Annotated in this window: 55 protein-coding genes and 1 pseudogene (2 of these 56 only partly in view); 30 read left to right on the top strand and 26 right to left on the bottom strand. The window is 63.9% G+C overall.

Annotation, left to right across the window (positions count from 1 at the left end):
- From AC1DSJ_RS03680 to AC1DSJ_RS03670, 3 genes are all read left to right on the top strand, one after another.
- A protein-coding gene (locus AC1DSJ_RS03680) for a PAS domain-containing sensor histidine kinase (protein ID WP_346553262.1) crosses the window boundary here: on the top strand, positions 1 to 856 show its 3' portion. The gene continues 233 nt to the left of window position 1, outside the view; only the last 856 of its 1,089 coding nucleotides appear in the window; its start codon lies off the left edge, out of view; its stop codon occupies positions 854 to 856.
- Positions 853 to 1,506: a response regulator gene (locus tag AC1DSJ_RS03675; RefSeq protein WP_054427183.1), complete on the top strand. Its 654-nt coding sequence runs from the start codon at positions 853 to 855 to the stop codon at positions 1,504 to 1,506. The genes AC1DSJ_RS03680 and AC1DSJ_RS03675 overlap by 4 nt, the downstream gene beginning before the upstream one ends.
- Positions 1,507 to 1,684: 178 nt before the next feature.
- Positions 1,685 to 2,419, top strand: coding sequence for a helix-turn-helix domain-containing protein (locus AC1DSJ_RS03670; protein WP_175171121.1), 735 nt, complete (start codon positions 1,685 to 1,687; stop codon positions 2,417 to 2,419).
- A gap of 86 nt (positions 2,420 to 2,505) precedes the next feature.
- Here the strand turns inward: AC1DSJ_RS03670 and AC1DSJ_RS03665 are convergent, their stop codons facing one another.
- The 5 genes and pseudogenes from AC1DSJ_RS03665 to AC1DSJ_RS03645 all read right to left on the bottom strand — a co-directional run bounded on the left by AC1DSJ_RS03665 (position 2,506) and on the right by AC1DSJ_RS03645 (position 6,654).
- Entirely contained in the window at positions 2,506 to 3,165 is a 660-nt protein-coding gene (locus AC1DSJ_RS03665) for a tetratricopeptide repeat protein (protein ID WP_346553260.1), read from the bottom strand.
- A complete protein-coding gene (locus AC1DSJ_RS03660) occupies positions 3,162 to 3,977 on the bottom strand; it encodes an SDR family oxidoreductase (protein ID WP_441371751.1) in 816 nt (271 codons plus the stop codon). Before AC1DSJ_RS03660 ends, AC1DSJ_RS03665 begins: the two co-directional genes overlap by 4 nt.
- Positions 3,974 to 4,645, bottom strand: coding sequence for an iron-containing redox enzyme family protein (locus AC1DSJ_RS03655; protein ID WP_346553256.1), 672 nt, complete (start codon positions 4,643 to 4,645; stop codon positions 3,974 to 3,976). The genes AC1DSJ_RS03660 and AC1DSJ_RS03655 overlap by 4 nt, the downstream gene beginning before the upstream one ends.
- Positions 4,646 to 4,651: 6 nt before the next feature.
- Positions 4,652 to 6,133, bottom strand: a complete 1,482-nt coding sequence (locus tag AC1DSJ_RS03650) for an AMP-binding protein (RefSeq protein ID WP_441371750.1) — start codon at positions 6,131 to 6,133, stop codon at positions 4,652 to 4,654.
- Positions 6,130 to 6,654, bottom strand: a pseudogene (locus AC1DSJ_RS03645) (thermostable hemolysin). Before AC1DSJ_RS03645 ends, AC1DSJ_RS03650 begins: the two are co-directional and overlap by 4 nt.
- A 228-nt stretch (positions 6,655 to 6,882) precedes the next feature.
- On the opposite strand from AC1DSJ_RS03645, the gene AC1DSJ_RS03640 reads away from it, so the two are divergent.
- Positions 6,883 to 7,554, top strand: a complete 672-nt coding sequence (locus AC1DSJ_RS03640) for a response regulator (RefSeq protein ID WP_175171116.1) — start codon at positions 6,883 to 6,885, stop codon at positions 7,552 to 7,554.
- On the top strand, positions 7,551 to 8,909 hold the full coding sequence (locus tag AC1DSJ_RS03635) for an ATP-binding protein (RefSeq protein WP_427948490.1): 1,359 nt from the start codon (positions 7,551 to 7,553) through the stop codon (positions 8,907 to 8,909). The genes AC1DSJ_RS03640 and AC1DSJ_RS03635 overlap by 4 nt, the downstream gene beginning before the upstream one ends.
- Positions 8,910 to 8,964: 55 nt before the next feature.
- On the opposite strand, the gene AC1DSJ_RS03630 is transcribed toward AC1DSJ_RS03635, so the two are convergent.
- Positions 8,965 to 10,287: a sigma-54-dependent transcriptional regulator gene (locus AC1DSJ_RS03630; RefSeq protein WP_441371749.1), complete on the bottom strand. Its 1,323-nt coding sequence runs from the start codon at positions 10,285 to 10,287 to the stop codon at positions 8,965 to 8,967.
- The gene (locus tag AC1DSJ_RS03625) at positions 10,284 to 11,708 is read right to left on the bottom strand and encodes a sensor histidine kinase (RefSeq protein ID WP_441371748.1); all 1,425 of its coding nucleotides are present in this window, start codon (positions 11,706 to 11,708) and stop codon (positions 10,284 to 10,286) included. Before AC1DSJ_RS03625 ends, AC1DSJ_RS03630 begins: the two co-directional genes overlap by 4 nt.
- A 362-nt stretch (positions 11,709 to 12,070) precedes the next feature.
- Between AC1DSJ_RS03625 and AC1DSJ_RS03620 the strand changes: the two genes are divergently transcribed.
- The 7 genes from AC1DSJ_RS03620 to AC1DSJ_RS03590 all read left to right on the top strand — a co-directional run bounded on the left by AC1DSJ_RS03620 (position 12,071) and on the right by AC1DSJ_RS03590 (position 18,878).
- Positions 12,071 to 12,562 (top strand): tripartite tricarboxylate transporter TctB family protein, encoded by a 492-nt coding sequence (locus AC1DSJ_RS03620; protein WP_175171113.1) that lies wholly within the window; start codon positions 12,071 to 12,073, stop codon positions 12,560 to 12,562.
- Positions 12,563 to 12,565: 3 nt separating this feature from the next.
- On the top strand, positions 12,566 to 14,092 hold the full coding sequence (locus AC1DSJ_RS03615; RefSeq protein WP_175171112.1) for a tripartite tricarboxylate transporter permease: 1,527 nt from the start codon (positions 12,566 to 12,568) through the stop codon (positions 14,090 to 14,092).
- Between the two features lie 79 nt (positions 14,093 to 14,171).
- Complete coding sequence (locus AC1DSJ_RS03610) at positions 14,172 to 14,744, top strand: hypothetical protein (protein WP_441371747.1); 573 nt, start codon at positions 14,172 to 14,174, stop codon at positions 14,742 to 14,744.
- A 58-nt stretch (positions 14,745 to 14,802) separates the two neighbouring features.
- Complete coding sequence (locus AC1DSJ_RS03605; RefSeq protein WP_441371746.1) at positions 14,803 to 16,056, top strand: putative Na+/H+ antiporter; 1,254 nt, start codon at positions 14,803 to 14,805, stop codon at positions 16,054 to 16,056.
- Between the two features lie 122 nt (positions 16,057 to 16,178).
- Entirely contained in the window at positions 16,179 to 17,435 is a 1,257-nt protein-coding gene (locus AC1DSJ_RS03600; RefSeq protein WP_441371745.1) for a hypothetical protein, read from the top strand.
- 128 nt (positions 17,436 to 17,563) lie between these two features.
- Positions 17,564 to 17,791, top strand: a complete 228-nt coding sequence (locus AC1DSJ_RS03595) for a hypothetical protein (RefSeq protein ID WP_342066650.1) — start codon at positions 17,564 to 17,566, stop codon at positions 17,789 to 17,791.
- A gap of 1 nt (position 17,792) precedes the next feature.
- Positions 17,793 to 18,878: a calcium:cation antiporter gene (locus tag AC1DSJ_RS03590; RefSeq protein WP_441371744.1), complete on the top strand. Its 1,086-nt coding sequence runs from the start codon at positions 17,793 to 17,795 to the stop codon at positions 18,876 to 18,878.
- Positions 18,879 to 18,894: 16 nt separating this feature from the next.
- Here the strand turns inward: AC1DSJ_RS03590 and AC1DSJ_RS03585 are convergent, their stop codons facing one another.
- The 6 genes from AC1DSJ_RS03585 to AC1DSJ_RS03560 form a co-directional block, all read right to left on the bottom strand.
- The gene (locus AC1DSJ_RS03585; RefSeq protein WP_441371743.1) at positions 18,895 to 19,767 is read right to left on the bottom strand and encodes a symmetrical bis(5'-nucleosyl)-tetraphosphatase; all 873 of its coding nucleotides are present in this window, start codon (positions 19,765 to 19,767) and stop codon (positions 18,895 to 18,897) included.
- Positions 19,768 to 19,856: 89 nt separating this feature from the next.
- Positions 19,857 to 22,610: a decarboxylase gene (locus AC1DSJ_RS03580; protein WP_441371742.1), complete on the bottom strand. Its 2,754-nt coding sequence runs from the start codon at positions 22,608 to 22,610 to the stop codon at positions 19,857 to 19,859.
- Positions 22,611 to 22,619: 9 nt separating this feature from the next.
- On the bottom strand, positions 22,620 to 24,308 hold the full coding sequence (aspT, locus tag AC1DSJ_RS03575) for an aspartate-alanine antiporter (protein ID WP_441371741.1): 1,689 nt from the start codon (positions 24,306 to 24,308) through the stop codon (positions 22,620 to 22,622).
- Positions 24,309 to 24,385: 77 nt separating this feature from the next.
- Complete coding sequence (locus AC1DSJ_RS03570) at positions 24,386 to 25,801, bottom strand: TolC family protein (RefSeq protein ID WP_175171106.1); 1,416 nt, start codon at positions 25,799 to 25,801, stop codon at positions 24,386 to 24,388.
- A gap of 10 nt (positions 25,802 to 25,811) precedes the next feature.
- Positions 25,812 to 26,954 carry an HlyD family secretion protein gene (locus tag AC1DSJ_RS03565; RefSeq protein ID WP_441371740.1) on the bottom strand — a complete coding sequence of 381 codons (1,143 nt, stop codon included), beginning with the start codon at positions 26,952 to 26,954 and terminating at the stop codon, positions 25,812 to 25,814.
- An 18-nt stretch (positions 26,955 to 26,972) separates the two neighbouring features.
- The gene (locus AC1DSJ_RS03560; protein ID WP_054427168.1) at positions 26,973 to 27,356 is read right to left on the bottom strand and encodes a DUF3302 domain-containing protein; all 384 of its coding nucleotides are present in this window, start codon (positions 27,354 to 27,356) and stop codon (positions 26,973 to 26,975) included.
- Positions 27,357 to 27,464: 108 nt separating this feature from the next.
- Here AC1DSJ_RS03560 and AC1DSJ_RS03555 point away from each other — a divergent pair, with 108 nt between their 5' ends.
- The gene (locus tag AC1DSJ_RS03555; protein WP_441371739.1) at positions 27,465 to 28,391 is read left to right on the top strand and encodes an AraC family transcriptional regulator; all 927 of its coding nucleotides are present in this window, start codon (positions 27,465 to 27,467) and stop codon (positions 28,389 to 28,391) included.
- 117 nt (positions 28,392 to 28,508) lie between these two features.
- Positions 28,509 to 29,324, top strand: coding sequence for a polyphosphate kinase 2 (gene ppk2, locus AC1DSJ_RS03550; protein WP_441371738.1), 816 nt, complete (start codon positions 28,509 to 28,511; stop codon positions 29,322 to 29,324).
- 83 nt (positions 29,325 to 29,407) lie between these two features.
- Here ppk2 and AC1DSJ_RS03545 read toward each other — a convergent pair whose 3' ends face one another.
- On the bottom strand, positions 29,408 to 30,163 hold the full coding sequence (locus AC1DSJ_RS03545; protein WP_420840144.1) for an IclR family transcriptional regulator: 756 nt from the start codon (positions 30,161 to 30,163) through the stop codon (positions 29,408 to 29,410).
- A gap of 82 nt (positions 30,164 to 30,245) precedes the next feature.
- Between AC1DSJ_RS03545 and AC1DSJ_RS03540 the strand changes: the two genes are divergently transcribed.
- The 9 genes from AC1DSJ_RS03540 (at position 30,246) to AC1DSJ_RS03500 (ending at position 38,892) form a co-directional block, all read left to right on the top strand.
- On the top strand, positions 30,246 to 31,214 hold the full coding sequence (locus AC1DSJ_RS03540; protein WP_175171104.1) for a Bug family tripartite tricarboxylate transporter substrate binding protein: 969 nt from the start codon (positions 30,246 to 30,248) through the stop codon (positions 31,212 to 31,214).
- A gap of 6 nt (positions 31,215 to 31,220) precedes the next feature.
- Positions 31,221 to 32,090 carry an amidohydrolase family protein gene (locus tag AC1DSJ_RS03535; protein WP_441371737.1) on the top strand — a complete coding sequence of 290 codons (870 nt, stop codon included), beginning with the start codon at positions 31,221 to 31,223 and terminating at the stop codon, positions 32,088 to 32,090.
- A 28-nt stretch (positions 32,091 to 32,118) separates the two neighbouring features.
- Positions 32,119 to 33,120: a Bug family tripartite tricarboxylate transporter substrate binding protein gene (locus tag AC1DSJ_RS03530; protein WP_441371736.1), complete on the top strand. Its 1,002-nt coding sequence runs from the start codon at positions 32,119 to 32,121 to the stop codon at positions 33,118 to 33,120.
- 39 nt (positions 33,121 to 33,159) lie between these two features.
- Complete coding sequence (locus tag AC1DSJ_RS03525; RefSeq protein WP_441371735.1) at positions 33,160 to 33,843, top strand: RraA family protein; 684 nt, start codon at positions 33,160 to 33,162, stop codon at positions 33,841 to 33,843.
- Complete coding sequence (locus AC1DSJ_RS03520; RefSeq protein ID WP_441371734.1) at positions 33,840 to 34,787, top strand: NAD(P)-dependent oxidoreductase; 948 nt, start codon at positions 33,840 to 33,842, stop codon at positions 34,785 to 34,787. The genes AC1DSJ_RS03525 and AC1DSJ_RS03520 overlap by 4 nt, the downstream gene beginning before the upstream one ends.
- A gap of 10 nt (positions 34,788 to 34,797) precedes the next feature.
- Positions 34,798 to 35,868: a cyclase family protein gene (locus AC1DSJ_RS03515; RefSeq protein ID WP_441371733.1), complete on the top strand. Its 1,071-nt coding sequence runs from the start codon at positions 34,798 to 34,800 to the stop codon at positions 35,866 to 35,868.
- Positions 35,869 to 35,988: 120 nt separating this feature from the next.
- Positions 35,989 to 36,927 (top strand): Bug family tripartite tricarboxylate transporter substrate binding protein, encoded by a 939-nt coding sequence (locus AC1DSJ_RS03510; protein ID WP_441371826.1) that lies wholly within the window; start codon positions 35,989 to 35,991, stop codon positions 36,925 to 36,927.
- Between the two features lie 34 nt (positions 36,928 to 36,961).
- On the top strand, positions 36,962 to 37,960 hold the full coding sequence (locus AC1DSJ_RS03505; protein ID WP_441371732.1) for a Bug family tripartite tricarboxylate transporter substrate binding protein: 999 nt from the start codon (positions 36,962 to 36,964) through the stop codon (positions 37,958 to 37,960).
- A 17-nt stretch (positions 37,961 to 37,977) separates the two neighbouring features.
- Positions 37,978 to 38,892 (top strand): SMP-30/gluconolactonase/LRE family protein, encoded by a 915-nt coding sequence (locus AC1DSJ_RS03500; protein WP_441371731.1) that lies wholly within the window; start codon positions 37,978 to 37,980, stop codon positions 38,890 to 38,892.
- Positions 38,893 to 38,939: 47 nt separating this feature from the next.
- Here AC1DSJ_RS03500 and AC1DSJ_RS03495 read toward each other — a convergent pair whose 3' ends face one another.
- Positions 38,940 to 39,404 carry a hypothetical protein gene (locus AC1DSJ_RS03495; protein WP_441371730.1) on the bottom strand — a complete coding sequence of 155 codons (465 nt, stop codon included), beginning with the start codon at positions 39,402 to 39,404 and terminating at the stop codon, positions 38,940 to 38,942.
- 170 nt (positions 39,405 to 39,574) lie between these two features.
- Here AC1DSJ_RS03495 and AC1DSJ_RS03490 point away from each other — a divergent pair, with 170 nt between their 5' ends.
- Positions 39,575 to 40,219 carry a hypothetical protein gene (locus AC1DSJ_RS03490; protein WP_427949425.1) on the top strand — a complete coding sequence of 215 codons (645 nt, stop codon included), beginning with the start codon at positions 39,575 to 39,577 and terminating at the stop codon, positions 40,217 to 40,219.
- Between the two features lie 27 nt (positions 40,220 to 40,246).
- Here AC1DSJ_RS03490 and AC1DSJ_RS03485 read toward each other — a convergent pair whose 3' ends face one another.
- Entirely contained in the window at positions 40,247 to 40,918 is a 672-nt protein-coding gene (locus AC1DSJ_RS03485) for a hypothetical protein (protein ID WP_441371729.1), read from the bottom strand.
- A 597-nt stretch (positions 40,919 to 41,515) separates the two neighbouring features.
- Between AC1DSJ_RS03485 and AC1DSJ_RS03480 the strand changes: the two genes are divergently transcribed.
- Positions 41,516 to 42,415, top strand: coding sequence for an AraC family transcriptional regulator (locus tag AC1DSJ_RS03480; protein ID WP_054427159.1), 900 nt, complete (start codon positions 41,516 to 41,518; stop codon positions 42,413 to 42,415).
- Here AC1DSJ_RS03480 and AC1DSJ_RS03475 read toward each other — a convergent pair.
- The 6 genes from AC1DSJ_RS03475 to AC1DSJ_RS03450 all read right to left on the bottom strand — a co-directional run bounded on the left by AC1DSJ_RS03475 (position 42,406) and on the right by AC1DSJ_RS03450 (position 48,458).
- On the bottom strand, positions 42,406 to 43,038 hold the full coding sequence (locus AC1DSJ_RS03475; protein ID WP_175171096.1) for a class I SAM-dependent methyltransferase: 633 nt from the start codon (positions 43,036 to 43,038) through the stop codon (positions 42,406 to 42,408). The two genes, AC1DSJ_RS03480 and AC1DSJ_RS03475, sit on opposite strands and share 10 nt — an antisense overlap.
- A gap of 182 nt (positions 43,039 to 43,220) precedes the next feature.
- Positions 43,221 to 44,510, bottom strand: coding sequence for a TRAP transporter large permease (locus tag AC1DSJ_RS03470; protein ID WP_441371728.1), 1,290 nt, complete (start codon positions 44,508 to 44,510; stop codon positions 43,221 to 43,223).
- 9 nt (positions 44,511 to 44,519) lie between these two features.
- Positions 44,520 to 45,140 carry a TRAP transporter small permease subunit gene (locus AC1DSJ_RS03465; RefSeq protein ID WP_476760266.1) on the bottom strand — a complete coding sequence of 207 codons (621 nt, stop codon included), beginning with the start codon at positions 45,138 to 45,140 and terminating at the stop codon, positions 44,520 to 44,522.
- Positions 45,141 to 45,163: 23 nt separating this feature from the next.
- Positions 45,164 to 46,156 (bottom strand): TRAP transporter substrate-binding protein, encoded by a 993-nt coding sequence (locus AC1DSJ_RS03460; RefSeq protein WP_441371727.1) that lies wholly within the window; start codon positions 46,154 to 46,156, stop codon positions 45,164 to 45,166.
- 215 nt (positions 46,157 to 46,371) lie between these two features.
- On the bottom strand, positions 46,372 to 47,754 hold the full coding sequence (locus AC1DSJ_RS03455; RefSeq protein ID WP_441371726.1) for an amidase: 1,383 nt from the start codon (positions 47,752 to 47,754) through the stop codon (positions 46,372 to 46,374).
- The gene (locus tag AC1DSJ_RS03450) at positions 47,751 to 48,458 is read right to left on the bottom strand and encodes an RraA family protein (protein ID WP_441371725.1); all 708 of its coding nucleotides are present in this window, start codon (positions 48,456 to 48,458) and stop codon (positions 47,751 to 47,753) included. The genes AC1DSJ_RS03455 and AC1DSJ_RS03450 overlap by 4 nt, the downstream gene beginning before the upstream one ends.
- 114 nt (positions 48,459 to 48,572) lie before the next feature.
- Between AC1DSJ_RS03450 and AC1DSJ_RS03445 the strand changes: the two genes are divergently transcribed.
- Positions 48,573 to 49,487, top strand: coding sequence for a LysR family transcriptional regulator (locus AC1DSJ_RS03445; protein WP_054427153.1), 915 nt, complete (start codon positions 48,573 to 48,575; stop codon positions 49,485 to 49,487).
- A 73-nt stretch (positions 49,488 to 49,560) separates the two neighbouring features.
- Here AC1DSJ_RS03445 and AC1DSJ_RS03440 read toward each other — a convergent pair whose 3' ends face one another.
- The 4 genes from AC1DSJ_RS03440 to AC1DSJ_RS03425 form a co-directional block, all read right to left on the bottom strand.
- Entirely contained in the window at positions 49,561 to 50,589 is a 1,029-nt protein-coding gene (locus tag AC1DSJ_RS03440) for a Bug family tripartite tricarboxylate transporter substrate binding protein (RefSeq protein ID WP_342066671.1), read from the bottom strand.
- 114 nt (positions 50,590 to 50,703) lie between these two features.
- Positions 50,704 to 51,228 (bottom strand): DsbA family protein, encoded by a 525-nt coding sequence (locus tag AC1DSJ_RS03435; protein ID WP_054427151.1) that lies wholly within the window; start codon positions 51,226 to 51,228, stop codon positions 50,704 to 50,706.
- A gap of 2 nt (positions 51,229 to 51,230) precedes the next feature.
- Positions 51,231 to 51,725, bottom strand: a complete 495-nt coding sequence (locus tag AC1DSJ_RS03430; protein WP_054427150.1) for a redoxin domain-containing protein — start codon at positions 51,723 to 51,725, stop codon at positions 51,231 to 51,233.
- A 42-nt stretch (positions 51,726 to 51,767) separates the two neighbouring features.
- The gene (locus tag AC1DSJ_RS03425) at positions 51,768 to 52,286 is read right to left on the bottom strand and encodes a Dps family protein (RefSeq protein ID WP_054427149.1); all 519 of its coding nucleotides are present in this window, start codon (positions 52,284 to 52,286) and stop codon (positions 51,768 to 51,770) included.
- A 229-nt stretch (positions 52,287 to 52,515) separates the two neighbouring features.
- Between AC1DSJ_RS03425 and AC1DSJ_RS03420 the strand changes: the two genes are divergently transcribed.
- The 4 genes from AC1DSJ_RS03420 to AC1DSJ_RS03405 form a co-directional block, all read left to right on the top strand.
- Positions 52,516 to 54,075, top strand: a complete 1,560-nt coding sequence (locus AC1DSJ_RS03420; protein ID WP_441371724.1) for a sensor histidine kinase — start codon at positions 52,516 to 52,518, stop codon at positions 54,073 to 54,075.
- A 137-nt stretch (positions 54,076 to 54,212) separates the two neighbouring features.
- The gene (locus AC1DSJ_RS03415; RefSeq protein ID WP_476760265.1) at positions 54,213 to 54,812 is read left to right on the top strand and encodes a response regulator transcription factor; all 600 of its coding nucleotides are present in this window, start codon (positions 54,213 to 54,215) and stop codon (positions 54,810 to 54,812) included.
- Between the two features lie 115 nt (positions 54,813 to 54,927).
- Positions 54,928 to 55,311 carry a response regulator transcription factor gene (locus AC1DSJ_RS03410; protein WP_054427146.1) on the top strand — a complete coding sequence of 128 codons (384 nt, stop codon included), beginning with the start codon at positions 54,928 to 54,930 and terminating at the stop codon, positions 55,309 to 55,311.
- A gap of 240 nt (positions 55,312 to 55,551) precedes the next feature.
- Positions 55,552 to 55,709: the beginning of an alpha/beta fold hydrolase gene (locus AC1DSJ_RS03405; RefSeq protein ID WP_054427145.1), read on the top strand. 679 nt of this gene lie beyond the right edge of the window; only the first 158 of its 837 coding nucleotides appear in the window; the start codon lies at positions 55,552 to 55,554; its stop codon lies beyond the right edge, outside the window.

The following is a 55,709-nucleotide window of genomic DNA, read 5'->3' as shown; positions in this document are numbered from 1 at the left end:
CGACCGGAAAATGGGCTTGGGCGCGCCGCTGTGGGGGCTGCGGTCCAACGGCGAAGAGTTTCCGATGGAAGCCTCTATCTCGCAGACGAAAACGGACTCGGGGGTATTCCTGTCGATCTTCCTGCGAGACATTACCGAGCGGCAGCGCGTTGACCAAGCGCTGCGCGCGTCGCGGGACGAACTGACCCGGCTGTCCAACGCCTTGCTGCATGTGCGTGAGCAGGAAAAAAAACACATCGCCCGCGAGCTGCACGACGATCTTGGCCAGAGCCTGACGGCCTTGACCATGGAGCTGTCCCAACTGGAATCCAACCTTGATCCCGACGACAACGACGCGCGGGATCGAGTTCGTGCGATGCGCCAGGTGATCAAGGCCACCTTTGCTTCACTGCGGCGTATTGCCTCTGACCTGCGGCCCGTCATGCTGGATGACCTGGGGCTGGCCGCGGCCGTCGAATGGCTCGTGGCGAATTTTGTATCGCGCTATGGCATCGACACGCATGCAGAGATCCACATCGGCCCGGCCGAGCCCTCCAAACGGGTCGCCACGACCTTGTTTCGGGTGGTGCAAGAGGCGCTGACCAATATCGCCAAACATGCCCAGGCGACGCAGGTGCAACTGCACCTGACCTGTGACGACACGCAATGCACGCTGACCGTGCGGGACAACGGCGTGGGCGCCGCGCCTGAAAGCCTGACCAAGAAGCTGCCGCTGTCGCTCGGCTTGCAAGGCATACGCGAACGGGTTCGGCTGCTTAATGGTGATGTGACGATCACTACCCGCAAGAAGGAAGGATTCCGCCTGGATGCCCGGATGCCGGCGCAACATCCCGAATCGCCCTGGGAGGCATCGTGATCACCGTCATGCTGGCAGACGACCACACCTTGCTGCGCGAAGGGCTACGGCGCCTGCTTGAGCAGGCCGGGGACATCTCCGTTCAGGGCGAGGCCGCAAATGGCGCTGAAGCGCTGAAACTGCTGGAACAGCGGGCGTGGGATCTGCTGGTGCTCGATATGTCCATGCCCGGCCGCAACGGCGTAGATCTAATCCGTCAAATCAAGAGCGGCCATCCCGACGTGCCGATTCTGGTGCTGACCATGCATGGAGAGCAGCAATACGCCATCCAGGCCATCAAGGCCGGCGCGTCAGGCTTTCTGACCAAAGACATCGCCGCCGAAGAATTGGTTCAGGCGGTTCGGAAGGTAGCGGGCGGCGGCCGCTATCTGAGTCCGTCGCTGGCGGAGAGCATCGCCTTTGATCGGCAGGACAACACCGGCGCACTGCCCCACTTGCTGCTGTCAGATCGCGAGCTATCGGTATTCCGCCATCTTGCGTCTGGCTTGAACAATTCAGATATTGCCCGGCGCCTGTTCCTGAGCGTCAAGACGGTCAGCACTTACAAAAGCCGCATCCTGGTGAAAATGAACCTGCGCAATCAGACGGACTTGGTGCGTTATGCCATCCGGCACCAGCTGATCAACGAGCAAGATCTCCCGGACCTCTAAGCGGAACGTGTAGGAATATTCCTACGCTTGTAAGGCACCGCTGCCAAAAACTGGCGAACGGCGCTGATAGCACCTGCTTGGCGGACATCCGATACTGCTGAAAAGCCTGCCGCGTTGCGCAGCGCGCATTTCCTCAGCAAAGCATCGCTCCGATCGAACGACCTAGCGAGATGCAGCCATGGACAATATCGTTGCTTATCCTACCGGCCCAGCCTGGCGCACGGCCGTGCCCCCGAACTGCGAGCTATGCGTCATGGCGCATTTGTGCAACCCCGTATCGGATGGGTACGCGCCTCAGATTCCCGTCCCCGTACGCAGCCAGAAGCTGGTGCATCGCGGAGAACCTGTCTATCGGGCGGGTGATCCGCTGTTGAATTTGTATCAGCTTCGATCCGGATCAGCCAAGGTGCGTGTCACCAATCTGTCGGGGCAAGAGCAGATCACGGCGTTCCCCGTTGCGGGCGCCTTGCTGGGGCTGGACGGGATCGAAACGGGCATCCACACCTGCGACGCCATCGCGCTGGAAGATTCGCTGGTCTGCATCCTGCCGTATGCGGAACTGATGGGCAACTGCCGCAAGGACTACGACGTGGCCCAGCAATTCAATCGGCTGATTGCCCATGACTCAAACCAGTATTGCCGCCTGTTGCTGACCCTGGGCTGCATGACCACCGATGAGCGGGTCGCTGGCTTTCTGATCGGCATTTCCGAGCAGATGGCCGCCAACGGCTACTCGCCGCTGGCGTTCACCCTGAAGATGACGCGCGAGGATATCGCCAACCATTTAGGCATGAAGGTTGAAACCGTTTGCCGCGTGCTCGCGCGTCTGCAAGTGGCGTCCATGGTCAAGGTGAGCCGGCGGCAACTGGAAATACGCAACGTTGAAGGTTTGCGCCAGATGAGCTGCCAATAAGGCGTCCCATTAATCAGCCGTCCCATCAATCAGCCGCTCCATTAATCCGCCGCTCCATTAATCAGCCGCCCCGTCAATCCGCCGCGCTATCGCACGCTCTCCAGCAACGCCCGCGCCTCCTGCTTGCGGCCAGCGTCGGCCACCTCGCGGCCGGGCCGCGGCGGCGCCTTCAGCGCCTTCTCAAGGTAAGGAATGGCCTCGGGCTTTCGATTCCGATAGATCAGGTAGTCGGCATAAAAGTAGTTGGCGTCGATCCCATCGGGGTTTATCGCCAAGGCCTGTTGCAACAGCGCTTCCGCTTTTTTGTTGTCGCCAAATCCCACCGGCCAGCCGGGCACCTTGTAGTACAGGACGCCCAGGCTGTTCAGGGCGGACCCGCCCAGCGCCTTGCTATCGATCTGGATGGCCGTTTCGTATTCCGCTTTGGCCTGCTTGGCCAAACCCAACGCGCCCAGTCCGCCTTTGGCGCCCGCCCACGAGCTCAGGATGATCCCCTCCCAGATGTGCGGTTCCGCCTTGGCGGCAAAGCGCTCCGTAAGCGCATGCGCCTGCTGCGCCAGCGTCTCGAAGCGGGTTTCGCGCTGGTTGGCCGGCGTCTGGTACTGGATCACCGCCCAGTCATTCTGAAGAGCGCGTATGCCCTGATCAAGATCGTCGGGGGCCGACGCGGCAAAGGCTGATAGGGACATTGACGCGCCCGCCAGCATGGCGGCGGCCGCCTTGAACAAGGAGAGTCGGGTAATCATGAAGAGGCTCCTGGAGGAAATTTCAAAGACATCAGCGCGCGGCGGTGTTTTGCAAACGCGCCATCAAGCCATTCGGGACACAAGCCGTTCAAGCGCGCGGCAATCGCCTCGACGCCGCCAGCAAAACCCTGGCGCGATTCGCTTTTCAGCATGCGCGACACGCGAACCGCAATCGCTTGCGGCGTATCACTGGCGGAACCGGTTGCGTGGTTGAATGCGTCGACCTGCGGGGAATTGAATGGCGTATCAATCGCCCGCGGCGCGTAGTACTGAACCCGGACGGTAGAATCCGCCAGTTCGCGGCGCAGCGACTCGGTGTAGATCCGAAGCGCGGCTTTACTTGCGCCGTACACAGAGAACCCGGGTACGCCCAAGCTGCCCAGCGTCGATCCGATATTCAGCACCTGAGCGCGCGGGCGGCTGCGCAGTAGCGGCAGCATCCCCGCCGTCAGCATCATGGGCGCCACGACATTCGTTTCCATCACGCGCCGGGCGTCGTCGCTCTGCACGTCCTCTGCGGGCCCGAACGCCGCCACGGCGGCGTTATTGATCAGCACATTCGCGCATCTGGCCGCAGCGGCGTCGATGATGGCCGCGCGGCCGTGATCCGTCGTCACGTCCACCACCAGGGCATCAACGCGATTGCGGTCTTGCGCGCCCGCGCTGAGCGACTGCGCCAGACTCAGCAGCGGCCCCGCCGTGCGTCCGATCAACAGCAAACGTGCGCCTTCGGCAAAGAGCTGCCGAGCAATCGCGCTGCCCAGGCCGCCCGCGGCCCCGGTCAACACGATGGAGGCATCGCGCGGGCTCATGCGGCCTCCGTTTGCGTCTGCGCACGGGGCAATGCGCGGAAAATTGCGCCGTACAGGCCGTAGAACATGTTGGCGGCGTGGATCACTGCGGCCTGATCCCCCGCATCGTCCAGCCGATTCATCAGCAGGGCGAAGTGCGCGGTGTGTTCCTGGTCCAGCGTGCCATGCGAACGCAGATAGCTGAAAGCGGACGCCGGCAGCGCCAGCTTCTGCTGAATCTGATCCGCAGCATTCAACGCCAACGCGACGCTGGTGCCTTCCAGAACGTGCACCATCCCGAAAAATCCCACCGGATTCTTGCGCGCGATCATGTCATAGGCATAGGCGACCATCACGTCGGTCTGCGGGCCAGGCCCGGCAAGCCGGACCTCGTCGGCGTCCTGCCCAAGCGCCCGCAGGTCGTTCAGAATCCAGGCGTCGTGCCCGGTTTCCTCTTCGATGTATTCGTCGATGGGAGCCAGCATCCAATTCAACCTGGCCGGCATGCGGGCACGGCAGGCGTGCAACAGCGGCACGGTATGGCTGACGTGGTGATAGGCCTCGCGCAGGAAGGCAATGTAGGCAGGCAACGCGACGGTGCCATGCAAGCAGTCCTGGATGATCGGAGTCGTCACCAGCGACTCCCGGCTTGCACGGGTATCGATAAGCAGTTTGTCGAAAAAGGTCATGACGGTTTACACCAGAGGTTGTGCGGATTTCCGCGAAAACAGATCGGCGTGCAGGTCTGCGACAGCGCTGCGGCGCGGACGGCCGTTGGCGGTCGCCATGCCGCTTGCCGCGCTGAACTCGGCGCGCCCGCGCATCCACGGGCCGATCCGCGCATAGTCAGGCAGGGTGTGGTTGGCGCGGTCGATACAGGCGCGGATGGCGTCGTCACCCACATCGCCCAGCGGCCAAATCACCGCGCCCAGCTCGGGCTGGCCCTCACCCAGCACGACGGCCTGGGCGATAGCGGACTGATTCGCCAAGCGCAGCTCGATCCATTCGGGCGACACGTTGCGCCCGAAGCCGGTGATCAGCAGATTCTTCTTGCGTCCGTGGATGTGCAGGAACCCCGCGTCGTCCAGCCGCCCCAAATCACCGGTGGGCAGCCACTGCCGGGGCGCGGCCTGCTCGCCCAGATAGCCCAGCGCATGGGTGCCGGCCACCTCGATTTCGCCGTCGGCCGTCACACGCAAGCGGGCATGTGGCAAGGGGTAGCCCGCCGAACCCGGGCAATCGGCGCCGGGCAAATTCAAGGTTTGCACCGAGCAGGCCTCGGACAGCCCGTAGCCTTCGTAGGCGGGCAGCCCTTGCGCCCGGGCGCTAGCCAGCAAGTCCACCCCCACCGCGGCGCCGCCGACCGCCATCAAGCGCAGTTCGGGCGGCGCGCTGGTGACCGTGGCCCGCAGAAAGCCGGTGTACGCGCGCAGCATCTGCGGCAGAACAATGACGCTTTGCGCGGCGGCGCCCGTCAGCGCCGCATGAAAGATGGCGGGATCAAAACGCGATGAGCCCTGCAACCCGGTCTCGATCAAAGGACGCGTCACAATCGCGGCCCCTTCCATCAAAGGCGAATAGACGCCCGCAATGTTTTCCAGCAAGACGGGAAGCGGCAACGCGGTCAGGTGGCGGCGTATTCCAAGCGGCCGGGTGGCCGCCGCAAGGCTTGCCGCCACCGCCAGCATTTCGGCGGCACCCAGGCACACGCCCTTGGGGCTGCCCGTCGAGCCGGACGTGAACGTAATCTTCGCCGTCCGGCTGGGCAAGGACGCCCCCGTGTGGGGACGCCGGAACAGCGCCAGCCGGTCGGGCAGGTTGTCGGCCAATTCGAAGCCGAACGCATGCAGCATGGGTTGAATCGACGACGGGCCCACCACGGTATTCGCGCCCGCCGCGTCCAGCGTTTCGCGCCATTGGCCAGGGGTAAAGAACAAGGGCAACGGCACATGCACGACGCCCGCCTGCAAGCACGCCAGGTCATGAATGATCCAGTCGGCGCCGTTGTCCATCAGCGACGCGGTGACGTGTGCCCGATGCGCCGCAAGCAGCTCCGCGCGCGCTTGCACCCGGCCAAACAGCGCTTCGTAATCCAATGATTCCCTTGGGGTCTGTAGCGCAAGGCGGCCAGCGCGGCTCGGGTCTCGCAATAGCGAAATGAAGTCGGCAGCGTTCATGCCTCTTGCTCCGGAAAGTGTTCAAGGATGGTGTGCAGACGGCCTGCAAAGACGTGAGGCGCATGGGCGTAGTAGTCGCCCCAGTCTCTGCGTTCCTGCTCGTTCAGGTGATCCGAGGTCGCTGCCGAAATCGCCTGGTGCGCCAATCCCATTCGGGCGAACAGATGGTGCAGCTCGCTGGTAAGGGTGCTGACCGCCCAGTCGAAGCCTTGCTGGTGCAGGTGGCGGGCAAGCAGCGGCACGAGCACTCGCCCGCCACCCGGCCTGGCCGCTGCGAACTGGCCGGCCTCGACAATCAGGCGGCGCGCCACGGGCGCGTTCTAATCACGCAGATACTGTTCGATCGGCGCGGCAAGGTAGCGCTCAAGAAACAACGGATCGTCCGCGCCCCGATAGCCCGCCGCCGCCAGGATTTCCCCGTTTTCCTGCACGCTTACCAGCGTGGGCAACCACTCTTTCAGCGTTGCGCCGAATCGTTGCTGATAGCGTTGGTGGATGTAGGATTCCACGCGGCCGCGCATCGGGTCGTCCACGGGATGGATATGCAGCGTGCGGGGCATGGCCCCTGACTGTGCAGCGATAGCGCGCTGCGTGGGCGAAGATGAAAACTTGGTTTGCGGCATACTGGCATCCGGTCGATGTGGCGTCGGTTTATCGACACTTGGTGCGCAGCTTAGGCAGCCAACCTTAATGAGAAATTAACCGTCCTGCGGTGGTAATCTCAGCCGTACACGGCGCGAAGGCAATAAATGAGAATCCTCATCATTGAAGACGACCCGCTGATCGGTGATGGCCTGAAATCCGGCCTGCGCCTGCTGGGTTACGCGGTCGACTGGTTTTCAAGCAGCCGCGAAGGCGACCAGGCCATGGGCGTCGTGCACTACGATGCCGTGGTGCTGGACCTTGGGTTGCCGGGCGAAGACGGCGTGTCGCTGCTCACTCGGTGGCGCCGCGCGGGCCACACCTTGCCTGTCGTCATCCTGACGGCGCGCGAAGCCGTGGAAAGCCGCATCGCGGGGCTGGACGCCGGCGCCGACGACTACCTGATCAAACCCATCACGCTGGACGAACTTGCCGCACGCTTGCGCGCGGTAACGCGACGCGTTGCGGGCAAGCCCGAACCGGTATGGCGCCATGGCAATCTGGACTACCACCCGGCCCTGCACGAAGTGCACTGGAAGGGTCAAAAGGTGGATCTGACAACGCGGGAAGCGCTGCTGCTTGAACTATTTCTGACCCATCCGAACCGCGTCCTTACCCGCGACTTCATCCGCGACAAACTCTACGACTGGGACTCCGAACTGGAAAGCAATGCGCTCGAGGTGTTCGTGCATCACTTGCGCAAGAAGATTCATCCCAAGATTGTGCGCACCGTGCGGGGTTCGGGCTATGCGCTAGGCCAAGTGGACGCCGAGTCATGACACTGCAACGCAGGCTTATCATCGCCGTGCTGCTGGCGGCCCCCTTCGCATGGCTCATCACAATCGCCGGCACCTACTGGCGCGCCGCGCACGAAATCAACGAGCTCTACGACACCGACATGCTGCGGCTGGCGCAGCAAACGCTTGCCATCTCTTCGTTGATCCCGCCCTCCGCCCCGCTGCGGCCCATGCCCGCACAGACGCCGGCTTCGACGGATTCGGGTGATGCCGGGCTGGGTGATCTCTCTGTCGCCATCTGGCGCGGCTCTGATGCTCCGCTGGTGCTTGATCCCGAAGCATTGCAATTCCCGCGTGAAGGAAATCGGACGGGGTTCTTCGATAGCGTCGTCAGCGGCGAGCCGTGGCGGCTGGTCTACCTGAGCGATCCCGACGGCCAGACCCGCGTCGCAGTGGGACAGCGCATCGGCGAACGCAACGACCTGGTGGTGGCCTACATCGCGGGCCAGATTCTGCCCTGGCTGATCGGGCTGCCGGTGCTGATCGCCTTGCTGATCTTCGCCGTTCGCCGGGCAATGCGGCCCGTGCGTGATCTATCGATGCAATTGGAGCAACGCAGCCCCGATGACGCCACCCCCTTGCCTAGCGCCGACGTGCCAGGCGAACTGAAGGGCCTGCTCAATGCCATGAACGGTTTGCTCGCGCGCGTGGGCACGCTGATCGAACAAGAGCGGCGGCTGACAGCCGATGCCGCACACGAACTGCGTACGCCGTTGGCGGCGGTGCGGGCGCAATGGGACGTGGTGCAACGCACCGCAGATCCCGCTGAACGATCGCAGGCGCAGACGAGCGTCACTCGCGGGATGGAAAGACTGGACCGGCTGGTGTCGCAGTTGTTGACCATGGCCCGGCTGGACAGCGCCAACCATGCCGACTTTGGCGGCTCCGTGGATTGGCGCGCCGTCGCGGAACAGGCGGTGGGAGATTGCCTGTGGATCGCGGATCGGCGCGACGTGGACATCGCCGTGGAATGGCCGGATGCGGGCATCCTGCCGCTGCCAATGGCGGGTGACGAAAATGCGCTGACCATCATGCTGAAGAACATTCTGGACAACGCCATTCGTTATGGCCCGCGGCATTCGCTTGTGCGGCTGACGTTCTCTTCATCACGCATCATCATCGACGACCAGGGCTCGGGCATTGCGCCCGAGGTCCTGCCCCGGCTGGGCGGCCGATTTGTCCGCGCCCCGGGCAATGAAGAAGCCGGCAGCGGGCTGGGCGTGTCGATCGCTCGCCGCATCGCCCATCACCACGGCATGAGCATCCACTTCGCCATGCGCGATGCCAGCAGCGAGCTGGGGCCTGGGCTGCAAGTCACGTTGCGGCGGGGTGAGTAGGCAGGCTCTGCTCAAGCTGCTGACCATCGTCAGCAACAATGCAAGCGCCGCATCGTCAATCAATCGGCCGATTTCGCAGCCGCTTCCAAAGCGTTGTGCGCGAGATTCCCAGCTTTTTTGCGGCAAGGCCCAGCTGGCCGCCGGATACCGCGATCGCTTGCTCTATTGACCGCAGTTCCGCCTCGGCGCGTACTGCGCCCAGATCGGGAACACCTCTTGCGTTGAGCCCCCCTTCGGGAAATAGATCCTGCTCTTCGATCATGGCCCTGTCCGCCAACACCGCCGCACGCACCACGCGATTCTTCAATTCCCGGATATTGCCCGGCCATTCGTGGGCTTGCAGTGCCGTTTGCGCGTCATCCGACAAGCGCTTGGCGGGCTGCCCGGACTCTGCCGCGCACCACTCCTGCAAGAACCGGTGCGCCAAGGGCAGGATGTCCTGCCACCGCTCTCGCAGTGGCGGCAAGCGCAGATGCCCCGCTTCCAACCGATAGAAGAGATCCGCCCGGAACGCCTTGTTGGCGACTGCGGCCTGAAGATCGATATTGCTGCTGGCCATGAACCGGCAGCTGGCTTGCTGCGGCGTGGCGTCGCCCAATGGCTGGAACTGCTTGTCTTCCAGCACGCGCAGCAGCAACGCCTGCGCCTTGACGCCCAGTTCATCGACCCCGTCCAGAAAGAGCGTGCCGCCGGCCGCCTGATCGATCAGCCCCCGGCGGCTTTCGCGCGCGCCCGGAAATGCGCCGCGCACATGGCCGAACAACAGGCTGGCGGCCAGGTCTTCGGTCAGGCTTGCGCAGTTAACGGCAACAAATGGGCCGGTGGCCAGCGCTGAATTCGCGTGCAGGTATTGCGCGGTCAACTCTTTCCCAACGCCCGTTTCGCCTTGCAGAAAGACCGTCAGGGTCTGTGACGCCAAGCGTTGAACCTCCAAGGCGATGCGGCTCGTCTCACCACTGATCAGAAATGGATTTTCCGCCGTTCGCCTGACCGCATCGGCATCGTTGAAGGCGGTGATCGCCGCACGTATGCGAGGGATCAGCGCGTCAACATCGTAGGGCTTGGTCAGGTAGTCCGTTGCGCCCGCGGCCACCAGCCGCACCGCTTGCGACAAGTCTCCATAGGCGGTGGCGAACACGATGGTCGTGCGGGCAACATAGGGAATGATGCGGCGGTAAAGGTCTTCTCCGGACCCATCTGGCAGGCGGATATCGGCAAGCAGAAACGCAGGGCGCAGACGGGTCCGGCGAAACGCCTCGACCGCTTGCGCGCAGTTCTCCACCCAGTTCACCGAGATCCCTTCCAGGCCCAACCGTTGGCGCAGTGCGCCCCCCAGCACGCGGTCGTCTTCAATCAGCAGTACATCCACATAGCTCATTTGTCTTTCTTCCCAGCTGCTGCAAACGGCAAGCTCACGATAATCAACGTACCGGGACCCGGCACGTCTTGCACGGCAATGGAACCGCCCAGGCCTTGGACCAGATCGCGCACAATCCCCAGACCAATTCCCCCGGAGGGGTCCTCGCCCGATTGCATCAATACCGCCATGGCCGCATCCGGCATGCCGCGGCCCTGGTCTTGTATTTGCACTTGCAGGCGCTCTCCATGGCTTGCGCTGGTGACGTGTACGGCCCCGCCCGACGGCGACGCAGCAATCGCGTTAAGAACCAGGTTCAGCAATATCTGGCGCACAGGCACGCTGGGCAACGGCAGCTCGGCCGACGGCCAATCATTTCGGAACGCCAGGCTGACGTTCTTGCGCCGGGCTTCGGAACGAATCAGCAATTGCACATCGTCGATGTCTTCCTGACGCAGTGGCGATGAGTGCCCATCCGCTCGAAACGTCTTGAGGCTGGCGTCCACCACAGAACGCAGGGCCGCGACACCGCGCTCGACAAAATCAATGGCGTCATGCCTGGCCTGCTCCTGGTGACCAAACTGGCGCAGCGTTTGCAGCGCCGTGTGCATGCCGCCCAACGGATTGCGGACTTCATGCGCCAGGGCAGCCGACATCCGGCCCAACAGCGCGGCCCGTTCCAGGCGGTCTTGCCGGCGAGCCAACGCTTCCCGCTCTTGTACGCTTTGCACCATCCAGTTGTAGGCATCGAGCAAGTCGGCGACTTCGGTGTCGCCCGTCGCGCCAGCCTGGATATCGACGGGCTGCGGTTCGCGCCGCCGCGCCGCACGCAACTGCTGCGTGAGCTGGATGATGGGCCGCTGGAGCCGGCGCGCCAGCAGAAAGCTCAGGCCCGCGCCCGCAAGGCTGACCCCCAGGCCCACCAGCACGAGTTCGATGGCCAGCGTTCGGCGCTGCGAAATGAAATCGCTGACGTCGAGATTGGCGACGACGGTCCCCATTGATGGCTGGGACTCGTCCAGCAGGCGCCACGTCCAGACGCCTTGCGCCATCTCATTCAAATACGTCCCGCTGTGGTTGAGCGCCAGTTGCGCATTCAGCGGAATATCTTCGACTTCCGGATATCGCGCAACGTGAGCGATAGGACGTTTGTCAGGTCCGATGATCGCGAGTGTGCGGTCGACAATCCCCACATGCGTGTCCAGCGCGCGATTCAGGACATCCAACATTTGCACGGTGTTGCCCGCGCGCACCGCAGGCAGAATCGCCGCGGAAAGCCCGTCCAGATAGACCTGCCCCAGATCCGCCACCTGACGCTCGAACTGGCGCGACAAGCCATGCAGCGACAGCGAAATCAATACGGTCGACACCCCGAAGAAGAGGACTGCTACGCCCATCGGGATTCTGACAGTCAACGGCAGGCGGCCAAGGCGTTTGAGCATGTCGGGCAGAAATTCAAAAGAGAACGGAATTATGCCTGCCCTGCGCCGTCCGCTCTGCGGCAGAAAAATGCAACGCTTGGAAAACAGCACCTGGCCCGGCAATTTTCGTGCCAACAAGCTCCCGCCGCGCTGTGACGCCTTGCGCTTGAAGGCTCGATGTTCACGTTTGTGAACATGCCATTCGAACACGTTCACTTTCCTGAACACGCCACCGCGATGCCTGTCCAGAAGCGGCGCCTAGCGGTGCGCCACACGCCAAATCATGAAAGCAGAATGCAAGCGCGCAACCCTACAGTGCCTGCTCTTTTCCGAGTTGGCCTGTAGCGGGCCCAAAAACAAAACTGACTCCAGAGAGGGGAAACATGCGCGGCAAGATACTGACAGTGAAACGCGATTTATGGGGAGGCGCGCTCATTGCGCTTTGTGGGGCATTGACCATCATGGAGGCGAACACCTACGCCGTCGGTGAACTGGCTCGCATGGGGCCGGGATACTTCCCGATGCTGATCGGCGGCTTTCTGGTGGCGCTGGGACTTCTGATTCCGCTGAGCCCTGACCCGGACGAAGTGCTGGAGACCCAGGAAAGCGACGCAGACGGCGCTCCGCAACCCACGCGCGCGCAACGCCTGCGCGGCATGGCATGCATTGCGGCGGGCATCGGCGCATTCATTCTGGTGGGAAATTTCGCGGGATTCCTGCCGGCCACCTTTGCGCTGGTGTTCATCTCGGCAATGGGCGATACCTCCAACACGTGGCGCTCGGCCGCGCTGCTGGCCGCCGCCATGACGCTGTTCGGCGCCATTGTCTTCTCCTGGGGCTTGCAGCTTCAGTTTCCGATGTTTCGCTGGGGTTGAGCCATGGAACTGCTATCTAACGTAATGCATGGTTTTTCCGTTGCCTTCCAATGGGAGAACCTGGGCTGGTCGTTCTTCGGCGTGTTCATGGGCAACCTGATCGGCGTCTTGCCGGGCATGGGTGTCCTGGCGGCCATTTCCATTCTGTTGCCGCTGACGTACGCCATGACGCCCACCGCGGCATTGATGATGCTGGCGGGCATTTACTATGGCGCGCAGTATGGCGGCGGGATCACCTGCATTCTGTTGAACCTGCCCGGTACGCCGTCTCACGCGGTGACCTGCCTGGACGGCAATCCGCTCGCCAAACAAGGCAAGTCAGGCTCGGCGCTGTTCATGCTGGTGATGTCGTCTTTCATCGGCGCGTGCATCGGGATTCTGATCATGATCCTGTTCTCGCCGATTCTTGTGGAGGTCGCCTTCAAGTTCGGTCCCGCCGAGTATTTCTCAATGATGATGCTGGGGCTGTTTGCGGGCGCCACCCTGGCCAAGGGCTCGGCGATCAAGGGCGTGGCGATGGTCTTTTTGGGCCTGCTGCTGGGCGTGGTCGGCACGGACGTCAACACCGGTACGATCCGCTACGCGTTCGGTGTGATCGAGCTTAGCGACGGTGTGCAGCTCGTTGCGCTGGCCATGGGTCTGTTCGGGTTGGCGGACTTCTTTGCCAACGTCAACCGGATTGGCAAGGCGACGGTGGTCAACACGGGCTCCAAGCGCATGTCGGTCAAGCCCGAACCCGGCGACATCAAGAAGTCGATTGCACCGATTGCGCGCGGCAGCGCCATCGGTTCGCTGCTTGGCATCCTGCCTGGCACGGGCGCGACCATTGCGTCATTCATGTCGTACGCCGTGGAGAAACGCGTATCGAAGACGCCGGGCCGCTTTGGCAATGGCGCGATCGAAGGCGTGGCGGGTCCCGAGTCGGCCAACAACTCGGCGGCGCAGACCAGCTTCATCCCCACGATGAGCCTGGGTATTCCCGGCGACTCCGTGATGGCGCTGATGCTTGGCGCATTGATCATCCATGGCATCCAGCCCGGCCCGCAAATGGTCACGGAACATGCCGACATATTCTGGGGGCTGATCGCCAGCTTCTGGATCGGCAACGCGCTGCTCGTGGTCTTGAACCTGCCGCTGATCGGCATGTGGGCCAAGCTGCTGCGCGTGCCCTACAAGTACCTGTTCCCGTCGGCGCTGTTCTTCGTCTGCGTGGGCGTCTACAGCACCAACAACAGCTTGTTCGACGTGGTTCTGGTGTTGATTCTGGGCATCGTCGGCTACCTGTTCCTGAAGTTGCGATTCTCGCCCGCGCCGTTGTTGTTGGGCTTCGTGCTGGGACCGATGGTTGAAGAGAACTTCCGGCGCGCGCTGCTCTTGTCGCGCGGCGATATGGGAATCTTCATCAGCCGTCCGATCAGCGCCGCCTTCATCTACGCGATTCTTGCGCTGGCCGTCTGGCTCGCCTACTCCACAGTCAAGGCTCGCCGGAAAGTCCGTGCGGCGCTGCAAGCGCAAACCCAAACGCAGTAATTCGTGTCCGCGCCCGCGACCGCTCCTCCACGAGCGGCCGCGGGCTTTTTTCCATGCTGAGCGGGGAGATGTCATCGCTATGAGCGACGGTTCCGAAATCGTTCCCAACCCGGTGTTCAACGCCACCGATTGCGTCGGCCTGACACGCAGGCTTGCGTTCATAGAACTGATGGAATTGCTGGAGTTCAGCGTATTGCGGCTGGACCCGCCATCAGCCGGCCTGTCGCCCGCGCCGTTGACGGAGCTGATTGGAACGCAGGATTGGCGGCTTGCCGAGGGCGGAGAAGCGCCGCCATCCTCGGCTGAGCGGGATGAAGATCACGCGGTCTATATCTACTCGACGACAGACGCCCTGCGGGAAGCGGTATTGCCGGCAGAAGACACGCTGGTGCGCCTGGACAGTGCGGCCGCCGTGTCCGGTGATTCGCTTCCTTCAGCGCCCGATATGCACGGCGTCCGGCTGTCTGCGTCGGCGCGCGGGCCGCAGACCTGGCCACGCGTGCAAACGCGCGCCCGGCGCCCCACCTTGCGCGTCGACCTGACCCGCCTGCTCAGCCGCGTGGTGGTGCCGGCCGCACGCCCGCAACACATGTTCGAGCTGGTGCAAAGCGTTGTCCGTTCACGGGTATGGATCGACGTCGTGCGCGCATGACGTCGCGCGGGCGCGCAGCCAGCCGAAAACCCTTCATCACCAGGCAGGAATCTTCGACATGACATTGATCAATGGGCTGTCCGCCGGCCTATTCGCCATTGCGCTGCTACACACTTTTTCCGCATCCCTGTTTCTACGCCTGGCGCACCGCAGCAAGCGCCACGCCGGGTTATGGCATCTATTGGGAGAAGTTGAAGTTGTGTTCGGCTTCTGGGCGGCGGTGCTGATCATCGTGATGGCATTTGCGGGCACGGGTGAACAGGCGTTGGCCTACGCCGAGTCCCGCAACTACACCGAACCGTTGTTTGTCTTTGCGGTCATGGTCGTGGCGGCATCCTTGCCCGTGTTGACTGCGGTGATGCGCGTGGTGAACGTTATTGCGCGCTGGATACCGGTCGCCACGACAACCGCCAAGGTCTGGCTGAGCCTTTGCCTGGTGCCCCTGGCCGGCTCCTTGATCACCGAACCCGCCGCGATGACGATCGCCGCCCTGATGCTCGGCCCCCAGGTATTCCACCAAGGGATGCCGGAGCGGCTCAAGTATGCCGCGCTGGGCGTGCTGTTCGTCAACATCTCGATTGGCGGCACCCTCACCTCTTATGCTGCCCCGCCTGTGCTGATGGTGGCGTCCACCTGGGGCTGGGACAGCGCGTTCATGTTTGCCCATTTCGGATGGAAGGCCGCGCTTGCCGTGTTGATCAACGCCACCGTGGTCACGTACTGCCTGAAGGCGCACGTGCGCAGCGCCGATGTGATGGCCGGGGCGCGCCAGAACGCGCCCGTGTCGGCAGTGGCCATTGCGATCCACCTTCTGTTCTTGGCGGGGATAGTCTTCTTTGCCCATCATCCCGTCATCTTTCTTGGGCTGTTGCTGTTTTTCCTGGGCTACACCCAGGCGTATGCGGCGTCCCAAAGCCGCCTGATCATCAAAGAAGCCTTGTTGGTGGGGTTCTTCCTGGCAGGGCTGGTGGTGCTGGGCGGGATGCAGCAATGGTGGTTGCAGCCGCTCGTCTCCAGCCTGGAGCCCGCCATGCTGTTTCTGGGCGCGCTGGGCCTGACCGCGATCACCGACAACGCTGCGTTGACCTACCTGGGATCGTTGATCAGCGGCATTTCCGACGACGCCAAATACATGTTGGTCGCTGGCGCAGTGGCCGGCGGCGGGTTGACGGTAATTGCCAATGCGCCCAACCCTGCGGGCGCGGCGCTTCTGCGTGGCGGCTTTGAAAATGGAGCAATCAGTATGGGAGGACTATTCGTGGCGGCATTGGCGCCGACCCTCGTTGCCGGAACCGCCCTCTTCCTGCTGTGACTGCGCCATCACAAAAGCGCCCATCAAACGGCAGCGCGGCCGCGAACAAATCGTAGGAAACCCCATATCCAAACTGGTTAATAATGCCTGTCCTCGCAACGAAGACAGGGAGACCCTGCAAGATGAGTCTGAACACACCCAGCCTATGGCATCGACTGCGGCGTCCGGTCGCCGCAATGATCTTGGGCTTGCTGCCCTTCTGGTTATTCTTGGGAACGTCCCAGACGACCACCGTGAATGGCAAGCTGGTGCAGGACTCCAGCTTCAATGTGCTGGGCTTGATTCTGGCCATTGCGGGGCTTGTCATGGCCGTAAAGATGCTGAAGCAGGATGGCGCTTACGGTGAAGCGCCGCGCTGGTGGCCACGCACCATGCTGGCGGTGTTGGCGGGCCTGCTCTGCGTCTTTCAGATCGGGCAAACCGCAGGGTTCTATCACGTCAATGTCGGCCAATCGATCGCACAGTGGCAGGCCAAGCTTCTTGGCCCCTCTGAACCGCGCGCGCAGGCGCTGGCGGCTGAACTCGATAAAGCGATACACGCCCGCACCCAGCAGCGTGCGGCAAGCGTGGACCAAGTCCTGCTGCGCGATGACATCGCCACGTCGCTCGCACGCATCCACGCTAACGGCACGCTCTTCAACCTGTATGCCGAGGCGTGCAACAACCCTGGCAAACGCTTCGTGCTGGACACAGCCCCCGCGCTGCTGACCGACGACGACAAGACCTATATCAACAAGGCCCAGCAGCTGGCCGCGCGCAACGCGACGGAGCGCTTTGATTGCGATAGCCCGCAGGTGCGCGACTTCATGTCGAACTGGCTGGCCGACGACGTGCTGCGCGACCGCGCCAATCTGGCCCTGCAAACCGCCGCCTACCGCGAACGTTTCGGCGACAAGCCCGCGCCGGCAGGCAAGGATGCGCTGGTCACCAACGGCTTGGGGATATGGCTGGGCGATACGATCCGCCAGGTGCAGACGGCGCTTGGCACCCAGAGCGAGCCGGTGGCCGCGGCCAGTTCGGGCTATTACCGACTTGATCTTCCCGAGCGCGGCATCGAACTGCTGTTCAGCCCGGTTGGCCAAGTGGCATCGATTACCGTGCGTGCACCATTCAAGGGCAGCATCGTGGGCCTGAAGATCGGTGATAGCCGCCGCACGGTCAACCGTTTGCTGGGCGATGGGTGGATTGACGTCCGGCTGCCCTACGACAACGCCGCCGCTGGCTACGACATCCAGTTGCGCAAGCAGACGCCGGGCACGCAAGCGCAATGGCTCGACCGGCGCGCCGGTAACGACGTGGCGGTGGTGCAGCTGTCAGGCGCAAACTATGCCAGCACCATCGACGAGATCCGGCTGATCACGCCCCGCCGGCCGGGGTAGCGCCGGGCACATTCCAGACCAGGGAACGGGGCCGATGCGCCCCCGGTTCCCATGCTGCAACGCGTATTGACCTCTCCTTGTATGCGTGACCCAATAAACGCGACAACCCAAATCGTATGGAGGCGGTCATGATGAATGCGCAAACCAAACGGGTCATGGAAGTCGTGGCGGCCGCAGAGGACGGGACGACTTACCGCATCAACCGGTACTGCCGCTCCGAACCCGACCAGCCGGCAGACCCCCACTACTTTTGCTGCCTTCAGGATGGGCAGTTGGTGTCATGGCGCGGGGATGGCAACTACGAGTTGCCCGACGGCACCATCGTGACGACGGTGGCCACACGCCTTTGCGGATAGGGTGCGAACCATCCTGCATGCCGAAAAATTCCTGCTGCTGGCCTGTGTGGTGGCGGTGGCGGGGTACGCGTTCGACGCGGGATCGGGCGGCCACGGCCAGCTGGTCAGCCTGTTGGAAACAGCTGTCCTCATCACAGCGATCCTCGGCGCCTCGTTAAGCGTGGCGCGCCACGCCGAGCGCATCGCGCAAAAGCTGGGCGACCCTTACGGCAGCATGATCCTCACCCTGTCGGCGGTTTTGGTGGAGGTGGTTGTGCTGGGGATCATCTCGGCCAAAAGCGGATCACCCACGCTGGTGCGCGACAGCATCTATTCAGCCGTCATGCTCGACATCAACGGCATTCTTGGCGTGGCCGCCCTGCTGGGCGGCTTCAAGCACGGCGAACAGTCCTACAACGATGATTCCGCGCGCACCTACAGCGTGATGATCCTGACGGCCGTGACGGTGTCGATGATCATTCCCGAGTTCGTTCCTCAACCCAGCTGGCGGGCTTACAGCGGCTTCACGATTGTGGTCATGCTGTTGTTCTATGGCGTGTTCCTGCGCATGCAAACGGGGCCTCACAGCTATTTTTTCAGCTACAGCTATCCGGACAAGAAGACACGCCAGCCCTTGCCGCCCGGTGGCTACCCAAGCCGCAGGCAATCCATCGCCGTCATGGCTACCGGCATCATTGCCGTGGGGTTCCTGGCAGAGCTGCTGTCGCATTCGTTGGATGGCAGCCTGACGGGCGCCAACGTCCCACCCGGGCTGGTGGCGTTTATCGTGGCAGGGATTTCGGCCGCTCCGGAAATGTTGACGGCCTTGCGGGCCGCGTTGGCCAATCGCATGCAATCGGTGGTGAATATTGCGCTGGGCGCGTCCTTGTCCACCGTCATTCTTACCGTGCCCGCCATGGAGGCGATGGCGTTGATCTCAGGGCAACGTATCGTGATGGCCATGACGCCGTTGCAAACCTTGATGATGCTGGTGACGTTATTGGTAGCGGCGATCAACCTGAACGACGGGCAGACCAATGCCATTGAAGGCATGACGCACTTCGTCCTGTTCGGGGCGTTTCTGATGTTGCTGGCCTTGGGCCTGTAGGCTCGCCGCTGGCGATTCAACGGCGTCCCGGCCGACTTGAAGCAGCTGTTCTGTCGCCGAGCCTCAAGGCGGTCAACACCCCTCCCGTCACGCAGGCGGTGTCCACGCACATAACGTCTGTCCTCACCAGCAGCCCCAGCGTGGCCCAATGGCCAAACAGGATGGGCGTGTCAACGGCCAGCCTGCCCGGCACGTCAAACCAGGGCATCGTCCCGCGTGGCCAGCCCCCTGGGGCAGATTTCGCCCCGGGCGCGAGTTCCCCTTTGCGCGTGCACAGCCGCATGCGGGTGAAGGCGCTGGCGATGAAGCGTATGCGCCTGTCATCCTGCAATTTTGCGTTCCAGCCCAACACCGCCGGGCCGCAGAACATGTGCATGTGATCGCGCCATTGCGCGTCTTGCAGCCGGTCTTCCACTTCGCGCGCCAGCGCCATGGCGGTATCCACATCCCACTGCGGAAGAATGCCGGCATGCGTCAGGACGTGGCCCGCCCCTTCATGCATCAAGGGACAGCGCCGCAGCCAGTCCAGCAGCTCGGGTGCATCAGGGGCGTTGAACAGATCATTCAGGGTGTCGCCCTTGCCCGGGCGGATGCATCCGGCGGCGATCGCCAAGGCTCGGATGTCGTGATTGCCCAGCACGACGGTGGCGCGCTCGCCCAGCGCCATGACGCGGCGCAACGTCTTGGCGGACTCGGGCCCGCGATTGACCAGGTCGCCCACGAACCAGAGCTGGCTCGTGGGGTCGTCTGCAATTTCCGGGCGTGCCAGCAGTGCGTCAAGCTCGGCGCAGCATCCATGCACATCGCCGATCACCCAGACCGATGGCGAAGCGCCCACGATACTGCCGCCGTTGCGGTTGACGGCTGGCTGCTCCACGGTGTGCGGCATGGCCTTCCCCATCGGGTTGACGATCACTCGCACCGATCAGCAAACGCCGTTCCCGGCGCGCCGCTTTCCGCTTTCCCTGATATCCCTAGCTAGGGCGAGGTTCGCTTTCCGATGGCGGATGGCAGAATCAGCTTGATCCCGCGCGCCGCCTGATAGCCGTGGATTTCCTTCACATCCAGCTTGCGCATGAATTCGATGGTGCCGGCATCAATGATCTGGCCAGGCACCATGATGGGAAAGCCGGGCGGATACGGGATCACAAAGTTTGCCGATACCAGTTCCGGGCCATTCGCCAGGCGTTCGTCCAGCTTGGGGCTGGTCAAGGGCAGGTACTCGCACTCGTCCTCGTTGTAGGCCGCGAAGAAGGCGGTGCGCATATTGCCTTCCGACGTGGTGCTGGCGGGATTGTCGCGGTAGCCATCGTGAAAGCTGCTGAAGTTGGGCAGGCTGGGCACGTCTTCCATCAAGCTCTTGACCTTGGCGGCGAACGCCATTCGCCCTTCCTCCCCTTCGGACTTGAGCCGGGCCTCAATATCTTGGGAGATCTCCAACAGCACCTTGATCAACGCGGCCACATCGCTGCGCGTGTTGTTGATATTGCTTTGCAACAGCGCGCTATTGCGCGAGGTCTTGTTCAGCTGGATGTTGTACTTGGAGGCCAGCAGGTTCTTGAAGGTGGTGCCGTCGAATCCCGCCGTACCGCACACCAGCGTCAACCGGGTGGGGTCCAGGCAGAACTCGTCGTCCTTCAGCGCCTTCACCGCGGTCAGCCAGGTCATGCCCGGCTGCATGTAGTCAGAAAAGCCCGAGCCGCGATACGCCTCCGGGATCATCTTGTCGGCTCCCAGCACGCTGAAGTACTTCGAGATCAGCGGATGCTTGGCCACTTCGCGGCGTATGGCCAACGCGACTTCAATCGCGCGCATGACCAGCTCGTAGCCTTCGAGCTCCATCTGGCGCCGAGCGACATCCAGCGAAGCAATGATCTGCGCGTTCGGCGAGGTCGATGCGTGAACGAAGACGGCTTCGTGAAACGCCGAGATGTGATGGTCGTAGTCTTCATCGCGCACAGCCACAATCGACCCTTGCCGCAGGCTCGACATGGACTTGTGAACGGAGTCCGTTTCATAGACACGGATGCGCATGGTTTGCGGGTTCGGCACCAATTGCCGTTCCATCACGCGCGGGTCTTTCGGGTCCAGGTCTTCGCCCAGTTCCTGGACCTGGGCGTTCCATTCCTCCATGGCGGCTGGGTCGTCACGCCATTGCTCAAGCGCGGCGGCCGCGCCCATGGCCGTTCTGGGACGCAGGAACGGTGACCACCGGGCAAAGCCGAACCAGGCTTCGTCCCAAAGAAAAATCAGGTCTGGCTTGATGGCCAGGCATTCCGCCATCACGCGGCGCGTGTTGTAGATATGGCCATCGAACGTGCAGTTGGTCAGCGTGATCATCGACACCGTGTCGAGCCGCCCTTCCGCTTTCAGGTCCAATAACGCCCGCTTGATGGTGGCCAGCGGCACCGCGCCGTACATCGAATATTCCGTCATCGGAAACGCTTCAACGTAGAGCGGCTGCGCGCCGGACAGCACCATGCCGTAGTGGTGAGACTTATGGCAGTTGCGGTCGACGATGACGATGTCGCCCGGCTTGGTCACGGCCTGGTAGACCATCTTGTTCGAGGTGGACGTGCCGTTGGTCACGAAAAAAACGTGGTCCGCACCGACTGCGCGCGCGAACTTTTCTTGCGCAAGCTTGATGTTGCCCGTGGGCTCCAGCATGCTGTCCAGCCCGCCTGTCGTGGCCGACGTTTCCGCCAGGAACAGATTCAAGCCATAGAACTCGCCGAAGTCGCGTATCCAGTTCGACTTGATGATGGACTTGCCGCGCGCAATCGGCAGCGCGTGAAACGTGCTGATCGGCCGCGAGGCATAGAGCTTGAGATTGTCGAAGTGCGGGGTCGACTGCCGGTCGCGCACGCCTTCCAGGATGTTGAGGTGGACCTCCATGGGTTCTTCGGCTTCATAGAACACGCGGCGGATCGCTGACGCTGCCGGGTCGCCCGCCAGCTGCTCGACGTTGCGGTCGGTCAGCAGATAGACATCCAGTTCCGGCCGGATGTTGGCGATGAAACGGGCCAGCTTGAGGCCCGCCTCTTGGGTCTCGCCGGCAGAGGGTTCCATGTGCTGATACACCGTCAGGAAGTCGCGCAGCACCGGGGTGTCGTGCTTGGAGCCAAAGGGCACGCCGTCATAGATGACAACCGCCTCGATCTTGCCGTTAAGAATGGTCGCCAGTACCGCGTCTTCGAAGGTGCCGACCAGCACGGGTTCGTAGACCAGGCCATCTTCGGCCCGGCGCAGTTGCCGGATCTCTTGGCAAATGGCCGCCGAACGTGCAGGAGACATCGCGTTCACGAACAGGGTTTCGAAATACGGCCGCCGCTGTGCGCCCGCGCCCAAGCCGGGCGGCAGGCGGTCGGGGACATCGGTAGAGGTCTCGTCAGCCACTTCCCATTCGCTGTTGTCGTAACGGTAGCTGCCAGAGAGCAAGGCGCCGCTCATGCGAAGCACCAGGCGCGCCACGCCTATTGCATCGCCTTCGGCAAGGCGGTCGTCCAGCGCGTGCAGCAAGTGCGCGCCGGGATAAGCGAAGTAGCTTTCCAGCGCGCGCAATTCCGCCAACGCCTGCCGCACGGCCTCGCCGCCCGAATGGCGCTTGCCGCTTCGTTCTGCGGCGGCCCAGGCCTGCGCCTTGGCATTCATGTCGCGCCACCGGTCAGACCGGGCGGCGGAATTCGAAAACAGATGGTCCAGGTGCTGCGGAGTATTTGTGTCACGGGTCATGGTGCTCTCCTAAGCAAGAATCAAGATGATGACCATGCCCCATATGGTCAGCAGGGTGTTGCCGACGGCATACGTGACGGTGTATCCCAAGCCCGGCACCTGGCTCTTGGCGGCTTCGCACACCATGCCTAGCGCCGCGGTCGTGGTGCGAGACCCTGCGCAAATCCCGAGGATCAGCGCCGGATGGAACTTGAAAACGTATTTGGCAAGGAACATGCCCAGGACCAGCGGGACGGCGGTGGCGAAAATGCCCCACAGGAACAGGCTGATCCCCAGCTTCTGCAAACCGGCCACAAAGCCGGGCCCGGCTGAAATGCCCACCACGGCAATAAAGACATTCAGGCCCACGGAATTCATGAACCAGAGCGTGGGTTCAGGGATGCGGCCGAAGGTGGGCCGAATCGCGCGGAACCAGCCGAACACAATGCCGGCGATCAACGCGCCGCCTGCCGTTGAGATCGTGATCGGGATGCCCCTGACATTGATCACCACCGCGCCGATCAGCGCACCGACTGTGATGGCCAGCGACATGAACGCCACATCGGTTACGGTGGTGGGCCGGTCCACATACCCGATTTCCTTGGCGGTGGTGTTGATGTCCTGCGTGCGCCCCACCACCGTGATGACGTCGCCACGGAACAGCTGCGTCTTCGGCAACACGGGGATCACAGTCTCGGTCGGGCCACGGCGTATGCGCTTCAGAAATACGCCACGCGCACCGGGCCAGCGCGCCAGCTCTTCCAGCCGCTTGCCGTCCACCTTCTTGTTCGAGATATAGATATCCACGCCTTCGGTCTTGATATCCAGCAGCTCGGCGTCTTGCACTTCGCGGCCGCTTGGGCCAAGCCGGGCAATCAGCTGATCGCGCTTGCCGCCGATGGCGACAATGTCTCCGGCCTGGATCAGCGTGGTCCGATCCGCTTCGATGATCTTGCCGTCGCGGCGGATGCGTTCAACAAAGGCCCGCACGCCATCCTGCGTACCCGCTTCGATGTCGCCGACCGCGCGGCCGATAAACGGGCTCTCGGGCGCCACGGAATACGCACGCACCTCGAAGTCATGCCACTGCGTTTCGCCTTCTGCGCCGCTTCCCGCGCCCAGCATCTGCTCGTACTCCTTGCACGCCGCAACCAGGTCAATGCCCAACAGCTTGGGGCCGATCTGCGCCAGAATGATGGCCGACCCCACCGTGCCGAAGATGTACGTCACGGCATAGGCAATAGGCATCGCATCCAGCAGCGCCTGCGCTTCTTCCGGCGACTTGCCCAAGCGGTTGATGGCGTCAGTCGCCAACCCCATCGACGCCGAAATGGTCTGGGACCCGGCAAACAAACCGGCGGCCGAACCCAGGTCATATCCCGCGAGGACAGCGGCAACTGCGGCCGCGCCCAGCGAGAACAGCGCCATGATCGCGGCAAAGATCGCTTGTGGCAGCCCGTCTTTGGCGATGCCGCGCACAAACTGCGGGCCCACGCCATAGCCCACCGCAAACAGGAACATCAGGAAGAAGACCGACTTTACGTTCGGCGAAATCTTCACGCCCAAGATGCCAATGACAATCGCAACCAGCAGCGTTGCCGTCACCGCCCCAAGACTGAATCCCTTGAAGCTCTTTCCTCCGACCCAATAGCCAATCCCGAGCGCCAGGAAGATCGCGATTTCGGGATATGCCTTGAGCGTAGCGACGAACCAATCCATGGTCTTCTCCTTATTCAACTGAATCTAGCCGTTGAAAATTTGGCGGGCCATACCCCATCTGCGGTACGTCTGGCCCGTTACTCTGAAGGGACATCGACAACACTGAACTTTCCGCCCAGCGCCAAATGCAGGTTCACGCGCTGAACCAGCCGTTCGGCGCGCACATGCAACAGGTCACCTTTCACGCGCAACACATCGCGCTTGCGCTGCAAGACATCGAAGGTGTCGAACTGGCCAATCTGACGCTGCACCTCTGCCAGCTCCAGCGCGCGGGTGCTTTCGGAATACTGGCGTTGAATCGCGCGCTCGCGCAGCGCCAGTTGCTGCTCGCCCGTCAATCCGTTTTCCACTTCACCCATGGCCGTGAGGATGGCGCGTGCGTAGGACGCCAGCGCTTCGCGCTGCTGCTCGGTACGCAGTTCCAGCGTGATCTGGCGGCGGCCGGCATCAAACAACGGCCAGATCAACGATGCGCCCACGGGATAGACCCAGCTCTGCATGCTGGTGGCCAGCCCCGAGTAATCTTTCGTGAAACGGCCCGCCCCCGCAAAGATGGAAATCGCGGGCAGGCGCGCGGCCTTGGCTTCTTCGGCGCCGAAGTACGCGGACACCATCCGTTCGCGCGCGGCAATCAGGTCAGGCCTGCGGTCCAGCAAGTCCAAGGGCAGCCCGGGCGCAAGCGGCGGCGGGGTGTCGGGGATGGCTTCGTTCGCTTGCGCGGCCCCTTCTGGGTAGCGGCCCAGCAATAACTCCAGCGCACGCAGCGCCTGCATGCGCGCCTGTTCCCGTTGCGCCACGACATCTGCCGCGGCTTCGCGCTGCTGCGCCCAATAAGCCACGTCCAGTTCGCTGACCTTGCCGATGCGGCGGCGGTATTGCACCAGCTCAAGCTGTTCGCCGGTCGTGCTTTCAAGTTCCTGCGCCAGCGCCAATTGGCCGGTGGCCTCTAACGCAGCAAGCCAACTCTTGGCGGTCAATGCGCCGATGGATTGGCGCGCGTAAGCGTAATCGGCTTCGGTAGACCGGTATCCGGCCTCACCCGCGCGTTTCTCTGCGCGCGCCCTGCCCCATAAATCGATTTCCCAGTTGATCAGGATGGCGTAGCCATTGGCGGAAAATGCGCTGCCGGGCGTGGGGTCTGTCGCCGTGCGCGCCCCGAAGCCAACCGTGGGCAGCAGGTCTGCGCCCGCCAGCCTGGCCTGCTGCGCCGCCTGTTGCACCCGGCTGGCCGCGACACGAAGGTCCAGGTTATTGGCCAGTGCTTCATCAATCAACGCTTGCAAGGTTCCATGTTCGGGAAATCCCGCCCATGCCGGATCAAAGGCCGCCACCCTGGCGCTGGCGACCCAGTGTTCAGGCACTGCCTTGCCTTCCATGGCCTGTTCGGCCATCGCCTGGTTGGTGGGCGCGTCCAGGTTGGCGCAGCCCGCCATCAGCGCGGCCGCGCACATCGCGGTGAGAAGCTGGGGAACGATCATGCGGTTCGGGTGCATGTCGGCGCCGTCAATGAAGCTTCAGAACCAGATAGTCCAGCTTGGACTGCACGCGGAAGATAACTTTGCGCACCATATGCAGCGCGCCCAGACGGTCCGTGTAGATTGCGGCGTTACCGCGGGCGCCCATCGCCAGCGTCATGTCTTGCGGCGTTTCAAGATCAATGCGCACCGCGAACTGCATGGGCGCATCGGCTCGCGCGCCTTCGCTCGTGGTGCCGGGCAGCACGCCCGATGCCTGGAATTGGCCTTGCGACGTGGCCCACACAATGGAATCCACCTTGCCCTTGAAGACGTGGCCGGGCACCGTGCGCAGCGACACTTCGACCTCGTTGCCTTCCTCGACTTTGGTCAGCTGATTCTGATCAAAAAACGCGATCACCTGCTGCGTGGTCTCCACAAACGACATGATGGGGCGTAGCGGTATCGCGGCCGCGTATGACCCCACGCGCGCCTGCAAGTTGATTGCGTAGCCATCAGCGGGGGCATACAGCGTGGTCTGCGCCAGTTCCCACTTCGCCGTGTCCAGCTCGGCCTTGACCTGCGCCACGGCTACTTGGTCCCCGTCGACCACCGCCTCTTGATTCAATTTGATCTTGCGTTCGGTCTCGCGCGCGGCTTCCCAGTTGCCCACGCGCACTTTCAATTCGCTTTGAAAGCTCTGCACGTCGTACTGGCTGCCCGCGCCGCGCGCCGCCAAGGCGGTGCTTTGGCGCAGCCGCATCCGGGCAAGGTCAACTTGCGCCAAGGCCGCTGCCGTCAACGATTGCGCGGCGGCAAGGTCACGGTCCAGCGATTGCCGCGTGGCTTGTGCATCGATGAGCTTGGCCTCCAGCTGCCTGACTTTCAATTGATAGGGTTCCGCATCCAGGCGCAGCAGCACGTCGCCCTTCTTGATCAGCCGGTTGCCTTCCACCGCGATCTCCACCACGCGCCCGGTCACCCGAGGAATGATCTCGACCACGTAATTGACGACGCGCAGCTCGTTGGACGATGGCGTGACCACATTGATGATCAGCACCAGCGCCGCCACGCCGGCGGCCCCGATGGCCACCACGCCAACCTGGGATTTGATGTTCCACGGCAGCCACTTCAGCTTGATGAAGATCAGCCAAATCAACAGCCCATACACCATCAAGATGAGTTCAAGCATGCCGGCGCCCCTATATGGTCAACCCAAGGTTTCCGGACCGGGCCCGTCTTCCTCATGCTTGTCGCGGCCATAGGCGAGCCGGTATCCGACGGGTCTGGTATGCGCCCACAGCCAGGCAAAGGGCCAGAGCATGCCGCCAAACACCAGCGATAACAGGCACAGCGACTTGATGGCCTCGGCTTGAGGGTGATGACGTTTTTCGGCAATCACTTCCGGCAAAACGTGCAGCTTCCAGAAGATCCAGATGGCCAGAATGGGGACAAGAACGAGCACGACCCAGACGAGCACATCCGCGATGGCGTCCTCCAGGTGTCCCGACACCGCGTGTCCCGTCAGGGGAAAGCACAGCAGCGCAACGGTTGCTACGGCCACGAACCGGCGCCGCGATTTGGCAAGAAACATGTAGAGCCCCTTGCAAGAGAACGTGTGCTGCATTTTCGCCAGTGACGGAGTGCTAAGTCCATGCTAATTTCGGCAATATGTCGTCAGCTCTCTTGCGTGGAGGCTTAGATGAAATTGCAGCACTTCGAGTCGTTTGATTCGTACGCGGCCGCTCTCTTCCACGCCGACGTAAGGGTATTCCTGCTGGGTTCCGAAGACGGCGGCTGGCGAACCGGCCATCTGGATGTGGATGGCATCGACGTGCAACGCGGCGTCACCCGGGTGCCAAACCTGTGCGAGGCCGCGGGCTGGGCCACGCACCTGACCTTGCTATTGCCAGAACCCACGCCCGCCCAGGCATGGCTGAATGGCGTCCCCTTTAGTCAGGACTCGATGGGTGTCCTGGCGCCTGGCAAAGGGTTCGTCTTCCGCGCCGCTGGCCCCAATGACTGGGTCAGCATCGCACTGCCACTGGCGTCTGATTTATTGATGGACGACAGCTTCGCGTCGCAGACGCTGCGGCGCTGGGCTAGCGCGGCTGACATGGTGAAAGCAGACCCCCTGCAAGTTGCCGCGCTGCGCGAGGCGGCGCTCCTGTCGATGGCGCCCGCCTGTCCGCCCGCGCTGGGGCGCCGTCTGGTCGAGCAGCGCTTGCGTAATCTGATCGCCAACCGTGTGCCGCACGACAAGAACAAGGGCCGGCCGAGCTTGCGCTTGCCCCAGCTGTGCGAGTTGGCGCTGGCCATCTTTCGCGACCGGCAGCAGGCGGTGCATGTGGATGAATTGCGCAAGGGCCTGAAGATCAGCGAACGCAGCTTGCGCGACGTTTTCCAGGCCTGTTTCGGCATGAGTCCGGGCCATTACTTAGCCTTGAGAAAACTGCATGACGTTTATCTGGCCCTGGCCAACAGCACCAACCAGCAGACCGTTTCCGATTGCTTTTTTCAGCATGGCTATCCGTATTCCACATACGCAGCCGCGCGCTATCACGACCTGTTTCTTGAAACGCCGTCCGAAACCCGGCGCAGGCGGCATCCGCATTCGCATCCCGCCTGACGGTTTTTCGCCGGAATCATCATGGACGCGCGGCGGGCTCGCGCCTCACAATCGCGAAGGACGTGGGAAATACACGAGCAATACGCAAGTAATTCGTGCGACTCAAGGAGGCACATCATGGCCAAGAAAAGAGCAGCGGAAGACAGCGTGAAAGCAGCAAAGCCACTGACGGGCAAGGACTACGAAAAAGAACTCGCCCGCCTGCATATCGAACTGGTCAAACTTCAGCAGTGGGTGGTGCATAGCGGCGCCAAGGTCTGCATTCTGTTTGAAGGCCGCGATGGCGCGGGCAAGGGCGGCACCATCAAGGCGATTACGGAGCGCGTCAGCCCGCGCGTGTTTCGCGTCATTGCCTTGCCCTCACCCACCGATCGCGAGAAGACGCAGATGTATGTGCAGCGTTATCTGCCGCATCTGCCCGCAGCCGGTGAAATCGTGATCTTCGACCGCAGCTGGTACAACCGCGCGGGGGTCGAACGCGTAATGGGCTTTTGCACGAAGGAGCAGGCCAAGGTGTTCCTGAAAGCGGTGCCGCTGGTGGAACGGGCGATCGTTGATTCCGGGATCATCCTGCTGAAGTACTGGCTGGAAGTCAGCGAAGAAGAACAGACCCGCCGGCTTCAAGCGCGCATTCACGACGAGCGCAAGATCTGGAAGCTGTCGAAACTGGACCTGGATTCGTACAGCCACTGGTACGACTATTCACGGGCGCGCGACGACATGTTCGCCGCCAGCGATACCGACCTTGCGCCGTGGTACGTGGCCGACTCCAACAACAAGAAGCGCGTGCGCCTGAACATCATCAGCCACATCCTTCAGAGCGTTCCTTACAAAGCGCTGCCCCACCCCGAAATCAAACTGCCTAAGCGGCAAAAGGCGCAGGGGTATCAAGAGCCGGATCGGCCGATTCGATTCGTTCCGCAGAAGTTCTGAACCTCGCTGAATCACGCTGAAGCGCGCTGAATCGCGCTGAATCGCGCTGACACGTGCTGAACCGCGTGAGTCGCCACGCGCGCTCAAGCGCCCTGCCGCGCGCCCATCATCGAGCGCGACAGCCGGCTGGCCGCGGCAAGAATGGCATCCTTGTGGCCCAACAGCACTTGCTCGGTCAGCCGGGAGATCGGGCCCGAGATGCACATTGCGCCCAGCAAGGTCCAGTTCATGCCATAGACCGGCGCCGAGAGGCTTGAGACCTCGGCGTCGCGCTCGCCCAGCGACATCATGTAGCCGGCCCGCCGCACGGATTCGTAGGGCTCGCCGGCTTCGCCGGAGAAGGCCAGCAGCACGCGGCCCGGGCTGCCCAGCGTGAGCGGCAGCGACGCGCCCACCCGCACGTGATGGCGGATGGACTTGGGCCCTTCGACACGCGCCATGCAGATCCGCTGGTTGCCCTCGCGCACATAGAACGTGGCGCTTTCGCCCGTGGCCGCCGATAGCTCGCGCAGCACCGGCTGCACCACTTCCTGCACGTTGAAGGTGGCCTGATAACAAGCGCCCAGCCAGCCCGCCGCGCGCGCCAGCCGCCAGGTGCCATCGGCACGTTGCGCCAGGTAATCGTCCATGGCGAGCGTGCGCGCCAGCCGCAGCACCGTCGAACGATGGCAGCCGGTGCGCCGGCTCAGTTCCGCCAGCGTCAGGTGCGAGTCTTCAACGCCGAACGCCTCCAGGATGCGCATGGCGCGGCGCACCGCAATAACGCCTTCTTCGCCGTCTTCGCCTGCCTTCGCGGCATCGGGGTTGCCAGTCTCTTCTTCGTTCATGGTACGCAACATGTTTCGCTAGACGAACTTGGATTGTATTGTACGGAACACGATCCGACAATGCGCTTACCAAAACAAAAATCGGAGACAAACCATGAAGGTCGTCGTACGCGCGCTCTCAGGACTCGCCCTCGTCTGCGCAACCGGGCTCAGCCTGGCCCAGGGCTACCCCAACAAACCCATCCGCCTGGTCGTCCCGTTCCCCCCGGGCGGCGGCACCGACGTGCTGGCCCGCGAAGCCGCCGTGAAGGTCGCCAGCAACACCGGCTGGAACATCGTGACCGAGAACCGCCCCGGGTCCGGCGGCAACATCGGCGTGGACACGGTGGCCAAGTCCGACCCCGATGGTTATTCGCTGGTGCTGGGGCAAACCAGCAACCTGGCGATCAACCCCACGCTGTACGCCAAGCTGCCCTATGACCCCGAGAAAGACCTGAGCGCGATTGGGCTCATTGCCGACGCGCCGCTGGTGATCGTGGTGCCGGCGGGTTCGCCGTTGAAGTCGCTGGACGACATGATTGCGGCCGCCAAGGCCAAGCCGGGAATACTGAATTACGCCAGCTCGGGCAACGGCACCGTGTCGCATCTGGCGGCCGTGCAGTTGCAGAACGCAGCCGGCATCCAGCTCACGCACATCCCCTACAAAGGGGCCGCGCAGGCCTCCAATGACCTGATCGGCGGGCAGATCGACATGTACCTGTCGTCCGTTCCCACGCTGATCGGCCACGTGCGCAACGGCAAGATGCGCGCACTGGCGGTCACGTCCGCGCAACGCGTGCCCGATCTGCCCGACGTGCCCACCATCGCCGAACGCGGCTATCCGGGGTTTGAAGCCGTGACCTGGTTCGGCCTGGCCGCCCCCAAGGGCGTGCCGAAAGACATCGTGGACCGCCTGAACGCCGAGTTCAACAAGGCGCTGCAATCCAAGGAGCTGAGCGTGAAGTATCAGGAACAAGGCGCGCGCGTGCTGACGGGCACCCCTGAGGACTTCGCCACACTGATCCGCGACGACCGCGCCCGCTGGGGAAAGATCGTCAAGGACTCGGGCGCCCGCGTCGAGTGACCTTTCATGCGCGCCCCCTACGCCTATTCTGCCGGTGAAGGACGGCCTGCCGCCGCCGCGCCCGCTGGCGCTTGCGACTGCCATGTCCACGTCTACGACGGCCGCTATCCGCCCGCGGCGGGCGCAACGTTGCTGCCGCCGGACGCAAGCATTGCGCAGTACCGCGCGATCCAATCCCGGCTCGGCACGCAGCGCGCGGTGCTGGTCACACCTTCCACCTATGGCGCCGACAACCGCAGCATGCTGGCCGGCCTGGCCGAATTGGGTGAACAGGCGCGCGGCGTCGCCGTCATCGACGGCACGGAGTCCGACGCGCAACTGGAAGCGCTGCATGCGCAGGGCGTGCGTGGCATTCGGCTGAACCTGTCGCTGGGCGTGACGGGGTCGGCGGCGCACATCGCGCCCTTGGCCGCGCGAGTGGCGCCGCTGGGCTGGCACGTGCAGCTGCTAATGCCGCCCGATCAGCTCGCGCAGCTGGGCGAACTGCTGTCGTCGTTACCCACGCCCATCGTGTTCGACCACCTGGCCCGCATCACGCCCGCGCTGGCCGGCCAGCATCCCGCGCATGCGCGGGTGCTGCGCCTGCTTGGCGCCGGGCGCGCCTGGGTGAAGCTGTCTGGCGGGTATCTCGTCAGTGATCAGCGGTCGACCGACGACCCATCGCTGCATGCCTTGGCGCGCACCTACCTCGACGCCAACCCCGACCACGTTATCTGGGGCAGCGACTGGCCGCACGCCACCGCGTCGGCCGGCAAGCAGCCTATGCCCGATGACGCCCGCCAGCTCGACCGGCTGGGCGAATGGGCAAGCAGCCCGGCCGCATTGAATCGCATTCTGGTGAGCAACCCGGCAGCCCTCTACGGCTTTCCGGAATGAAAAAAGACAACATCACGGAGACACCCTCATGCCTACCCTGGCCACCGCAACCCTCACCCGGCGCCGCCTGCTGACCCTTGGCGCAGCACTGGCCGCCACCACGGCTTTCAACGTGCGCGCAGCGCCGGACTGGCCGGCAGGCAAGACCATCACCTGGGTCGTGCCTTATCCGGCGGGCGGCAGCACCGACGTGCTGGGCCGCGCCATCGCGCAGCAACTCGATGCGCTGCTTGCCACCCGCGTGATCGTCGACAACCGGCCGGGCGCAACAGGCACCATCGGCGCCGCACGCGTCGCGCGCGCCGAACCCGACGGTCTGACGCTGCTAGGCACCTCGATCGGCCCGCAAGCCATCGCGCCGCACGTAATGGGCAAGCTCACCTATGACCCGGTCGCGGACTTCGCGCCCGTCATCATGATCGGCACGATCCCGCACCTGTTGGTCGTGGGCGCGGCGCAACCCTTCAAGACGCTGGACGACCTGCTGAAAGCCGCAAAGGCCGCGCCGCAAAGCCTGGCCTATGCCTCTGGCGGCACGGGGACCATCCTGCATATGCAGGGCGAACTGCTACAGCAACGCACCGGGGCGCGATTCCTGCACGTGCCTTACAAGGGCGACACGCCCGCCTTGCAGGACACGCTGGCCGGCCAGGTGCAGTTCGCCTTCATCCCGGCCGCCGCCGCGCTCCCCCATGTGCGCACGGGAGCGCTGCGCGCCTTGGCCGCCACATCGGCCCGCCGCCTGCCCGCCCTGCCCGACGTTCCCACCATGGAAGAAGCCGGCATGCCCGACTTCGTGGTCGAGCAATGGCAAGCCGTGTTCGCCCCGGCCAGCACGCCTGCCGCCGTCATCGAACGGCTGAATACCGATATCGCCAAAGCGCTGCAAAGCCCCGCGTTGATTGCCCTGGCCGAGCAGCTTGGCATCACGCTCGCCGGCGGCTCGCCGCAGGCATTGGACCAGACCCGCAAGGCCGACTTCGACAAGTGGGGCAAGGTCATTCGCGACGCTGGCATCAAGCCGGCCTGACGACGCCCCACCTCCCTTCTGACTCTTTCAGGAACCTTCATGGCAAACCAGGACATCATCAAAGACTTTCCCCGCGTAGACGCCACCATCGTGCGCCGCGCGGCTGAACTGCAACCCGCGATTCTGGCCGACGTGGCTGGCCGCCGCGGCGCGCTCAGCGGCCGCATCCGGCCCTTGCACCCCAGCATGAAAGTCGCGGGCACGGCGCTCACCGTTGAAGTGCGGCCGGGCGACAACCTGATGATTCACGCCGCCATCTCGCTGGCCAAGCCGGGCGATGTGCTGGTCATCGACGGCAAGGGCGATCTGAGCTCGGCGCTGATGGGCACCATCATGATGACCGCCTGCCGCAAGCTGGGCATTGCGGGCGTGGTGATGGATGGCGCGGCACGCGACACCGTCGAAATCATCGAGATGGACTACCCGGTGTTCGCCGCAGGCACCAACCCCAACGGCCCGACCAAGAACGTGCCCGGCCGCATCGGCCACCCCGTGTCGGTGGGCGGCGTGACCGTCAACGCGGGCGACTTCATCATCGGCGACGCCGACGGCGTGGTTGTCGTCGAACGCGAAAAAATTGAAGGCCTGCTTCCCGCCGCCGAAAAGAAAGTGCGCGACGAAGCCGCCCGCATCGCCGCCATCCAGGCGGGCGACACCGAGGCCAAGTGGCTGACGGCAGCGCTGCGCGCGGCGGGTGTGTTGAAGGAAGGGGAATCGCTGTGAACGCTCCCGCTTCTGACAAACCCGCCATCCTCGTCACGGCGGCCGACCTGGCGCCCGAAGCGCTGGCGCTGCTGGGCGACTTCAACGTGGTCTACGCGGGCAAGACGCCGTCTGAAGACGACGTCGTGGCGCTGTGCCGCACGCACAACCCCATTGCCATCATCGTGCGCTACAGCAAGGTCGGCGCGGCCGCGATGGATGCGGCACCGGCGCTACGCGTGATCTCCAAGCATGGCAGCGGCACCGACACCATCGACAAGGCCGCGGCCGCACAACGCGGCATCGACGTGGTTGCCGCCGTGGGCGTGAACGCGGCGGCGGTCGCCGAGCAGGCGCTGGCGCTCTTGATGAGCTGCGCCAAATCCGTGGTGGCGCTGGATGCGCGCATGCGCGGCGGCCACTGGGACAAGTCCACGCACAAGAGCGTGGAACTGGCCGGCAAGACGATTGGCCTGATCGGCCTGGGCGCCATCGGCCAGCGCATGGCGGCGGTGGCGCACGGCATGGACATGCGCGTGATCGGCTTTGATCCTTACGCGCAAAACCTGCCCGCGTATGTTGAGCGTGTGCCGTTGGAGCACATCTGGAAGGACGCCGATGCGATCTCCCTGCACTGCCCGCTGACGGATGACAACCGCGGCATGGTCAATGCCGCCACGCTGGCGCAATGCCGGCCGGGCGTGATTCTCGTCAACACCGCGCGCGGCGGTTTGGTGGACGAAGACGCGCTGCTGGCGGCGGTGCGATCCGGCCAGGTGATGGCGGCGGGCCTGGACAGCTTCGCCACCGAACCGATGGCGGCCGGCCACCCCTTCCAAGAAGAGCCGCGCATCATCCTCAGCCCGCACATTGGCGGCGTCACCAGTGCGGCCTACGTGAACATGGGCATGGCCGCGGCACGCAACATTTTGGCGGTGCTGGCGCGCGATTCCGCGTCCGCCTGAGGAGCCGCCCATGCCGCAACGATGGAAACAAGCGCCGCCGGGAAGCCACTGGGGCGAATTCGGCCCCGACGACCAGCTCGGCCGCATGAATCTGGTCACTCCCGCCAAAGTGCGCGAGGGCATCGCCGAAGCGCGGGAAGGGCTTACGTTTTGCCTGTCGCTCCCATTGGACGTGCCAGGCGGCATGGCGCTCAACCCCCGCCGCTTGCCGCCGCAGCGCTATGCCACGCTGCGCGACGGCAAGAGCTCGGGGGCGCAAGGGTATTGCTGGTCGTACGCATCGGAAGACCCGCAACTGACAGACGTCGTATGCGACGACGTGCTGCTGATGAACACGCAGTACTCAACCCAATGGGACAGCCTGGCGCACATGGGCAGCCTTTTCGATGCCGATGGCGACGGCGAGCCTGAAGCCGTCTTCTACAACGGCTTTCGGGCAGGCCAGGAAATCGTCGCTGCGCACGAAGACCCCGAAGCCTCCGCGGAGTGGGCGCGCTTTCCCGGCCCCCACTCCGGTGCGCTTGGCATCGAACATCTGGCCGAGCACGGCGTGCAAGGCCGGGGGGTGCTGATCGACCTGGAAGCTCATGTAGGCCGCACGCGAACCGCCGTCGGATACGACATGCTGATGCGCATCATGGAGGCCGATGGCATCACGGTGGAACCTGGCGACATGGTGTGCCTGCACACCGGGTTTGGCGACATGCTCATGGCCATGAACCGGCAACCCGATGTGGCGCATTTGCACGCAACCGGCAGCGGGCTCGACGGCCACGACAGCCGTCTGCTGCAATGGATCGACACATCGCGGCTGGCCTGCCTGATTTCCGACAACCCCGCCGTCGAACTGGTGCAGACGGTGAACCTGAGCGCGCCCGCCCCCGCCTTGCGGCGCCCGCGCCTGCCCTTGCACGAACATTGCCTGTTCAAGAACGGCATCCATCTGGGCGAGCTTTGGTGGCTGACGCCGCTTGCGCGCTGGCTGTGCGCCCATCGCCGCCATCGCTTCCTGCTGACCGCGCCGCCACTGCGCCTGCCGGGCGCCGTGGGTTCGCCTGCTACGCCCATCGCCACCGTCTGACCAATCCATTCCCGGCATCCACGCGTTCAACCCGCCATTGCCTGGCGCAGCGTCCGAAACAGGCCGCACGCCCACACGCTAAAGAGGAGACATCCTGTGAATATTTTCCGCCCCCTTACGATGGCGGCCTTGGCCCTTTGCGCCAGCGCCGCCCACGCCGCCTACCCCGAACGCCCCGTACGTGTCGTGGTCGGCTTCTCTCCCGGCGGTCCGACTGATGTGGTCGCCCGCGCGTTCGCGTCTTATGCGTCGCAGGCCACGGGCCAGACATTCGTGGTCGAGAACAAGCCCGGCGCCAACACCATCCTGGCCGCTGAAGCCGTCGCCAAAGCGGCGCCTGACGGCTACACCTTGCTGGTCGGCGCCACCAACCACACCATGATTCCGGCGCTCTACAGCAACCGCGTAAAGTTCGATGCGCTGCAATCGTTCACGCCCGTGTGCGCCGTGGCCGTCAGCCCGACCGTGCTGGTTGTCGGCCCCGCCCTGAAAGTCGACAGCCTTGGCGCATTCCTGGCGAAGGTCCGCGCCGCGCCGAGCCGCATCACCTATGCCACGCCCGGCACGGGCAGCTCGGGGCATTTCGCCACTGCGGAGTTCCTGCGCCTGACCCATACGTCGATGAACCACATCCCTTACAAGGGCGCGGCTCAGGTCATCTCCGACCTGATGGGCGGCCAGATCGACAGCTCGTTTGCGACATTGGGGTCGGTGCTGCCGCAGGTGGCATCCGGCAAATTGACCGCGCTGGCGGTCGCCGCGCCCAAGCGCCTGCCGCAACTGCCGCAAGTGCCCACGTTCGATGAGGCCGGCGTGCAGGGTTACACCGCCGACGCCTGGTATGGCGTGCTGGCGCCGGCCAGCCTGCCGCAAGACGTACGCGCCAAGCTCGAGCAGGTTGCCCGGGATTTCGCCAAGGCGCCCGCCACCGCCAAGAGCCTGGATGCGTTGGGCATGCAACCCCGCGAGACCTGCGGCGATGCGTTCCACGCGCAACTCTCCGGAGAAATCGACACCTATCGCAAGCTGGCCGACGAGCTTGGCCTGAAGGCGGACTAAGCCCACCACAACCCGAACAGAGAGCGAGGAAGACATGGCCACACACAAACCCTCCCGGGCACGCCTGAAGGCCGCTGCCCTGATCACCGCTTGCGCCTTGCCGCTGCTGGCCTGCGCCGCGCCCCAAGCTGCGGACGCCTGGCCCAGCCGCCCCGTGCGCATCGTGGTGCCTTATGGCCCCGGCGGCGCGGTGGATGTCGCCACACGCAAGATGGCGCAAATGCTGTCCACACAGACGGGGCAGAGCTTCATTGTGGAAAACAAGCCGGGCGCCACGGGCACCATCGGCGTCAGCCAGGTTGCGCGCGCCACGCCCGACGGCTATACGCTTGTCGCCAACGACACCACCTATTCCCTGTTGCCGCACATCTTCAAGAAGCTGCCCTTCGACCCGGCGCAAGACCTGCAACCGGTGTCGGCCTTTGTCTTTGCCCCGATGGCGCTGGCCGTATCCGCCGACAGCCCGTTGCGCACGCTGGGCGACCTGACGGCAGCGGCTCGCGCCAAGCCCAACCAGATCACCTACGGTTCGGGCGGCCCCGGCACGACCCCGCATTTCGCGGCCGAAGGGCTGTCGCTGGCTACAGGCGCCAAGTTCATGCACGTGCCCTTCAAGGGCGCCGCCGAAGCCACGCAAGCGGTGATGGGCAAAGTCATCGACTTCCAATTCGCGTCAACGACCGGCGTAATGGGGCCGGTGCAAGGCGGCCAGCTGCGGCTGCTGGCCGTCAGCGGTGACAAGCGGCTGGAAGTCTTGCCCAACGTACCCACGTTTACGGAGGCCGGCGTGAAGGACTTTGGCGTGGTCAATTGGACGGGATTGTGGGTGCCCAAAGGCACGCCGCCCGAGGTCTCGGCGCGCTTGCAACGCGAAGTGGCCACGGCGATGGCATCGGAAGAGATGAAGACCTTTGCGGTCAAGATGGGCGCCGAACCGCGCGCGGCGGACGCCAAGGAGTTTGGCCGCATTCTGGCGGACAGCGGGGTGATGTGGGGCAACGTCGCTCGTAACATCGGATTCGACGCCAAATAAGCTCGCAAGGAAACACCATGTTCATTCTCCAAGCCCCCGACGTGATCGAGTTCGATGTGTGGACGACGATGCCCGACGCTTACCGTCGTCCGCAACGCAGCGACTGGGCCGATGCGAATCGTGGCGGGGTACCCGTTGATTCCTTTCTGGAAGGCCCCGTCTTCGACACGCAGGGCAACCTGTACGTGACGGATATCCCGTGGGGCCGCGTGTTCCGCGTGTCACCTGACGGGCAGTGGTCGCTGATTGCCGAATACGATGGCGAACCCAACGGCATGAAGTTTCTGGATGACGCCCGCCTGCTGATCACGGATTACAAGAACGGGCTGATGATGCTGGACATCGCCAGCGGCCGCGTCACCCCGTTCCTGGCCCGCCGCAACAGCGAGCGCTTCAAAGGCGTCAACGACCTGATCTTTGATGCGCACGGCAATCTGTATTTCACGGACCAGGGGCAAAGCGGCTTGCACGACCCCAGCGGGCGCCTGTATCGGCTGCGCCCTGACGGCCAGCTCGATCAACTGCTGAACAACGTTCCCAGCCCCAACGGCGTGGCGTTATCGCCTGACGGACGTGTGCTGTACCTGGCGGTGACGCGCGGCAATTGCGTCTGGCGCGTGCCGCTGCTGCCCGATGGCAGCGTCAGCAAGGTCAGCCAGTTTTTCACGTCGTATGGTCCAAGCGGCCCGGACGGCCTGGCCGTGGATGTCGAGGGCAATGTGCTGGTCTGCAACCCTGGCTTGGGTTACGTCTGGCAGCTGAACCATCGCGCCGAACCGGTAACGGTATGGCGCAGCCCGCGGGGCGCGTCCACGACGAATCTTGCCTTCGGCGGCGCCGACGGGCGCACCGTGTTCTGCACGGAATCCACCACGGGTTCCATCCTGACCGCCCAGGCGCCGCAGCCTGGGCTGACGCTTGCGCGTCCTTGATGGCATGACGGTTCACCTGCGCGGCCGGCCCCGCAGGCGGCCTTGCCTTAACGCTGAAGGCAAGCCGAAACGTCTGCCTTTAGCCGCGCCATTTCCTGATTGACGCCCAAGTCCGCGCAGTACGCGCCCGCGCCCCGCAAGGTCAGGGCCAGCGACGACGGCGTCTTCTTTGACAGCTCGGCTTTCAGACGAAAACCGGATACGTTTGACGCGCGGTACTGGTCTGTCTCGTACACGCCGGCCGTCAGATCCCGGGTGGCCTTGCCCTTGCCTGCGTATTCAGGGCGATCGCCCTTGCCGCTGGTGGCCTCGTCCAGGCAGGCAAACACCTTCTGGGCGGAGGCGGCTGGCGGCACATCCATCGACGCGCTTTGGCTCGGGCCGAAGCTGTCGCACAACCCTGACGACGTTGAACACCCGCTCAATAGGCCGGCAAACACCAGCGTCGCGGCAAACTTGCCCTTCCATTGCCAACGCGCCAACACCCGATTCTTGCCTACGATCGATCGCATTCGCGCATCCTTTACAGAGGTCATGGAATCGCGAAAATATAGCAGCCCGACGCCCGATCCCCTTTTTTGACATGGAGGCGTGCGGCACTTTGTGGCAGCATGCCGGTGCATCCCGCCCCGTTGACCCCACGCGCGGCGCAAGAACCCACACACGACGGAGTGTTTTTCCTATGAAATTCAAGGCCTTGACCCTGGGCATCCTCATGGCCGGCGCTAGCGCTTCGCAAGCCGCAACGGTGAAGGAAGTGTTCAACGGCAGCATGCTGGGCACGACGCAGCGCTACTTCGAATCGATTGCCGGGGTGCCGCGCGAGTCCTTTAAAAATGACCACGTTTTCGTGGTGCAGGAATGCCGCATCACGGCCACCATCACCAACGACAAGGTCTCGGCCTTGCGCATGGACTTGGCCGACAACTGCAAGCCCGACCTGACGAGCTTCATTGGCGAAGACGCGCCCAAGGCCGGTCAGCCCATCACTCCAGGCGCGTTTGGCCGTGGCCAACGCTACACGGCAAGCTGCCTGACTGACTGCGGCAACGCCGTGGACCCGTCGGCCTATGCCCTGTGGGTGGCCCCGCGTTCGTCGGGCGGCCTGGAAGTCTTGATGGAAATGGTGTTGGCGGGCGACAAGGCGCTGGATGCGGCCGACCAATGGGAAGCCGACATCAAGAAGGCCGCCGGCCAAGACTACGTGCTCAACCGGAAATTCAATTGCGAGACCCGCTTTGACTCCGCCGCCGAAGCCGCCTTCAAGGACGTGCCGGTCAACGCCATCACGGTCGGCTACGGCTTGCCGGTAGAACGCTGCAACTGAAACCGATGTAGCCGTCTGGCGCAACGGCTACAACGTGCCTTCACGCGCCTTTTCCCGCGATGTCATCAGTGCGGCTTCGGCGGCTTTCATCTTGTCGCCGAAGTCCCGCGCATAGTCTCGCCAGACCTGCTTCATCGCCTCGGGCTTGTCGTTGCGATCGCCCATCTTGTGTAGCTCGCCCTGGATATTCGCGCCTACCTGCCAGAAGCTTTCGAATGCCGGCCGGGCCTCAGGCACCAGATCCAACAGATGCGGACGCGCCTCCCGCATCAGCTTTTCGGCCGCCTCCGCGTCGGCATCGACGTAGCCCCCGTACTCCAACGCAGCCAACGCGTAGTAGTAGCTCGATATTGCGCTACCTACCTTGACGCTTGCGATAGCGACTTGCCCCATGGCGAAATCGACAAGCTGCATACCGCGATCGATCTCACCCTTTAACCGTGCGAGGTCGCCGTTCACTTTGCTGCTGATATCGCCCTTCAGGGCTTCAAGTTCGCTGTTGGCCGCCTGCTGACTGGACAGGACGATCAACGACACGGCGGCACCGAGCGCTGCTGTCAACGCCGCAATCCACGCGGCAATGAGCTTGACGAACTCGTCACCGGTATTGACGAACTTCCACGACCATACGGCCGCCACCAACAGCAGTACCGCATAGGCCACGACCAGGCGAAAAATCACGTTGCTTTTCTTGCTCATGTCTTACCCCCCGGGGCAAGTTGATGTCAGCCGCACCTCTTCGTATTGGGATGACAAAGACATCCCAAGCGAATACATCGATCTACGCACGCGTCGGGCATGCAGCTTGTGTTCTGCAAGTCCAGATAGCTCATGATTTGTTCGGGCACCCATCGGCAAGCGATCACTGCGGGGTCTTCGGCGTGATCCACGAACTCAACATACGACCTGACACGTATCAGCACCTTGCGCGTGCTGCCGTCAGATTCCAGCCGTAAATAAACGCCCGTTCCTCTGTCTTCCGGGCCGGTAATCGCCGCACAGGCGTAATCAGTTTGGTCTTTCATCGCAGAGTCCCGTCCTTGGCTTCGCCGTCAGACAACGCCCCTATCATGCGCCGCGCACCTACCGGCGGCAACGAGGCCACGCCGGATTCAATCGTCCGCGCGCGGCACTCCTGCTTTAGTGCGGCCAAAAGAGACTAGGCGTGGGGGGTCAGCATGAAAATAACCAGTGAGGAATTACCGGTACCCAAGGATGACGCGCCTGCTGTCAGCGATGAACATCTACCGGCTAAAATTCCCGCTTCACTGTTCTTGACGATGCAAGCGGCTTTCCATGGATCAAAGCTCGACGTCGTGGGAATACTCCGCACACATGCATGCCGAGGTGACGCAGACCATCGTCAGCAACGCGTTGCAAGCTTCTCCCATCGGCATTTCCCGCGTTCAAAGCGCGCGGCGTGACAACGGGCTCACCGAGCCCTATCAGCTGGAAGCCGCCTACCTGGTGGTGTTGCAGCTGAAGCCGTTTTCCGAGCAGGATTTGTGGGTGGACGGCAAGCCCGCCCCGCATCGCCCTTCCAGCGCGGGCACGTTGATCATCTACGACCTGGACCGCCATTGGGTGTCGAACTTGCGCGGCAGCTACGACTGCCTGCAATTCTATGTGCCGCAATCCGCGCTGGATGAAACCGCTGAAGACATCGGCGGCCGCCGGGCCGGGCGGCTGTTTCACCCGCCGCATCTGGCCACCATCGACCCCACCGTTCATCAACTCGGGCAAGCGTTGCTGCCGGCCCTGGCGCACCCTGAATGCGCCTCGCGCCTGTTTGTTGACCATATGGCGCTGGCGCTGCACGCGCATTTATCCAAGACCTATGGCAGCTTGACCCCGCCCCGCCTGCGCGGAGGCTTGGCGCCCTGGCAAGAGCGCCGCGCCAAAGAGATGATGCTGGCGCACATGGATGGCGATCTGCCGCTGGCGGAACTTGCCCAGGCTTGCGGGCTGTCGCGCAGCCACTTTGCGCGCGCGTTTCGTGAGACGACTGGGCTGCCGCCGCACCGCTGGCTGATGCAGGCGCGGCTGGACCGCGCCAAGGACTATCTGCGGACGTCCACGCTGCTGCTGGGTCAGATTGCGCATTTGTGCGGGTACGCCGACCAGAGCCATTTCACCCGCACCTTTTCGCGCGCCATGGGATGCAGCCCCGTGGCGTGGCGCCGGCTTCAGGCGTAGCGCGACAGGCTGTAGACGGACGCGGGCGGCAGATTCAACGGCACAAAGCTGGACCGCCGGGCCTTCAAACCGAAGTCGTCCAGCACACTGGCGGATATCGGGCAGCGCACGCCATAGGTAAACAAGTGCATGGCCCCGCCCGGACGCATCGCCTCGAACACCGCCGCCAATAAGCGGCTATGCAGCGCCGAGCTCATGTTGCGCAAGGGCAGCCCGCAGATGGTGGCGCCGATGCCGTCCAGCTCCGGATGCGTGTCACGCGACAGATCCTCGGCGGACGCCTGAAGCACGGTCGCATTCGGAAACTGTTGGCGCAGGCGGGAGCTCATGGCGGAGTCCTGTTCAACCAGCACCAGGTTCGACGGGTCCACGCCCTTGCGCACCATCTCGCGCGTGAAGACGCCGGTGCCGCAACCCAGCTCCAGCACTTTGCCTTCCGCCGCGTGCAAGGGCGCCGTGATGGCCGCCGCCAGCGCTGCGCTGGAGGGCGCGATAGCGCCAATGGCGGCGGGGTTCGCCAACAACGCCTTGATGAACTGGCTGCGCTCTTGCACCCAGTGCATCGAACGATGCGACAAGGGGTTAAGCCGCGCAGCGGTCTTGAGTGACTGCCTGAAATGCATAGTGCGTCTGACTCCAAACGAGACACGCCGGCGTGTCTGCCACCGCAGACCTTAACCGAGGCATACCGCCCGAGTCGTCAACCGGATGTAAGCACTCCTGCCAAGTTGACACGGGGGGCGATGCGGCGCCCCAGGAAAGTATCCATCATCATCAGGCAGTTACATCCACAGCCTGACGTGCACTACCGCCCCGACATCTCCGCCGGCAACCACGTCGCCAGTTGCGGCACGGCCAGCAGCAGCGCGATCATCACTAGCAGCACCGCCAGAAACGGCAGCACGCCGATGACGACATCCATGAACTTGCCCTCGCCGCGCACGCTGTGCACCACGAACAGGTTCATGCCAAACGGCGGCGTCAGCTGCCCCATTTCGCACAGCACGATCAACATGATGCCGAACCACACCGGGTCGTAACCCAAGGCGACGACGATCGGCACGGTCAACGGCGCGGTCGTCACCAGCATCGCCAGCGTGTCCATGAAGCAGCCCAGCAGGAGGTAGAACGCGATGATGGCCAGCATCATGCCCAGTGGCGGCAGGTCCAGCCCCTTCACCGTGTCCACCAGCATCGTCGTCAGGCCCACGGACGACAGCACAAAGTTCAGAAAGAAGGCCGCCAGCGTGATCAGGATGATCATGCCCGTGGTGCGCAGCGTGGCCTCGAAAGCGCGGCTCAGCATGTTCCAGCTGAGCGCGCCCTTGGCCGCGCACAACAGCGTCGCCGCCACCACGCCCAGCGCAGCGGATTCGCTGGCGGTGGCGATGCCGCCATAGATCACGCCGATCACCAGCACAAAGATGGCCAGCGGGGGCACCAGATGCGGCAAGGCGGCAATCCGTTCAGCCCAGCTGATCGACGGCCGGCTGCCGGCAAGCCCCGGCCGCCACAGGCACAAGCCCACGATCAGCAAAATGAACAGGCAGACCAGCAGCAGGCCGGGCAACGTGGCCGCCAGATACAGCTTGGGCACGGACACGTTGGCGATCAGCGCATAGACGATCATGTTGATCGATGGCGGGATCAGGATGCCCAGCGTGCCGCCCGCCGCGATCGACCCCAGGAACAGCGGCGCGTTGTAGCCCGCCTTGCGCTGCTCGGGCAACGCCAACGTAGAGATGGTGGCGGCCGTGGCCACGCTGGACCCGCTGGTGGCTGAGAAAAGCGCGGACGCGCCGATGTTCGCGTTCATCAGCCCGCCAGGCAGCCACGACACCCATTTGGACACCGCGCCATACATCTGCCCGGCCACGCCCGAACTGACCAGCAATTCCCCCATCAGCACGTACAAGGGGATGGCCACCAGCAAGAATTCAGAGCTGGTGCCCCAGGCCAGTTCGCCCATGGCGTTCACGAGCGACAGCGGGGAATACGCGCCCGCCAGCGTTACGCCCAACAGGCCCACGGTAGCGGCCGCCGTCACGCTCAGCGCCAGCAGGCCGAGCAGCATGGAAATCGTCAGAGTCAACATGCGGCGCTCCTAGCGTTGCATTGGGGTGGCAGGCGCGGCAACGGGCGGGGGTGCCGCCGATTGCGTTTCCGCCTGAATCTCTTCATCAAGCGAATGAATGCCGATCAAACCATTCACGTCTTGCCAGCGGCCTGCCATCAACCGCGCAACCGCGCACGCAGCCAGCACCACGATGGTCAGCAGGAAGAACGCATAGCCTGCAAACCACAACGACTGCGGAATCCATTGCGGCACCTGCAACGGCGTGTTCGACACCGAACGAAAGCGGATGGAGTCGGCCAGCAYGCCCCAGGCGTGAAACGTCAGCAAGCCGATGAAGACGCTCAGGCAAGCGATCGCAAAAAAGTCGAGCGCCACGCGGGTCTTCGCGGAAAGATGCGTGTAGAGCACGTCGACGCGGATGTGCGAGCGGCGCAGCAGCGTGATGGGAAACGCCCAGGCGCTGGCCACCGCCAGCACGTAACCCGCGATCTCGTCGGCGCCGCCCAGCGATACGCCGGCCAGTTTGCGCGCAGCAAGATCAACGACGATGAGCCAGGACGCGGCCATCAGGCCTAGCCCGCCGATCCAGACGCCGCCGCGTGCAATGCGCTCCAGGACGCGCACGGGAGCATGAGTAGTCGATGACATGAAATTTCCTTGTTTGAGTGGCGTTAGCGCAGGGTCACGCCCAACGCCTGGCCGACCGATCCGCTCCACGCGCGGGCGCACTCCGCACCGCAGCGCTTGCCCCATTCGCCTGCGACCTGCGCGGCAATCGCGTGCAGCCGTTCCCGCTCGGCGGGCGAAGGCGAGGCCGCCTGCATGTCGGCCTTCGTGTGAATGCGGCATTCGCCCTGCCCCGTGTTGCAGGCCAGCGCAAAGTCGTTCTCGCGCCCCGTCTCTTGCCAGAGGCGGTCTTCCAGAACACGGGCCTGTTCTTGCAGAAACCGTTGCGCGGCTGGGTCCAGCCGCTGCCAGCGCCGTTCGCCCATGGCGTAAAAGCCGATGGACCAATCGGTGGGCAGGTTGTACAGATGCTTGGCCACGTCGTACCACTTGGCCGAGTTGCCCGAGCCGATGCCCGACACCGCGCAATCCACCACGCCGGTCTGTAGCGCTGGGATCACTTCAGCAAATGGAATGGTGACCGGCGAGCCGCCCAGCGCGCTGATGAAGTCCGCCATGTTGCGGCCGCGCGTGCGGATCTTGCGGCCCTTCAGGTCTTCAAGCTGCTGCACGGGTTCGCGGCAGAAGAACACCTGCGCCGTGTATGGCACCGTGGCCAGCAGATGCACGCCGTGGCGGTCGCGCATGCGGGCTTCGAGCACCGGCCGGTACGCCTGCACCATTTTTCTGGCGGTGGCGATGTCGGGCGCCATCCCGGGCAGGTCCACGCCTTCCAGCATGGCGTCGTCGCCGCTGACAAAGGCGAACACGCCCATGCCGACGTCCAGCGCGTTGCCCCGCATCAAGCGCAAGATCTCGGGGCCTTTCAGCCCGCGTTCGTTCAGACCCGCCAGTTCAGCCGTGACCTTGCCGCCCGATGCGGCCGGCAAGGTCTTTTCCCAGAAGGGCTTTTCAACCGCCGAGTACGTGTAGTTGTGGCTGCCGCCCCCGACCACCTGGAAGTGGACGTCGGGCAAGGCGTCAGCGTCCGCCGCCATTGAGACGGCCGGCGCCAAAGCGGCCGACGTCAGAGCGGCCAACAACGGGGCGGCCGAAAGCCGCACAGAACACCGCACAGAACGCCCCACAGAGCACCGCACCGCACACCGCACAGCAAACCGCCGGACGGCAACCATCGGGACGGCCGCCAGCAGCGCCGCCAGGGTCCTACGCTTCATGATTTCCCCTTGTAGGTTTTAGTTCTTGCGCCGCGTCAGCCGGGAACGTGTTCCGCCTGCGGCTCCGCGCGCGCCAGATGCCAATCGGTGTGGTGTTGATAGACCTCGGCCAGGAACAGCGCCAGCCGGTCTTCGCCGCCTGGGCAAAGAATCTGCAAGCCGGTCGGCAAGTCATTGGCGTCGCGGCCATTCGGCACCGACAGCCCGCACATCTGCAGCAGGTTGCCAATGCGCGTGTAGTGCACCGGCGCATTGCCATGATCGACCTGTTCAAGCGGCAACGCGGTGGTCAGCGTGGTGGGCGTCAACAGCCCCGCCACGCCCTGCAACCGTTGCAATAGATCGGCCTGCAAGCGATCGCGCTCGCGCAGCGCGGCCAGATAGCGGGTGGCCGGCACATCCAGCCCCACCAACAACCGTGGCCGCACGGAATCGTCTACAGGCAGGCTCATGTCCGTGATTTCGCGTTCGAATGAGAACGCGCCCTCGGTCATCATGATGTCGCCCGTGACCGCCTTGAAGTGCGCCAACGAGGCGGGCAGCGTCACGGTGACGATGCGCGCGCCCAGCGACTGGTACAAGGCCACCGAATCTTCATAGGCTTCGCGCACGGCGGGCTGCACGTCTGGCAGGAATTCGTCGGCCAAGCGGGCCAGCGTCATGCCGCGCACGTCAAAGCGCGGCGCGTCAAAGGCTTCACCCCACTCGCCGGGCTGCGCGGGGACCAGTGCGTCGAACACGGTGCGCGCGTCCGCCGCGCTGTGTGCGAAGACGCCTACGCTGTCCAGCGTGTGGCTCAGTGTCGCGACGCCTTCGGTGGATATCCGCCCCGCCGTCGGCTTGAAGCCCGTGATGCCGCAATAGCTGGCTGGCACCCGCACCGAGCCGCCCGTGTCCGTGCCGATGGCCAGCGGCGCAAGCCGACCCGCCACCGCCACGGCCGAGCCGCTGCTGGAGCCGCCGGGAATGCGATGCACCGCGTCGTCCCAGGGATTGCGCGGCGTGCCCATGTGTTCGTTGGTGCCCCAGGCGCCCATGGCGAACTGCACCATGTGCGTCTTGCCCAGCACAATGGCGCCCGCGCGTTGCAGCTGCCGCACCAGCGTCGCCGTGTTGGCGGCGATGGGCTGCGCGTGGTTGGGCGAACCGATTGTCGTGGGGCGGCCCGCGATATCGATGATGTCTTTCAGCGCAATGGGAATGCCATGCAAGGGGCCCAGGTCCACACCCGCACGCAGTTGCAAGTCGGCGGCGCGGGCGGCGGCCATGGCCTCGTCGGCATAGACGTCCAGGTACGCGTGATACCAGCCATTCAATGCGCTGATGCGCGCCAGGTAGGCGCCCACAATGTCTTCTGCGCTGCTCTCGCGGCGGCGGATCAAATTGGCCAGCGCGGCGGCGTCCAGATTGATACTCATGACGGTTCCCCTTGTGTCTGCGCGGCGGCGTAGGCGCGGCCTGCGGCGATGGCGCGGTCGATCACGGCGCGCGAGCCCACGATGTCTGGAAATTCTTCACCCGCACGCAAGCGCGCAAGCGTCTCCTGTTCGTTGGTTTGGAATTCGATGGCGCGTTGGGCCTCGGCGCGCACGTCTTGCGGCGCAAGAATCAGCACGCCGTTTTCATCGGCCAGCACCGCGTCGCCCGGCTGCACGGCCACGCCGCCGCAGCTGATGGCGCAGCAGAAGCCGCCGTCATGACCCAGCAGACGCGTCGTGACCGGCGACGGCCCCTTCGACCACACCGGCACGCCATGCTGGCGCAGCTCGCCCAAGTCCGTGACGAGGCCATCGACGATGATGGCCGCCACGCCGGCCTGCTTGGCCGCATAGGCCATGGCCCCGCCCAGCGCCGCCGTCACGGCTTCACCGCAACGGTCAATCACCAGCACATCACCGGGACGCACGCAGCCCATCGCGTGGTGCAGAATGCCGCCATCGATGCCCGGCATGCGCACCGTCACCGCCGTGCCCGCCACGCGCACATCCTGCTGATGGGCACGGATGTCAGCGCGTAGAAAACCCGCTGACCGGAAGTGGCCGATGGTGGCGGGCTCGGCCTTCAGCAGCAGCGCCAGATCATCGGGCGGCACTTGCGCGGGCAAAGAATTTATCAGATACATCGTCTGGTTTCACTACAATCAAAAGGGCCAAAGCCCGGTGAATAAAAAGGTAGCACGGGGCAATTCGGCCCAAATAATCAAAATTTCGGCGCACTTTGAAAAGTAATTCTTATCATGCGGATAACCCTTAGCCAGCTGGAAGCCTTCTACTGGGCGGCCAAGCTGGGCAGCATTCATGCCGCGGCGCGCCACCTTCATGTCACCCAACCCGCGGTGTCATCCCGCATCCGCGAACTGGAAAGCACGTTGGATGTGCAGCTCTTTGATCGTTCGCGCCAACGCATCACGTTGACCGACACCGGGCAGTCCGCGTTGCGTCATGCCGAGACCGCGCTGCACAGCAGCCGGCAGCTGGAACACTTCGGCAAAGACCGCACGCTGGGCGGCAAGCTGCGCCTGGGCGCCGACGAATGCTCGGCCAACGTGGGGCTGACGGCCGTCATCGCGCAACTGAAAGAGCACTACCCGTCGCTGGCGCTGGAAATGACGGTGGACGTGGGCTCGGTGCTGAACCGCAAGCTCAATGCGGGCGAGCTCGACATGGCGCTGTTGACCAACCCCGCCACCAGCGAGGAAGTCAGCGACGTGTTCATCGGCTGGATGCCGTTTCATTGGGTGGCCTCGCCCTCGTTGCGCATCGCCGCCGACCCATTCAAGCCCGAGCATGCGCGCGGCCATCACATCGCCACGCACTCGCCGCCTTCCACGTTGTATACGGTGGTAGAGAACTGGCTGGGGTCGGGCGGGGTAGACATGGCGGGGCTGAGCACCACGAATTCGCTGGCGCTGATCTCGCGCCTGATCGGGGCCGGACACGCCATCGGCATCCTGCCGGTGCCGTTGCTGCACGACATGCTGTCGATGGGCGTGCTGCAAGCGCTGCCCAGCGACCCRCCCATTCCGCCCGCGCGCTTTTATATTTCGTACCTGACTGCGGCGCATGGTGCGCACATTGATTCCATTGTGGACATCACGCGAGACACGCTGACCCGCTTGAATTTCCTGATGCCGACGCAGGGCGTGGAATGACACAGCGCCTGGAATGACACAAGGCCGCATACGCGGCCTTGTGCCGGGTTGATGCTGTGTTCCGTTGACGGGATCAGTCGATCCGCGCCCCCGACGCGCGCACCACCTCGCCCCATTTCGCGACCTCGCCATTGACGAGTTCGGCGTACTGCTTCTTGTCGGTCAATGCCGGAATCACCAATCCCACGGCGGTGAGCTTTTCGCGAATCTGCGGCGACTGCATCGCGGTGCGTGTCGCTTCAAACAGCTTCTGCGAGACGTCGTCTGGCAGCCCGGCCGGTGCGCTCAAGCCAAACCAGTACTCCGATGAAAAGCCCGTCACCCCGCTTTCCGCCAGCGTGGGCGTATCGGGAAACACCGGGTTGCGTTCGGCGCTGCCAATCGCCAGCGCGCGCAGCTTGCCTGCCCGCACATGCGGCAGCACGGTGTCCTGGTTCACGAACAGCGTATCGACGCGGCCCGCCAGCACATCATTGATGGCCGCCGAACCGCCGTTGTACGGCACGTGCATCATGTCCAGCTGGGCGCGCATCTTCAGCATCTCCATGCCCAGATGGCCTGACGTGCCGTTGCCCGACGACGCATATGACACCTTGCCGGGTTCCTTGCGCACGCGTTCCACGAACTCCGCGTAGGTCTTGGCCGGAAACGTGGGCGCCGTCACCAACACGTCTACGCCGTACGCCAGGATGGCGATCTGCTCCAGCTGATCCAGCCGGTAAGGCAGCCGGCTGTAGAGCGCTTGATTGGTCGCCATGCCCACGCCCGACAGCAGCAAGGTGTAGCCATCCGGCTTGGCTTGCGTGACATACGCCGTGCCGATATTGCTGTTGGCGCCGCCCTTGTTTTCGACCACGACGGTGGTTTGCAGAATCTTGCCCAGCTCGGCCGCGAGCAACCGGCCGATGAAGTCCGTGCCGCCGCCAGCGGGGAATGGCACCACCAGGTTGATCGGCTTGCCTGCGGGGTAATCCGCCGCGGCTGCGGCAGGGTTTGCCCACAATGCCCCAGCGCACAGTGCGGCGGCGGCGATCGTCAGGAAGCCTCTGCGCGAGGCAGAAAACGGCGACGCCGCCAGGCGCATATCTTGCACAGCATTCATGATTCTTGATTCCCTTGCTTTATGGATTAGTCTTTGAAAAGCAAGGAAAAAGTAGCATGTGGGCCGACGCGTTCAGTAATCAAAAATACCTGGGGAATTGAAAGATTCCGCTTATCAACTCGCCGCCACGCGCGTCAGCACATCAATCAAACTTGCCGCATCGCGCCTGCCGTCATAGCGCAGTCCGTTAATGAAAAGCGTGGGCGTGCCGTTCACGCCGCTGCGCACGCCGCCCGAGAAGTCCTGCTCGATTTTTTTATCGAAGCTGCCTTCAAAGGCCTGCCGCAAGGTGGCGCCGCCCACGCCCAGCCGGGCGCCGTACGCCACCAAATCCTGCTCTGACAAGGCGTTCTGGTTTTCGTACAGCAGATCGTGCGCCTGCCAGAACTGCCCGACCTGCGCGGCGGCTTCGGCGAACTCGGCCGCGCGCATCGCGTCGGGGTGCAATTCCGAAATGGGAAAGTTGCGGAACACGAAGCGCAGGCGGTCGCCCATGGCCTGCTGCACGGCCTTCAGCACGGGATAGGCTTCGCCGCAATACGGGCATTCGTAATCGCCGTACTCCACCAGCGTGACGGGGGCGTCGGCGGGTCCGGCTGCATGGTCCTGCGCCGAAACCGGCAAGTAAAGGTGGCTCATGATCAGGCTCCTTTGTGTTGGGTAGGCGCGGCAAGTTTGTCCAGCGCATCAAGAATGCCGTCGGCGCCCGGGTTGATGCCCAGCGGCGAGACCTCGCTCCAGCGGATGACGCCGTCTGCGTCCAGCACGAACAGCGCGCGTTCGGTGATGCCGTCGGCTTCGCGGTAGACGCCGTAGCGGCGCGCCACCGCGCCCTTGGGTTCAAAATCCGCCAACAGCGGAAAGTGCAGCTTGCGTGCCTGGGCGAAGGCGGCGTGGCACCAGACGCCATCCACCGAAATGCCCACCAGCTGCGCACCTGCGCGGTGGAATTCAGGCAGGATTTCGTTGTACAGCGCCATCTGGTCGCCGCAGACCGGGCTCCAGTCGGCGGGGTAAAAGGCCAGAATCGCGGGGCGGCCGCGCAGGTCCTGCAACGACACCTTCTGGTCCGGCGTGGCCGGCAGGATGAAGTCGGGAGCCGCCGTGCCCGCAGGCAGAGGCGTGATGGAAGACATGGGGTTTCTCCTTGGCAATCAGGGCAAGCAATGCCGGCAGGCTTAGCGGGCCGCGCGGGTGGACTCGAACAGGAACCAGCTGCGGCGCTCGGCTTCGTCGATCCAGTTCTCAAGCAGGCTTGTCGAGGCCACGTCGTTGTAGTTGTCGCAGACGACATGGGTGGCGCGCAGGAAGCTCAGCAGTTGCCGGTTGTCGTCGCCCAGTTCAGCCAGCATGTCTTCGGGCGTGACGTAGTCCGCGTCGTTGTCCAGCAGGCGCTGGGTGCGGTGGATGTGGCCAATCGACCGCAGCGTCGTGCCGCCGACCTTGCGGGCACGTTCGGCAATGGCGTCGGTGGTGGCGAAGATTTCATCGCCCTGCTCGTCCAGCATCAGGTGGTAGTCGCGAAAGTGCGGCCCCGACATATGCCAGTGGAAGTTCTTCGTCTTCAGGTACAGCGCAAACATGTCGGCCAGCAGCGCCGTCAGCGCGCCCGAAATGTCGACACGGGCCTGGGCGCCCAAATCAGTAGGCGTACGCAGGGGGGCGCTCAGACGGGACGGGATAGCAAGATCGTTCATGGAAATCTCCGGGTTCAGGGGACAGACCGTCGGGCTTCGCCGCCCGATGGAAAGCAGAATAGGCGCGCCCTGGCAGCGGCGAAATCGGCAGATCGTTTCCCCACCCCATACCTTTGTTTAATCGCCGGAACAGGATGATTTCGTTCAAAGTTGATTGATAACGTGCAAGCCGCAGCGTGATGCAACCGCTACCGTGACGGTTTGGCCGCTTCCTTCCCGGAGACTTCTCTTGCTCTTGACGCCTCGCGCGCGCGCGCCCCGGCTGCCATTCTTGCCGCCCGATCATGACGGGCTGCATGCGTCCGCGTCCCGGGGTTCCCTCCTGGCCTGCCGCCTGGCCGCCGCCAGCCTGGCGCTGGCCATCTTTCTGTTCGACTCGCTCAGCACCTTCGAAGGCGCGGTGGCCGTGTTGTATGTGGTGGTTGTGATGCTGGCGGCGCGCTCAGCGCGTGCGCGCGACATCATCATTGCCGCCGTGGCAGGCATCACGCTGACCCTGGTGGCGTATATCGACTCGCACGGATTCAACCATGTGGGTTCCCAGACGGTGCGCGCCTTTGTCAGCCTGGCCGCCATCGGCATTACGGCCGTACTGGCGCTACAGAACCAGACCGCCACCAAAAGGCTGGCGGCCCAGGCCCGGCTGCTGAACCTGTCGCACGACATGATCTTCGTGCGAGACCGTACCGGCGCCATCACCTTCTGGAACCGCACGGCCGAAGAGGTCTATGGGTGGCCTTCGCACCTGGCGGTCGGCCAGCGAGCCGACGCGCTGCTGCAAACGTGCTACCCGGAACCTCGCGCCGCCATCGAGGCCCGGCTGCTGGAAGCGGGCAGTTGGGAAGGGACGCTCGCGCAAACGACCCAGGCCGGCAAGACGCTGACCCTGGCCAGCCGATGGGTGGTGCAGCGTGACCACAACGGCCGCTCCGTGGGCGTGATGGAAACGCATACCGACATCACTGAACGCAGGCAGGCGCAAGACGCCTTGCTAGAAGCGCGGGCCGAACTGGCGCACGCGGCGCGCGTGGCCACGCTGGGCGAGCTGACGGCGTCCATCGCCCACGAGGTCAACCAGCCGCTGATGGCGGTGGTCACCAGCGGGGAAGCCGGCATGCGCTGGCTGCGGCGCGATCCGCCGGACTTGCACGAAGTGGGCATTTCCATTGAACGCATCGTGTCTGAAGGCCGCCGCGCCAGCGAGATCGTCAAGCGCATCCGCGCTTTTTTGAGCAAGTCGCCCGCACAGTGCAACACGTTGGACGCGGGCGCACTCATCGATGAGGCCGCGCGGCTCGTCGAACACGAGCTGAACCGCGAGCGCGTCTTCCTTCACGTCGCCATTGCGCCCGATCTGCCGGCGCTGTCGGGCGACCGCATCCAGCTTCAGCAAGTGCTCGTCAACCTGATGGTGAACGCCGCGCAGGCCATGGCGGGGCTGCCCGAGCCGCGCATCTTGTCCATCAGCGCCAACCTCGCCAATGCCAATGCTGATGCCAATGCTGATGCCGATGCCGATGCCGATGCTGATGCCGATGCCGATGCTGATGCCGATGCCGACCCAAGCGCCGTGGAAATCATCGTGGCCGATACCGGGCCGGGTATCGACATGAACGCCATCGACCGCTTGTTCGACCCGTTCTACACCACCAAACCGCAAGGCATGGGCATGGGGCTGGCCATCTGCCGCACCACGGTCCAGGCGCACGGCGGCCAGTTGACGGCCAGCAACCAGCCCGGCGCTGGCGCGCGATTCGTGCTGACGCTGCCCCCTGCCTCTAAAGGCTGAACGCTAGTGCCTATTCACAGCCCGCAGCCCGCAGCCCCTAGCCCCTAGCCCGCAACCCTGAACCCAGAACCCTGAACCCTGAACCCACCGCCCCCAWGATCGCGACCAACAAGACCGCTCCCCCGCCGCCCGCCCAGGTGCTTATCGTGGACGACGACGCCGGCGTGCGCGACGCGCTGGACAGCCTGCTGCGCTCGGTCGGATTGCGCACGCTGGTGTTTGCCTCGCCCGCCGAACTGCTGCAAGCGACGCTGCCCGATGCGCCCGGCTGCATCATCCTGGACGTGCGCCTGCCCGGCGCCAGCGGGCTGGATTTTCAGGACCATCTGACGGCGCTCGGCATTGCCCTGCCCATCATCTTCATCACCGGCCACGGCGACATTCCCATGACCGTGCGCGCCATGAAGGCGGGCGCCGTCGATTTTCTGTCCAAGCCGTTTCGCGAACAGGACATGCTGGACGCGGTCGCCGCGGCGATCGACCGCGACCGCGCACGCCGCGACCAGGCGGCCGCGCTGGGGGATGTGCGCGCCCGCTATGACACGTTGACGCCGCGTGAACGCGAGGTGCTGGCGCATGTGGTGTCGGGGCTGATGAACAAGCAGGTGGCCGGCCTGATCGGGCTGAGTGAAATCACGGTGAAGATCCATCGCGGCAATGTCATGCGCAAAATGGGGGTGCGGTCGCTGGCCGACCTGGTGCGCAGCGCCGAAGCGCTAGGCGTTTCGCGCCCTTGATCGCGCCCGCCCCAAACCTGCGTATGATTTTCCAGACGGCGGCGAAGGTTCATAAAGGAGGCATGCCGCGCATCGGACGCTCTTTCATGCATCACGCGGCAGGAAGGATTTGTCTATGAATCACGCCTCAACGATCGCGATCGTCGACGACGACGACGGGGTCAGGGTCTCGTTGTCCAGCCTGGTGCGCTCGCTGGGCTACGCCGTACGCACGTATGGTTCCGCGCACGAATTTCTGCATGACCCGGACGCCGGCAAGCCCGTCTGCCTGATCGCCGATATCCAGATGCCCCTTATGACGGGAGACCAGCTACAGGCCGCCTTGCTGGCGGCCGGCAGACGGCTCCCGATGATTTTCATGACGGCGTTTCCCACGGAAGCCATGCGCCGACGCGTCATGGACGCCGGGGCCTGCGCCTATCTTGAAAAGCCGGTTGACGCCGACGCCATCGCCCGCTGCCTGGCGGCGGCAATGGCGCGCCGCGCCGCGTTGGACTAAGCAACGTGGCGTGCGCGACACAACCGGAGCAAGCGCAGCACGCGGCGTTCATACCGCCGCCTATACGTTCGTATGAGGGCGCAAACCCAGCGTAGGATTTTCCTGCGCGGGTCTTGGCTCTAGTCTTAGTCTTAGTCTTAGTCCTAGTCTTGGTCTCAGTCCTAGTCTTAGCCCTAGTCTTGCTTCTCGTCTTCCCCTGCGGTTAACCCCCCCTCGCTTCATCACCAGGAGTCACCGACCATGAGCACCATCACCACTACCGACGGCGTGCAGATCTTCTTCAAGGACTGGGGCCCGAAGTCGGCCCAGCCCATCATGTTCCATCATGGCTGGCCGTTGTCGAGCGACGACTGGGACGCCCAGATGCTGTACTTCGTCAGCAAGGGCTTTCGCGTCAT

The sequence above is a fragment of the Achromobacter sp. 01N37 genome, assembly GCF_056399725.1.
The sequence above is the reverse complement of the archived record's forward strand: the minus strand, read 5'-3'. Positions and strand labels throughout refer to the sequence as shown.

Bases quoted from the DNA above. Each gene is read 5' to 3' on its own strand.
- AC1DSJ_RS03670 (WP_175171121.1), top strand. From the start codon at position 1,685: ATGGACAATATCGTTGCTTATCCTACCGGCCCAGCCTGGCGCACGGCC.
- AC1DSJ_RS03665 (WP_346553260.1), bottom strand. From the start codon at position 3,165: ATGATTACCCGACTCTCCTTGTTCAAGGCGGCCGCCGCCATGCTGGCG.
- AC1DSJ_RS03660 (WP_441371751.1), bottom strand. From the start codon at position 3,977: ATGAGCCCGCGCGATGCCTCCATCGTGTTGACCGGGGCCGCGGGCGGC.
- AC1DSJ_RS03655 (WP_346553256.1), bottom strand. From the start codon at position 4,645: ATGACCTTTTTCGACAAACTGCTTATCGATACCCGTGCAAGCCGGGAG.
- AC1DSJ_RS03650 (WP_441371750.1), bottom strand. From the start codon at position 6,133: ATGAACGCTGCCGACTTCATTTCGCTATTGCGAGACCCGAGCCGCGCT.
- AC1DSJ_RS03640 (WP_175171116.1), top strand. From the start codon at position 6,883: ATGAGAATCCTCATCATTGAAGACGACCCGCTGATCGGTGATGGCCTG.
- AC1DSJ_RS03635 (WP_427948490.1), top strand. From the start codon at position 7,551: ATGACACTGCAACGCAGGCTTATCATCGCCGTGCTGCTGGCGGCCCCC.
- AC1DSJ_RS03630 (WP_441371749.1), bottom strand. From the start codon at position 10,287: ATGAGCTATGTGGATGTACTGCTGATTGAAGACGACCGCGTGCTGGGG.
- AC1DSJ_RS03625 (WP_441371748.1), bottom strand. From the start codon at position 11,708: ATGCTCAAACGCCTTGGCCGCCTGCCGTTGACTGTCAGAATCCCGATG.
- AC1DSJ_RS03620 (WP_175171113.1), top strand. From the start codon at position 12,071: ATGCGCGGCAAGATACTGACAGTGAAACGCGATTTATGGGGAGGCGCG.
- AC1DSJ_RS03615 (WP_175171112.1), top strand. From the start codon at position 12,566: ATGGAACTGCTATCTAACGTAATGCATGGTTTTTCCGTTGCCTTCCAA.
- AC1DSJ_RS03610 (WP_441371747.1), top strand. From the start codon at position 14,172: ATGAGCGACGGTTCCGAAATCGTTCCCAACCCGGTGTTCAACGCCACC.
- AC1DSJ_RS03605 (WP_441371746.1), top strand. From the start codon at position 14,803: ATGACATTGATCAATGGGCTGTCCGCCGGCCTATTCGCCATTGCGCTG.
- AC1DSJ_RS03600 (WP_441371745.1), top strand. From the start codon at position 16,179: ATGAGTCTGAACACACCCAGCCTATGGCATCGACTGCGGCGTCCGGTC.
- AC1DSJ_RS03595 (WP_342066650.1), top strand. From the start codon at position 17,564: ATGATGAATGCGCAAACCAAACGGGTCATGGAAGTCGTGGCGGCCGCA.
- AC1DSJ_RS03585 (WP_441371743.1), bottom strand. From the start codon at position 19,767: ATGCCGCACACCGTGGAGCAGCCAGCCGTCAACCGCAACGGCGGCAGT.
- AC1DSJ_RS03580 (WP_441371742.1), bottom strand. From the start codon at position 22,610: ATGACCCGTGACACAAATACTCCGCAGCACCTGGACCATCTGTTTTCG.
- aspT (WP_441371741.1), bottom strand. From the start codon at position 24,308: ATGGATTGGTTCGTCGCTACGCTCAAGGCATATCCCGAAATCGCGATC.
- AC1DSJ_RS03570 (WP_175171106.1), bottom strand. From the start codon at position 25,801: ATGCACCCGAACCGCATGATCGTTCCCCAGCTTCTCACCGCGATGTGC.
- AC1DSJ_RS03565 (WP_441371740.1), bottom strand. From the start codon at position 26,954: ATGCTTGAACTCATCTTGATGGTGTATGGGCTGTTGATTTGGCTGATC.
- AC1DSJ_RS03560 (WP_054427168.1), bottom strand. From the start codon at position 27,356: ATGTTTCTTGCCAAATCGCGGCGCCGGTTCGTGGCCGTAGCAACCGTT.
- AC1DSJ_RS03555 (WP_441371739.1), top strand. From the start codon at position 27,465: ATGAAATTGCAGCACTTCGAGTCGTTTGATTCGTACGCGGCCGCTCTC.
- ppk2 (WP_441371738.1), top strand. From the start codon at position 28,509: ATGGCCAAGAAAAGAGCAGCGGAAGACAGCGTGAAAGCAGCAAAGCCA.
- AC1DSJ_RS03545 (WP_420840144.1), bottom strand. From the start codon at position 30,163: ATGTTGCGTACCATGAACGAAGAAGAGACTGGCAACCCCGATGCCGCG.
- AC1DSJ_RS03540 (WP_175171104.1), top strand. From the start codon at position 30,246: ATGAAGGTCGTCGTACGCGCGCTCTCAGGACTCGCCCTCGTCTGCGCA.
- AC1DSJ_RS03535 (WP_441371737.1), top strand. From the start codon at position 31,221: ATGCGCGCCCCCTACGCCTATTCTGCCGGTGAAGGACGGCCTGCCGCC.
- AC1DSJ_RS03530 (WP_441371736.1), top strand. From the start codon at position 32,119: ATGCCTACCCTGGCCACCGCAACCCTCACCCGGCGCCGCCTGCTGACC.
- AC1DSJ_RS03525 (WP_441371735.1), top strand. From the start codon at position 33,160: ATGGCAAACCAGGACATCATCAAAGACTTTCCCCGCGTAGACGCCACC.
- AC1DSJ_RS03515 (WP_441371733.1), top strand. From the start codon at position 34,798: ATGCCGCAACGATGGAAACAAGCGCCGCCGGGAAGCCACTGGGGCGAA.
- AC1DSJ_RS03510 (WP_441371826.1), top strand. From the start codon at position 35,989: ATGGCGGCCTTGGCCCTTTGCGCCAGCGCCGCCCACGCCGCCTACCCC.
- AC1DSJ_RS03505 (WP_441371732.1), top strand. From the start codon at position 36,962: ATGGCCACACACAAACCCTCCCGGGCACGCCTGAAGGCCGCTGCCCTG.
- AC1DSJ_RS03500 (WP_441371731.1), top strand. From the start codon at position 37,978: ATGTTCATTCTCCAAGCCCCCGACGTGATCGAGTTCGATGTGTGGACG.
- AC1DSJ_RS03495 (WP_441371730.1), bottom strand. From the start codon at position 39,404: ATGCGATCGATCGTAGGCAAGAATCGGGTGTTGGCGCGTTGGCAATGG.
- AC1DSJ_RS03490 (WP_427949425.1), top strand. From the start codon at position 39,575: ATGAAATTCAAGGCCTTGACCCTGGGCATCCTCATGGCCGGCGCTAGC.
- AC1DSJ_RS03485 (WP_441371729.1), bottom strand. From the start codon at position 40,918: ATGAGCAAGAAAAGCAACGTGATTTTTCGCCTGGTCGTGGCCTATGCG.
- AC1DSJ_RS03480 (WP_054427159.1), top strand. From the start codon at position 41,516: ATGGATCAAAGCTCGACGTCGTGGGAATACTCCGCACACATGCATGCC.
- AC1DSJ_RS03475 (WP_175171096.1), bottom strand. From the start codon at position 43,038: ATGCATTTCAGGCAGTCACTCAAGACCGCTGCGCGGCTTAACCCCTTG.
- AC1DSJ_RS03470 (WP_441371728.1), bottom strand. From the start codon at position 44,510: ATGTTGACTCTGACGATTTCCATGCTGCTCGGCCTGCTGGCGCTGAGC.
- AC1DSJ_RS03460 (WP_441371727.1), bottom strand. From the start codon at position 46,156: ATGGCGGCGGACGCTGACGCCTTGCCCGACGTCCACTTCCAGGTGGTC.
- AC1DSJ_RS03455 (WP_441371726.1), bottom strand. From the start codon at position 47,754: ATGAGTATCAATCTGGACGCCGCCGCGCTGGCCAATTTGATCCGCCGC.
- AC1DSJ_RS03450 (WP_441371725.1), bottom strand. From the start codon at position 48,458: ATGTATCTGATAAATTCTTTGCCCGCGCAAGTGCCGCCCGATGATCTG.
- AC1DSJ_RS03440 (WP_342066671.1), bottom strand. From the start codon at position 50,589: ATGAATGCTGTGCAAGATATGCGCCTGGCGGCGTCGCCGTTTTCTGCC.
- AC1DSJ_RS03435 (WP_054427151.1), bottom strand. From the start codon at position 51,228: ATGAGCCACCTTTACTTGCCGGTTTCGGCGCAGGACCATGCAGCCGGA.
- AC1DSJ_RS03430 (WP_054427150.1), bottom strand. From the start codon at position 51,725: ATGTCTTCCATCACGCCTCTGCCTGCGGGCACGGCGGCTCCCGACTTC.
- AC1DSJ_RS03425 (WP_054427149.1), bottom strand. From the start codon at position 52,286: ATGAACGATCTTGCTATCCCGTCCCGTCTGAGCGCCCCCCTGCGTACG.
- AC1DSJ_RS03410 (WP_054427146.1), top strand. From the start codon at position 54,928: ATGAATCACGCCTCAACGATCGCGATCGTCGACGACGACGACGGGGTC.